Source organism: Salinivibrio sp. ML290, assembly GCF_001995695.1.
Lineage (GTDB): Bacteria > Pseudomonadota > Gammaproteobacteria > Enterobacterales > Vibrionaceae > Salinivibrio > Salinivibrio siamensis.
In genome coordinates, this window is the sequence record NZ_MUEY01000007.1 from 230,686 (window position 1) to 288,356 (window position 57,671).

Genomic DNA, 57,671 nt, shown 5'->3' on the forward strand with positions numbered 1-57,671 from the left:
CAACAAAATTGGTCGACTTTATCGCGTTTAAAGTAGCCAGCAGGGGCGCACAAGAAGTAACCATTGGTAGGTTTTACCGCTGCTCGACCGATACGCACTAGGGTGCCGTCAGCTATATATCGCTGCACCAAACTATGACGAGCCAGCACTATCCCTTGCAACGATAATGCGCCTTCAATGGCATAGTTAGAGCCGTTGTAAGTGATGGTTGAGGAGCCCCCTGCGATGCCGACGGTATTGAGCCATCGGGTCCAGTCCATATCACGCCACATATCACTGATTAAATGACCCTTGGGTAAGTCTTCGAGGGTATAAATGCCTTCTTGCTGCTGATAGAGAGGGTGGCAAACAGGGTAGAGGATATCGCCCATCAGCCATTCACTGTGCAAGCCGTCGTAGTGGCCGCCACCGTACCGGATACATAGATCAATCGAGGATTGTTCGAAGGTATTCAACGTGGTGGTGGATTCCAGCATGATCGATAAATCTGGGTAAGACGCTCTGAATTTTGCAAGCCGTGGGACCAGCCAGTTTTGGGAGAATGATGGGACGGTTGACAGTGACAACTGATGAGGGCCCGGATCATTATTGAGCAGCCACACACCGTTGAGAATACTTCTAAAGCCTTGTTGGGCATGTGAAAAAAGAATCTCGCCTTCCGGTGTTAGCGTCACTTTGCGATGCTGACGATAAAAGAGAGGGGTATCGAGCCACTCCTCGAGTAGCCTTATCTGTTGGCTGATGGCGGCCGCCGTAACAAACAACTCATTGGCAGCGGCTTTAAAGCTGCCTAGGTGAGCCGCTTGGTAAAAGTAATATAAACCTTGGAGCGGCGGCATGCGTGTAGTGCTGGCGTTTGACATAAGCTCACCTTAACTGAATGTCAGTGTTTATCGTTTGAGCATAATCGTTGGTTGAACAAAAATAAACCATAAGAATTGTTCAAAAAGGCGATATACCATGATTACGATGTATGACCCAGTATTCCCGACCATAAAACAAGTTGTCACCTCAGTTAAGAAAGCATTAACTGTGTGGCGTGCAAGACGCGCAAAAGTCAAGCGAGTGGTGCATGTCTCAGCGCTTCCTCAACACCTACGTGACGACCTCGATTTAGAGGTACCTCACAGAGCGCGGCCTAACGCGAGTGACTATTTGTTTCGTCGATGATCTGACCGATTGAGGAAGGTTTAACCCCTTCCCCAATCTTTTAACAGTTGGGCTACTCCCATTTTCGGATGATTCAACACGTTGTCATCTTGGGTGACTTCACCGACCACATCATTGGGGTTATAGAGCGAGCAGGTTTTCATTGATAGGCAGCCACAGCCAATGCAGCCACTTAAATTGGCCTGTAACTGCTGTAAGCGTGCGATTTGCTCATTGAGGGTGGCATCCCAGCGCTGTGCCATATCACGCCATTGCTCTTTGGTGGGAGCGCGGTGAGAGGGCAATTCACTTAATGCTTCGCCTATCTCTTCAAGTGAGAGCCCCACATGTTGTGCTGCTTTAATCACCGCAAGACGACGCAGAACAGCGCGGTCGTAACGGCGTTGATTGCCCGCATTACGCCAACTGGTGATCAAGCCTTTTTGCTCGTAAAAATGCAGGGTAGACACCTTTACCCCCGCGCGTTTTGCCACTTGCCCAACGCTCATTTCCATCTTTTTTCACCTTTTTCTGCCACTCCTTGTTTACCTCAATATAACTTGAGGTTTTATCCTGACTAGCATCTTCACAACACAATGAGAGGGGAATCACGATGAAAGAAATGAAAGCGGGCGTTACCTCAATGTTATTGGCGATTATCCAAGGTGTTCAAGGGCGAGTTGGTACGAGCCGTAAACCGAAAGCAGTGCCAATCGCATCGATGCCAGCCCACCTTCAAAATGACATAGGGGTGGATACTCTGGATGCTAATGTGCGTCCCTCGGCGAGTCGCTTTCTATAAGCGCGCTGCATCTGTCGCTGTTAAAGCATGGGTTGCAGGATGCGAGAAGCGAGGGTAGAAAAAAGGCCAGTCATTGCTGACTGGCCTTCGCAGAATTAACGTGCCGTGGAGATGCGATTAAGCGAGCAACTCTTCAGCGGTGTTAACCACGTTTTCAACGGTAAAGCCGAACATCTTGAACAGCTCGTCAGCCGGTGCGGACTCACCGAAAGTGGTCATGCCGACAACGCGGCCATCTAGACCCACGTACTTGTACCAGTAGTCGGCGATACCCGCTTCAATGGCGATACGTGCTGTTACGTCTGATGGCAGCACGGACTCACGGTAGGCGGCGTCTTGCTTATCGAACAAGTCAGTGCTTGGCATAGAGACGACACGCACTTGCTTGCCGGCGTCGCTTAGTTTCGCAGCTGACTCCATCGCCAATTCGACTTCCGAGCCCGTCGCAATCAAGATCAGATCAGGCTTGCCTGCTGAGTCTTTTAGGATGTAGCCACCTTTGGCAATGTTAGCCAATTGTGCGTCATCACGCTCTTGCTGAGCCAGGCCTTGGCGAGAGAACACGAGGGCACTTGGGCCGTCTTTACGCTCAACCGCTGCTTTCCACGCGACCGCGGATTCAACTTGGTCACACGGGCGCCACATGCTCATATTCGGCGTTTGGCGCAACGTGGCCATTTGCTCAACCGGCTGGTGAGTTGGACCATCTTCACCTAGGCCAATCGAGTCGTGGGTGTACACTTGAATATTCTGCACCTTCATCAGGGCAGCCATACGCATCGCGTTACGTGCATACTCCATAAAGATCAGGAAGGTCGCACCGTAAGGCACAAAACCGCCGTGCAGGGCAATACCGTTGATAATGGCAGTCATACCAAATTCACGCACACCGTAGTGCAGGTAGTTACCGCTGGCATCGTCGGCACTGATCGCTTTCGAGCCTGACCACATGGTCAAGTTAGACGGTGCCAAGTCAGCAGAGCCACCGAGCAGTTCTGGCAGTAGCTTGCCGAACGCTTCTAACACGTTTTGTGATGCTTTACGTGATGCGATTTTGGCTGGGTTAGCTTGCAGATCGGCAATCAGCTTTTGCGTTTCGCTGTCCCAGTTGCTTGGCAGCTCACCCTTCATGCGACGAGTAAACTCAGCGGCTAGCTCAGGGTATTGTGCTTGATAGGCGGCAAACTTCTCGTTCCATGCGGCTTCTTTGGCCGCACCGGCTTCTTTGGCATCCCACTGTGCGTAAATATCTTGTGGGATCTCAAATGGGCCATGCTCCCAACCGAGGAATTCACGCGCGGCTTGTACTTCATCATCACCCAGTGGTGCACCGTGGCAGTCGTGGCTGCCCGCTTTATTGGGTGAGCCGTAACCGATGGTGGTCTTGGTGCAGATCAATGTCGGCTTGCCGGTTTCCGCTTTTGCCGCGTCAATGGCCGCTTGAATAGCCGCCGAATCATGGCCATCTACTGCAGGGATTACGTGCCAGCCATAAGATTCAAAGCGTTTCGCGGTATCGTCAGAGAACCAACCTTCAACATGACCATCGATAGAAATGCCGTTGTCATCCCAGAAGGCGATCAGCTTGCCCAGGCCTAGGGTGCCGGCGAGTGAGCATGCTTCGTGTGAGATACCTTCCATCAAGCAGCCATCACCCAAGAATGCGTAGGTGTGGTGATCGACGATGTCGTGGCCGTCGCGGTTAAATTGCGCCGCGAGCGATTTCTCTGCCACTGCCATGCCCACCGCATTAGTGATGCCCTGGCCGAGTGGACCTGTGGTGGTTTCAATACCCGGTGCGTAACCATATTCAGGGTGGCCTGGGGTATTCGAGTGCAATTGACGGAACTGTTTGAGATCGTCAATCGATACGCCATACCCGGTCAGGTGCAGTAGCGAATAAATCAGCATAGAGCCGTGGCCGTTTGACAGTACGAAACGGTCACGGTTGGCCCAATCTGGGTTTTGTGGGTTGTGGTTCATGTGGTCGCGCCACAAGACTTCGGCGATATCAGCCATGCCCATTGGGGCGCCTGGGTGACCAGATTTGGCTTTTTGAACACCGTCCATCGCAAGGGCGCGGATGGCGTTAGCTAGCATTTTGCGTTCCATGTGTTTACCTACAGGTTGAACAGGTGAAATAGGGTCAAACAGTATCATAAAAGCGGACTGAGCCGCTTTTATTGTGTTAAATCACGCTTTGTGTTGGATCACAATTGTTCGCGAATCATGTCTTCAAGCTTGCCTTGGTCTACCGCAAAATTGCGGATACCCTCAGCGAGCTTTTCAACGGCCATCGCGTCTTGGTTGTGCTCCCACAAGAATTCAGCATGTGTCATACGCGCTGGGCGCTGCTCGGTGGCCCCCGCGTCTTTTAACTTAACTGGCACGTCACCGTCGGCGTCGCTAAGCTCTTGCAGCAATTGTGGGCTGATGGTGAGACGGTCGCAGCCAGCAAGCTCTAGAATTTCGCCTGTGTTACGGAAGCTTGCGCCCATCACTACGGTGTCATAGCCGTGAGCTTTGTAGTAGTTGTAAATGGTGGTGACAGATTTAACGCCTGGGTCTTCTGCCGCCTCGAAATCACGGCCTTCTTTGGCTTTGTACCAATCCATGATGCGGCCCACAAACGGAGAAATCAGGTAAGCGCCCGCTTCGGCACAGGCACGTGCTTGTGCGAATGAGAATAAGAGCGTCAGGTTACAGTTGATCCCTTCTTTTTCCAGGATTTCTGCCGCACGAATACCTTCCCAAGTTGACGCCAGTTTGATCAGAATGCGCTCGTTGCTGATCCCAGCTTCGTTATACATGCTGATTAGCTTGCGCGCTTTGGCAACACTGGCTTCTGTGTCATACGACAAGCGTGCGTCTACCTCGGTAGAGATACGGCCAGGGATCACATTGAGAATTTCTTTACCAATGTTGACGGCGAGACGGTCACAGGTATCGGCAACCTGTTGGTCTGCATCGCTGCTATGTGATTTTGCATAGGCAATGGCTTCCTCGATCAGCGGCGCATATTCTTTAATTTGCGCGGCTTTGAGGATCAGAGAAGGGTTAGTTGTGGCATCTTGCGGTTGGTATTTTTTAATCGCTTCGATGTCGCCTGTGTCAGCGACCACTGTGGTTAGGGCACGGAGTTGATCCAGTTTGTTGCTCATCTTCACTCACCTTCTTTACGTGGTAGGCCCAGACGCCGAATTACGTGCTAACGCTTGCTCTGAATATGAACAGATGCAACGCGTCTGAGCAAATGATGTGACGATCTTTGAGTTTTTTACGTCACTTGTCAATTGTATTGCGACATAAAGAGAGTTAAGTCTCACTCTTTCGTCACGAATTTACTCATCCTGTTGAAACGTGAACGCGGTTTCATCGGGAGCAGGCTCAGACATGTTGAGCAGCGCCATCGCACAGCTGGCACTGGTGGCCAACACATCAATCACGCCCGTGCGCAAAGCGCCAAGAATAGATAAGGCTTTGCGACTTTCACTGGCCATCGCGATAACGCTGGGAATACGCGCCAAATCAGGCATGGCTAGCCCAACCACTCGCCCTCGCATCAAATTATCGGTGGGTTGTCCGTCGAGACGGAAAAAATCAAAGCCACCGATATCTCCGACAATACCATGGTTAACACGTGCTTCAACAAATTCGCGTGCGGTAAAGCAGCCCAATTTGACCATATGGCTATTTTCGTCCATGTCCCCAATGCCGACCAGGGCGAACTCTGCTTTTCTCGCCTGGTTCAAGGTTTCACTGATATTGGGGTGAGAGACAAACACTTGCTGGATTGATTCGTTATCGACGTAGGCGGGGGCATACAGGGTTTCACTGCTGCCGCCAAATTTTTTGGCGAGACGCCGGCAGATATGATCCGCGTTGAATGCATCACCACTTCGGTGGGTACCGCCGATAGCACAGACAAAGCGCGCTTGGCGATGAGAGACGACTCCGGGATGATCAGCCACCGCGGCGACGTTTTGGCCTTGTCCCACCGCGACCACCATGCCGTCGTTGAGGTTACCATCCAAGTAAGTGGAAACCAGGGTCGCGACTTGAGTGCGCTGCTCTTCGGGACTGGGCTGGTCGAGAGAAATTAATGCGCGTTTGAGATTAAATCGCGCCATGAGCCTTTGCTCCAACTGAGCGCTGTGCACCGGGTGAAACTTCACCGTTATTTCAACAATCCCTTCCTCACGTGCTTTTCGGAGCAGGCGGCTGACTTTGGGGCGACTTATTTTGTATTTGCGTGCGATCTCCTCTTGGGTCGCGCTTTGCTGGTAATACAGAATGGCGATTTCGGTAAGCAAATCAGTGTCTTCGTGAACGTTATCTAGGGACGTCGGCGTACTCATGTATTTTGGTCTCGCTCATCGATCGAATCAAACTCACCGCACACTGTACGGCTGACTGCAACGGCGATTCAGTATAGCGAGCTGACGAGATTTGAACAAATGTTATGTTTAAAAACGATTGTTCATTGTTTTAGGTGCAACCACAAGTCGTGGAAATATCTGATTGATGGCGCGGACAGGCTTTTTAAAGGCGTTATGTTTGAAAAAATAGCCATTACTATCTAGTTTTATTAAGTCCCTCCCAGGTTTCCGGACAGATTAATTTAAAAGATGTACACAGAAAAGGGAGTAAATCTTGGGCGGCAGACTCGTTTTTGGCTAAGGAGTGTATTTTTATGCACGCATTGCAGTCTCGGCAGCCCCTTATTTGGGTGACGACCTTGTTCATACTGGTGGTTATGTTCGCTGTCGGATTTTGGATGACGAGTTTGAGTCGCACCACAGCGCCCGAACTATCACTGGTGGATACGGACTATAGCTATTTCATTGACGAGACAAACGAGCTATCTCTTAACTATGTGCTCAATCATGCCCCCTTTACGAAAGCCGATAACACGGGTGAGATCCCGTGGAAGCTGGCTTATCAAACCTATTGGATCAAGCTTGAGTTTAATTACCACGGATTGACTGAGCGCGACATTCATGTGCTCACCGATAACCCACTGATTGACTATCTAGACGCGTACCATATTTTGGATGGCGAGCAGGTGCGCTCACAGATAAAAGCAGGGGATAAAACATCGGCACGCTTGAGCCGCTTGCCAATGCCCCATTCCATTCCGGTTAACTTACTGCCGGAGCGCGATAACCAATTACTGCTCAAAGTCACCTCGAATGATATGGCGATCATGCCGTTAAGCGTGATGTCGCACCAGGCGTTTGATCAGTTATCTCGGTCTTTGCATTTGGTTTGGGGCGGCTTCATCACCTTTACCTTTTTGGTCGCGCTGTATAGCGCAGGGGTGTATGTCTACAGTCGTCAGCGCGTCTATCTCATTTTTGTGCTTGTCGCTCTAATGAGTACCTTGCTTGTGAGTGTTAATCATGGTTTCAGTCGTTACTTTTTGCCGGATCCGGTGCAGATATTTATCAGTAATCACTTGGTGGCGTTGGCCGTTTGCCTACTCATGGCGGGATTATGGTTCACCTACTATTTTCTAGACTTTGAGCGAAGTCGGCTTTATCAGCGTGCGCGTTCACTCTTTTTTATGACCACCGGGGGGCTGTTTGGCTTGGCCTTGCTAAGTTTTATCACCCCCACGTATGTGTCGCTTTCATTTGTTTTTATCGCGCAATTACCGGTCTATGGCTTGGTGGCCTATTATGTATGGCACCAATGGCAACCGAAGAAACTTTGGCTCTCGCTCTTTACCCTCTGTTGGATCCCGGCCATGGTGGGCGGGGTGATTTTCTACGCTCTGATGCTCAACGTTATTGATTACAGTCTGCTATCACGTTACGCACTGATGATGTCGCTGGGAATGACCATGATTTTCTTTTCATTGGCTCTCGCTGAACGCTTCCGGTACCAGCGATTACAGGAAATGCAGGCGCTGACGCATGACACGCTGAGTTATCTACCGAATAACAATGTGTTACATATGGTGGTCAATGATTTGATCAGCCGAAATGCCCGTTTCAATTTGTGCTGTTTATCAGTGGATAATTACAACAGCCTGCTTCCGTATTTAGATGAGCACGCCCGCGAGGAATACATTAACGCGATTGCTGGCCGTATTAATGATGTGTTGATGATGCAACCTGTGCTGGGAGTGAAAACCGACAGTGATATGCCGGATTATCGTTTGGGTTGTTTAAAAGAGGGCGTGTTTGCGTTTTTGATTGATGATGTCGACCGCTCGGCTTGCGATACGATTCTCGATTCCGTCATTAAAGGATTAAATGGTGACTTATGTGTTGGCTCATTTGTGACGCAAGTGAATGCGCGTATTGGTGTTTGCCACTATCCCACTGACGGTGACCACCCAAGCCTTTTAATCAGCCGCGCCCTGAGCGCCATTGATCAACATCGATCGCTTGCCAGCCACTATGCACATTTTAATTCTTACGAGCAACGACACCATCAATTGCATGTTTCTCTCGTGACCGACCTGAGGGATGCTATCGAGAATGATCAATTAGAGCTGTATCACCAACCGCAGATTGATTTACGCACTGGCTCTGTCCATGGCTCGGAAGTCTTAGCGCGTTGGACACACCCTGAGTACGGGCAAATATCGCCTGAAGTGTTTGTGCGGATGGCAGAAGATGTCGGTATCATCAATAACCTCACGCTGTGGGTGATTCAGCGGGCTTTCCAGCAGCAAGCGCAGCTGATCACTAACGGCCATTGTCGCCGCCTGTCAATCAATATCAGTGCGTCTGATATCTATATTCCGGATCTGGCCAACCGTGTGGTCGCGCTGGCGCATCAATATGACATACCGACTAACTTGATTTCGCTGGAACTGACAGAGTCGGTGATGGTCGAGGACTACAACTGGCTAAAACAACTGATTACAGCACTATCAGCCAGTGGCATTGAAGTATCGATCGATGACTATGGCACGGGCTATTCCTCGTTATATTTCCTCTCGCAACTCCCATTCACTGAGCTTAAAATTGATCGCAGTTTTGTGCGAGATCTTCACAAGAGTGGTCGTCACCAAAGCATTGTTCGTGCGACCACGGACATGGCGCGATCACTGGGGGTAATGGTCGTTGCTGAGGGCGTGGAAACCGAGGAAGCGGAGACATTACTGCGACGTTATGGTGTCGATGTGTCACAGGGCTATTATTACTCTCGGCCGCTTCCGTTCCAACAATATCAGGCTTACGTTGAGCGCATGGACAGCGTGCAACCGACCACGGTGCTAAGAGAACAAAATATACGCTCGTCCTCAAGTGGATAAGAGTGGGTACATTGCATCAACCTAATTGCAATGCATCACGTAAATGCCCATTGGCTTGCTGAAGCCGCTGCCGTGCCGTCGCCGGGTCTTGCTCCGTTAAAATCATAAAAATGGCGACCTTCACCTCACCATCTGACTGTGACAGGGCGTGTGTTGCGGTGTGTTCTTCACATCCTGTCGCTTCCATCACGATCAACGTGGAACGGGTAACCAGTTTATCGTTGCTGGCTTTTACATCGACCATCAGGTTTTGATAGCACTTGCCCGTCTTTATCATGGCGGCGGTGCTCAGCATATTTAATACTAGTTTTTGCGCAGTGCCTGACTTCATTCGGGTTGAGCCTGTGAGCGCTTCAGGGCCAACTTCGGGCGTAATGGCAATCTGGGCGTAGGCGTTAATGGCGGCATTGGGGTTACATGACAAAGCGACCGTGACTGCGCCTACTTGCTTGGCGTAATCGAGTGCACCGATGACATAAGGCGTGCGGCCACTGGCGGCGATACCGACCACCACATCCTTCGCGGTGAGGCCTTGTGTGACCAAATCCGCTTTACCTGCATCTGGGTTGTCTTCAGCGCCTTCTTGGGCGACGAACATAGCAGGCTCGCCACCGGCAATCAGTCCTATGACTTGCTGGCTATCCACCCCAAAGGTGGGCGGGCATTCGGCCGCGTCAAGCACACCCAGTCGACCACTTGTCCCCGCACCGATGTAGATAAGACGACCGCCTTGGTTAAAACTTGCCGCAATCGCATCGACCGCTTTTGCAATCGCGGGGAGCTGCGTCTGCACAGCGGAGGCTACGCCCTTATCCTCTGCGTTAATCATTGTCACCAAGCCAAGTGTGTCTTGTTGGTCGATCGTCAGTGTATGTGGGTTGCGTGTTTCTGAGAGTAAGCCTTTTAGCTGGTCGACGCTGGGGGCTGACATAATCGTTCCTCAGTAAGGTAGATAAATGGCACCAAGACAACAGGCTTGTGTTGCGCCTGTCACGGCGGGCACATTGCCTGGTTGGTGATTAAGGGTTTGCCTGGCCAGCCAAGCAAAGGCAATGGCTTCCATATCGTCGCAACTGATCCCGGCATCGTCAGTTTGTGCAATGGACCATTGCGGAAGTGCCTGTTGTAACGCATGCATCAATGCCTGGTTGTGCGCGCCACCGCCACACACGAACACTCGGCCACGTTCTAATGGACGGATCGCTAACGCGATACTTTCGGCAGTCAATGCCAGCAAGGTGGCTTGCACTTGGTCTGGAGAGAGTGAAAACGCGAGCAGGTGACGGTCGAGCCAATCGAGATTAAAGTATTCCCGCCCGGTACTTTTAGGAGCTGGACGTGAGAAGTACGCGTCGGATAACAGGCGGTTGAGTAAGGGTTGATACGCGCAGCTGGTGGCTGCCCACTCGCCATCTTTGTCATAGGCTTGGTGACGGTGACGCTGCGTCCAGGCATCCATCAACATATTCCCTGGACCCGTATCATAGCCATATAAAGGGCGATCGGGACAAATCATTGATACGTTGGCAATACCGCCAATATTCACTACTGCGGTGGCTTGTTCGCTATCGGCAAAGTAATCATTGTGAAAGGCGGGCACCAAAGGGGCGCCTTGACCGCCATACGCCATGTCTTTACGCCTAAAATCAGCGACAGTGGTAATGCCGGTTCGCGCCGCAATCACATTGGCGTCGCCAAGTTGCATGGTGAATGGATAATCGCCGCTCGGTTGGTGATAGACGGTTTGACCATGACAACCGACCGCCGCGACATGTTTAGGCAGTAACGCCGCTTGTTCAAGTAGGGTATTGATGGCATTTGCGTAACACTCCCCTAAGCGGCGATCGAGTTCGCCCAAGGCTTTGACTGACATCGGATGACCTCGGCTCAAGGTGATCACGGTAGCTTTAATATCCTGCGGTAGCGGGTCACTATGACGAGCAATTGACTCCACGTGGCCGGCTTGAGTGAACCGGACAGCGACGACATCAATGTTATCTAAGCTCGTCCCTGACATAACACCTATGTAGATATCGGCGGCGGGTTGTGGCATCGGGTGCTTCCTTACAGTAGTCCAGCGATAAAATGACGATAAGAACCAAGGTACTGAGTATAAACAGATTGCGATAAGTGGCAAAGTGCTTGATGATCCCTTTGAGGTACTGGCGCCTTGCAATAGTGAATGGTCTGATTGGACGAATATAATCAAAGTGGTTGTCAGTGGGTTGACAAGAGTATGAAGGAGAAACGATGGGACCGGTTTGGCTAGATGTGCACGCCGAGCAACTTGATAACGAAGAGAAAGAAATCTTGGCACATCCCTCTGTGGGAGGCGTTATTCTATTTGCTCGCAATTATTTTGACTCCGCGCAGCTGCGTGCATTAACTCAGTCAATACGCACAGCGGCGGGGCGCGATATCCTCATCGGCGTTGACCAAGAGGGGGGCCGTGTTCAACGGTTTCGCGACACGTTTACCCCCATACCCGCAGCGCAGTCTTATGGTGCGTTAAGTGCGAGTCCAGCGCTCGCGGAGCAAGCGGGTTGGGTGATGGCAATGGAGCTGATCGCTCATGGGATTGACCTCAGTTTTGCGCCTGTGCTGGATTTAGGATTTGGGTGTGCGGCAATCAAAGACCGTGCCTTCGGTGCGACACATCAAGCTATCACTGACTATGCTGGCGCCTTTGCTAAGGGTATGCGCGTGGCAGGCATGGCCACCACGGGCAAACATTTTCCTGGACACGGTGGGGTGAAAGAAGACTCGCACTTAGTGACACCTAAGGATACGCGCGATATTTTGCACTCAGACGACTTTGCGATTTTCCAATCGTTTATTGCGCGGGGGCTCGTGGATGCGATGATGCCTGCCCATGTGGTTTACCCGCAACACGATGCCTTGCCAGCCAGTGGCTCGCCGTACTGGCTTACCCAGATTTTGCGCCAGCAACTTGGGTTTAAAGGGATTATTTTCTCGGATGATTTAAGTATGGGCGGTGCGCATTTGTTCGGCGATGCGCCCGCGCGTGCCAAAGCGGCGCTTGATGCGGGGTGCGACATGGCCTTGATATGCAATGACCGCCACAGTGCGGTGTCGGTGCTCGACGCTTTGCCCATTCAGTCGGTCCCTGCTGCTGAGACATTGCGGGTGCGCCAATCCGTGGAGTGGCAACGCTTACAGCAAGATCCGCGTTGGCAGTCGGCACAGCGTGAGATTAAGCGACATGCAGAAGAGTGGCAGGCGCAACAAGCCTGAGCGAGTGCACTAGCGTCAACGTATTTCAGGACGGGACACAACAAACAAAAAAGGCAACGTCATCACGTTGCCTTTATCCTATTAATGACGAGTGCAATGCACCGCGAGTCTTGCCTCGCGATTAGCGGTCCTCTCCGAAATAACTGTCGTCGTGTTGCGATCGGGAAGCGCGCTTATTGTTGCGCTTCTTGTCTTTTTTGCCGCGTGGCATATCGTCATCAAAATCGTCGTGGTGGCGAGATTTAAACTTCTCTTTATGTTGCGAGCCGTGTTTTAACCATTGATCCCACTGTGCCATGGTGGTGTTTTCCTAACGCTTGTTGATTGTCAGTGCTATGTGTAGCCGGAGTGTTAGACACATAATGTTTGCCTAACGATTTTAAGATAGCCTAAAAATTGAACGTCGACTAGTGAAATAGGCGTGAATTTACCGATTTTTTCTGAGCACTTATAACTGACCGGTAGATGATACTAACTCATTGATTAGCGGGTTTTTATCGCTGTTAGTTAGCCAGGTAAGGTAAAGGGGGTGGGTAAGAATATGGCCGTGATCAATAAGATGGAGTTGTCCGTTGTTCAGATAAGGGTGAACTGCCAGTGACGGTAGAAACGCGACGCCGCCGTGCACGAGTAAATAGTTTAACGCCAGTTGGCATGACTGGGTATGTAACACGGGTGAGCGTTGTAGTGGCGCAATTTGGCTTTGCTCAAGTGAAAAGCGAGTTCCCCAATCAAGATAAACCAGCGGTAGCGTGTCGCTCGTGTCCAGTGTGAGCCCCGGTAAATGGCTAACTAACTGAAGTTGATAATCGCCTAGGTGGTGTGATTGTAACCCTTCAAGCTTAGGCAGCTCTGAGGTCAATCCGGCATCAATACGTTTTTCAATCAAATGGCGTGCTAGCAACTGGGCGGGTGTCGACTCGGCACGGATCAACCAGTCTGGGTGCGCCGCACACACGCGGTTGACCCATGTGCTGACGCCATCGAGTTCCCACAGCATCGGGGAGGCGGCAAGCGTGAGTTGTGCGCTCGTGTGCTGCATCGCACTGACGTCCTGTTGGGCGCGCTGCCACGTTTGCAGCATGGTTTCGGCGTAAGGAAGTAATCGCTCACCCGCATCGGTTAGACGAACATTATTGCGCTGACGAACAAACAGTGATGTATCTAGCTGGGTTTCTAGTTGGCGAATGCGAAAGCTCACAGCGGACTGGGTCAGGTAAAGGTTTTCCGCTGCACGACCGAAGTGACGCGTCTTGCTCACTTCAATAAATGTACGCAGTAGTTGAATGTCCAATGGTGTTTTCCTTCTCGGCGATATCGGGCATTTAGACAAAAAACTTCGATGCACGTCAAGTGAATGCGCGCGAGGTGGATCAGAGCATCAGATCTGCCAGTGTCAAAGGGCGTTCGGTCAAGCCAAGCCGTTGGGCTGGGGTGAGATGCGCGCGGTCTTGCCAACATAAGTTATGCCATGCGCGATAGATATCCAGCAGGGGCAATAGCCCACCAGGGCGCAGCCGGCGTCTCGGCTCATTGACCAATAGTGAAAACTGCTGGTGGAAGTGTTGTTGATATTTTTTCAACGCATCACAGCTTGCATGGGTTAACCAATAGGCCTCTTGACCTTTGTTTTGGCCATGATCGCAGATTGCTTTGGCACCGTCGCCACTGCGAGTAAAGGCCCAACGGTCACGCCACCAGCTTAGCAAAACGATATCAATTTTTTCTGGCTCTGATCCGGGCTGCCAACCGGCATCCTGCTCGACGTATACATGGCTGACGCGCTTATCTCGAATATCGGCCTCGAAAACGGAGAGGCAAGCAGAGCGCAATAAGGGCTCTTGCGGCGAAAAAACCACAATTTGCTGCCAATGCTCGATTAACGGCTTGAGGTTGAGGTAATGCGCATACGTAGTGTATTGAGGGCGGATCAACGTGCCGCGATTAGGATAAATAAAGTGCAGCGGCTGCGTATAGGGGTCTTCGACATTCGAGCGAGCAAAGACGTCGCGGTATTTGGCATCCACTCGACCCAGTAATCCCTCTGGGCGTGCCACTGTATCTTGCGGCTGACCCGCACTGTGCGTCGACATAAAGCGACAGTCAGGCTGATAAGGGTCATGATGTGTGTGCAAGTGGTGATGGTCATCCGTATGATAATTCACATCTTGTTGCAGCACGTAGCCACTGTGCGCTTCTCCTGTTGCCAGCCATTGCACGCCATTGTCGCTCTTGGGTTGCAAGGCGGTGTGGACACTGGCCAAATGGCCCGTTGAGGTATCGGCTAAAAACCGGCTGTCGTAAGCGGCAAGCTTTTGTCGGCAGCGCGCGGCTATTTGGTTAAGATGGTCGTAGAAGGTTTTCGGGTTCAGTGACAGTCTTCGGCAGATGTCACGCACTGTGTGGCCAGTAAAAAGAAACGCTAACAGCTTTTGCTGTAACTCACTTTTTTTGTTGACCCCAGACCAGCGGTCGACAAAGGTGCTTTGGCAGCTTTTGCAGCGATAACGCTGACGATCGCCACTATAGCCGAACGCATGATAACAATGCCGATGCGTGAGCACGGGTTTACCTAAATGCTCACATTCTGGGTTGGTACAGGCACACAAACCATCGGCATGAAGTTGACGCTGAGCAATCAGCTCAGCTTGAACATCATGGTTATTTAACAGTGGAGGAAACGCGCCACACTCTCGACACACCAAGGTTGGGCGAGCAGGATTGGTGTGTTGAACCAAGTAATCTTGCTCATCTTTCGACCCAAAGTTGGGGCAGGTGAGTGTTTTACAAAAGTTTAGCTGTAATTCACCGGCTGCAAGAGGCAGCTTACTGCTTGACACGTTTCCTCCGACCAACACTTACAGGTTGATCGCGGTTTCTAGCGAGACCGTCATCATCTCGTTAAATGATTTTTGACGCTCGTCAGAGCTTAGTGCTTCGCCACGGATGATATGGTCAGACACGGTCAGGATGGTGAGTGCACGCGCACCCAGTTCAGCCGCAACACCGTAGATGCCTGCCGCTTCCATATCTACAGCGAGGATACCTAAGTTATCCATTTTGTTGAACAAATCACCTTCTGGGCTGTAGAACAGATCGGCAGAGAAGACGTTACCGACACGCACAGACACATTCTGCTTACGTGCTTCGCCCACGGCCGTTTCCAGGAGGTGATAGTCAGAGATAGCCGCGAAGTCATGGCCAGCAAAGCGTGTACGGTTTACTTTCGCATCCGTGGATGCGCCTTGTGCGATGATGACATCCATCAGTTTGACATCGTCTTTAACCGCACCACAGCTGCCGACGCGGATCACGTTCTTAACACCGTAATCTTTGATTAGCTCATGCACATAGATTGAGCAAGATGGGATCCCCATGCCGTGACCCATGACAGACACTTTTTTGCCTTTGTAGGTGCCGGTGTAGCCGAACATGTTACGCACGTCGGTGACGCGCTCCGCGTTCTCGAGAAAGTTTTCGGCAATGTACTGCGCACGCAGCGGATCACCAGGCATGAGGACAGTTTCAGCAAATGCGCCGTCTACAGCATTGATATGTGGGGTAGCCATAGTGTGCTCCAATTATCTTTAGTTAAGAGAAAAAGCGTTCGATCACAGCTTGGTAAGCCATGCCGCCAAGGTAGATACCAACAATGCCCATGATCCCAGAAATTACCGGGGGAGCAGGCAGTGGTAACTTGATCGCGCTGAAGAAAAAGCCAACGATGGCGCCAGCGACGACCGCAAGTAAAATTTCGTTCATTATAACCCTCAAACATCTAGTTAGGTGCAGTCCAGCTCAAATCGGTACCCAAATTGCGACAGTCATAGCTGTCTTTATTGTCTTTTAAGTGGTGCCGCATGAGATGAGTCCAGTGTATGTAACCCATGCGCATTTACGCGCGATCTTGATCACAACTATCCCCATATTAGCGCGTAATGGCCACAATGATTACTAAATATGTTGATAGTGTCGATGCAATCGCTTGCGTTTTGGTCAAATGGCGCGGTTTTATCGCCTCTCAGATGCGTGGTGATGACGAATCAACAGCAGGTAGCCGATTCAATTGCGGTTTTTTTGCGCAAGATCAAAACAGTTTTGGTAAGCGTAACTGGCATCGCCGGATGAAAGACATGATGACAGGCCTTTGCGTGCGAAACCTATTGCCTCATGCCATGCGCTTAATCAATAACACTATAAATATGAATAATTCTCACTTCTATTCGTGACTTGTTTATTCAACTGCGTTAGCATTCCCCCACCGATTTTTGCGAGGAAAGGGCTATGCAAGCTTTTCGTTCATTTTTTCCATTTATTTTTCTCACTGTTTCTTTGTTGTTGAGCAGCCAGGCGGCCGCAAAAACCATCACCCATGCGATGGGCACTGTTGAAATCGACGGCGTACCACAACGCGTCGTTGTGTTGGGGCAGGGCAGTTTAGATGTGCTGGATCGCCTCGGTGTTGAGCCTGTTGGCGTGGTGAAGTCTTTAATGCCGGATTATCTTGCCAAAACCTATCAAGACGATAAGTATGTCGCGGTCGGGACGGTGAAAGAGCCTGATTATGAGGCCATTTTCACCGCTAAGCCGGATTTGATCATTGCGGAAGCGCGTATGGCCTCGCTCATGGGCGAGTTAGAGGAAATCGCTCCGACAATTATGTTTCGAGCGGACTACGAGAATTACTGGCAAAGTGTGCAAGCTAATTGGCGCATGCTAGGCGAGGTGTTTAACAAGCAAGAAAAAGTCGACGCGATCATTGAACAAATGAATACCAAAATCGCGCAGACCCATGATAAAGCGGTGGCAGATAACTTTAACGCGTTGATGGTTATGAGCAACGGCAGTAAAGTGGCGATGTTCGGCGAGAATAGCCGATTTGGTATGGTGTTTGATGAGCTAGGCTTGAAACCTGCGAAAAGCGATGATGTAGAAGTGGCAGGCTCACACGGTAATTTGATTTCGTTCGAATATATTGCCGACGCCAACCCAGATGTCTTATTAGTCCTTGATCGTGAGCAGGCGATTGGGGAAGGTGAAGGCAAGGCAAAAGCGCGTTTTGATAATCCTTTGGTCAACAAAACGCATGCTCACCAACAGCAACGTATCAGTTATCTCGACCCAACCGCGTGGTACATTACCATGGCTGGCATGACGGCGATGGATAAGATGATCGATGATGTAAACCGCGTGCTTTAATCATCATACGAGAAACAAACAGACCCAGGCTGGCCCTGGGTCTTTGTGGTTATAGACCTCAACGGTAGTGATTCTGTGAAGTATCTTTCTATTCCTGTCCTCGTGGTGCTGGCGATCCTGTCGATATCCATTGGTGTGGCGCACGTGTCCTTCGCGAGCTTGTGGGCGGGCGATCCAGAAGCGTGGACAATTTTTACCACCAGTCGTATTCCTCGGTTACTGGCTATCTGTTTGGCTGGTGCGGGTTTAAGTGTGGCTGGACTCATCATGCAGCAGATCTGTCAAAACCGCTTTGCCGCGCCCGACACCACCGGCACCATTGATTGTGCGCTGCTGGGTTATGTGCTGACATTGGTTGCGTTTGGGGGCGCCAGCCAATGGCTGGACTTGTCCGTTATTGTGGGGATCGCGATGGCAGGCACTTGGCTATTCGTCCATTTTCTCCAACGACTGAAGTTTAAAAATACCGTGCTGGTTCCCTTGATTGGCATTATGTACGGCAATGTCGTTTCTTCGCTAACCCAGTTTTTAGCTTATAAGTACGATCTGATTCAAACCTTGCAAGCGTGGACGGTCGCCAACTTTTCGTCGGTGCTCGCGGGAAATTATGAAGTACTCTTTGTGGCTATTCCGGTATGTGGTATCGCCTATGCGTATGCCAGCCAATTCAGCGCCGCCAGTATTGGCGAAAGCTTTGCCAAAAACATTGGCCTTGATTATCAAAAGGTAGTGCTATTCGGTGTCATGGTGGTCGCATTGCTGTCGTCCGCGGTGGTGATGATTGTTGGGGTCATCCCCTTTCTTGGCTTAATTGTGCCCAATGTTGTCTCGCTTTTTATGGGCGATAACATTAAACGCAACTTGCCTTGGACGGCCTTTTGGGGCGTGGTGTTGGTGTTGAGCTGCGACATTCTGGGCCGTGTCATTATCTTCCCTTATGAAGTCCCGATTGCGATGATCATTTCTATCTTAGGCGGTGCGGTGTTTATCTATCTAGTGATGAGGGACAAAGCGAATGCGTGATGGTATCAAGCTTTCCCTGGTCGCAATGGGTGTGGTGCTCGTGGCGGGGTACTTTTTAGGGCATGGATTAACGGCGGATAATTACGCGTATTTTCTTTCGCGACGAACCCCTAAGGTTTTGGCAATCACGCTGGCTGCCGTGGCCATCTCTGCCTCTTCGCTGGTGTTTCAAACCATCACCAACAATCGGATCCTGACCCCTTCGATTCTGGGCTTTGATAGTTTATACGTTCTCTTGCAAACCGTTTTATTGGTGGTATTTGGCTCAAGTAGCGTATTGCTGATCAATGCGTACGCGAACTTTACCGCCAGTGTGGTGTTAATGACGGTAAGTGCGACTGTGTTGTTCACGCTTTACTTTCGTCGACATCGCGCCAACATCTATACGCTGCTGTTAATTGGTATTGTGTTAGGTAGCGTGTTTGGCAGTATCAGTCAGTTTTTTACCTTGTTGGTCGATCCGAGTGAGTTCGCCATCCTGCAAGATGCGATGTTCGCCAGCTTCAACAATGCTAATCGTGAGCTGGTCTATGTCAGTGTACCGGTCTTAGCCGCCTGTTTGCTGGTGCTATATCGATTTAGCAATCAGCTTGATGTGTGCTTGTTGGGTGAGGATAACGCAACCAGCCTTGGCATCGATACGCGCCGACTCACACTGAAAGTGATGATGGTGATTGCGGTGATGATTGCCTTATCAACTGCTTTGGTTGGACCGGTGCTCTTTTTTGGTTTGATTGTGGTGAGCCTCGCACGACAAATGTTTGTCAGTTATCAGCATCGTTTTTTAATTGTGGCCACCAGCGTGTTGGCCGCCTTTTTGCTGTTAAGTGGCCAGTATGTTGTCGAACAATGGTTTGGGTTTGAGACCACGGTGAGTGTGATCATTAACTTTGTCGGTGGCGGTTACTTTTTGTATCTACTGACGAAAAACAAGTTTTAATATTATGATTGAATTAATTGGATTATCGAAAGCTTATGGCCAAACACAGGTGGTCAATCAAGCCAGCGCACTGTTTCCACTCGGTAAAGTGACCGCTATCATTGGTCCCAACGGGGCTGGGAAAAGTACGCTGCTATCGATGGCGAGCCGACTGACAGACAGTGATGCCGGTGAGGTGTTGATTGGTGATAAACCACTGAGTGAGTGGAGTAACCAGGCGTTGGCGCAGCGCTTGGCCGTGTTGCGTCAAGCGAACAACGTCAATATGCGTTTTCGGGTGCGTGAGTTGGTTGCATTTGGGCGCTTTCCGCATTCCAAAGGGCGGCTAACCGAACAAGACAACGCGGTGATTGATGACGCCTTAGCGCAACTCGGGCTGACAGAGTTGCAAGAGCGCTTTATTGATCAGCTCAGTGGCGGTCAGCGTCAAATGGCATTCATTGCCATGGTGGTGGCGCAAAACACCGACTATGTTTTCCTCGACGAGCCACTCAATAACCTCGATATTCGTCACTCTGTGGCTATTATGAAAACGGTACGAGAGTTGGCACACCGATACAACAAAGCAGTGGTGGTGGTGATGCACGATATCAATTTTAGCGCGTGCTACGCCGATAACATGATTGCGATGAAAGCGGGTGAAGTGGTTGCCAGTGGCCAAGTGAAAAACGTGGTGACTAAACCCATCATGGAGCGGATTTACGAGATTGATTTTGAAGTCGAGGAGATAAACGGGCAGCGCATTTGTCTGTATTATGGCGCCGCCACGCCATCGATGGCCGCTGCAGAGTCTTAAGCGTGTTGTGAATGACTAGCCGCTATTAGCGGCTAGTCGTCTTAGTGTGCTTTGGCCTCTGTGCGTTTGTTCGCCGCTTTTTTAACGGGTGCCCGAGTCAGCCACCAACTTGCCAGTGAGCCTAAAGTGACCATGGCCACACCTTGCCAAAAGGTGAGCGTCAACGAAGTAGAAAGTAGTACTGCCGACAATAAGGTCGATAAAATAGGGATGAAATAGGATAGGGTGGCCAAGACCATCAAATTGCCCTTGAGAATACCTATATTCCACAGCCCATAACCGCCTCCCATGGCGAGTCCAGCGAGCAGCACATAGCCGCTGGTTTGCCATGAAAGATGCATAGCGGGTGCGTCAGAGGCGAGATAGCCCACCCACAAAGTGACCGCGGTGGCACAGAAAAACCAGGTGATCCCGTTCTTACCCTGCGCGCGCATCTTGGTGAGGTTGCAGTAAATCGCCCAAATAATCGCACCGCTAAACGCCAATATATAGCTAACCGGGTTCGACTGAATGTTGGCCACAAGGTGAGACCAAGATACGCCTTGCTTGCCTCCTACTGTCCACACCACGCCCATAAAGGCGACGACTAACGCAGGATAGAGCCACAGGCTTACTTTCTGACGGGTCAAAATAACCGAAAACAAGACAGTTAAGCACGGCCAGAGGTAGTTGATCACCCCCATTTCGATCGCTTGGGTGCGGGTATTCGCCCAAGCCAATGAGAGCGCTAAGCACAATTCATACACGACAAATAAAACGCCGCCAATCAGCAAATATTGGCGCGGGAAGGTGTTGAGTTTGGGGAGGCCGACGACGACAATCAAACAAAGAGAGGCAAGCGTATAGATCGCCGCTGCGCCACCGAGTGGCCCAAGCAGTTCGGTGACATGACGGATAAAGGCGACATTGCTGCTCCAAAGCATGATGGCGCCGCATCCGGCCAGCGTATATCGGTTCATGAGGTAGCCGTCCAAGCAAAACCTCTAAATTGCCTTTTTTATTGGACGTGTGCAACCACCATCGCCACTGCGCATTAGGTGAATGAGTCAAGCAGTAGTCGGTGGTCGTCGGGCACCGTCAGTGACTCGGCGGTGTGAGGGTATGCGTGGCAAGCAGTGTATCAAGCGGTGTTGGGTAGTCGATAAGAAACCCTTGCACGTAGTTAATGCCAATTTCTTGTACGCAGGCAAGTTTTTCTTCGTCGGAGACCCATTCCGCGACCGTTTTGTAACCCATGGTGTCACAAATGCTGACAATAGACTCCAGTATGACGCGATCGATTTTGTTTTCTCGGTCGGTCAGGTTAGCCACAAATTGGCCATCAACTTTAACCACATCCACATTGAACAGCTTTAAGTAATGAAACGAGCAGAGACCGGCACCAAAATCATCCAGCGCGACATGCGCGCCATGGTGGCGTAGTTCGTCGATAAAAGAGACGGCTGCGTTTAAATGACTAATGAGTGCTGATTCAGTGATCTCAAAACACAGTCGCTCCGCAGGAAGGACGGAAGCGCTTAATAGCTGTTTGAGTTGTGTCTGAAATTTAGGGTCACTGATTGAGTTTGCTGAGAGGTTGATGTTGAACCTGAGTCCTGACTCTGCCAACTCCGCGGCGCGCGTATTGAGCACATAGTTCACTACCCAGCCATCGATATCGCGAATGTAGCCAAAGGCCTCGGCAGCGGGAATAAATTCCCCCGGATTCATAATATTACCGTCGGTATCTACCATGCGTATTAATAGTTCGTACCAGTGTTCAACCACAGGCCCCTGTGCGGGTGCCACCTGTTGGCCATAGAGCGCAAAGCGGTTTTCAGTCAGTGCTCGTGTAATTTTCCCCACCATTTGCATGTCACTGTGGCGTCCCTGCGCGGTGCCTGAGATATCGTTGTAATCCACTATCTGGCCGCGTCCTGCCGACTTGGCCTCATACATCGCTACATCGGCGCGGCTCATCAAATCCGAGAGGGTTAATGTCGCATCGTTAACATCCACCAGACCCACACTGGCACTGATGGCAAAAATGCGCTCGCCATAGGAGAAAGACAAGTGTTCAAGCTGTTTGATTAAGTCGGCGATCGTATGTTTCGCGTCGCGCATATTGCAGTGCGTGAGCAGCAACGCAAACTCATCACCGCCCAAACGCGCCACCACATCATCACTGCGTATGTTATCGGCTAAGGCTTGTGACACTTGGCATAGGACTTCGTCACCAGCGTGATGGCCGACCGAGTCATTGATGATTTTGAAAAGGTCTAAATCGATAAACGCTAACACGGAGGGCGATTGGTTCTCGCTGGACAGGTGATTTTCCATGAGGGTTTCAAAGGCGCGACGATTGGGTAGCTGTGTGAGCGAATCATGATTGGCGTTATAGTCTAACTGTGCCATCAGCGCATGCTCATCCGACACGTCTCGCAACACAAACACATAGCCGTGTTGACCGTTTTGGTTACTGGTCAGTGGAGACATAGCCACCGATACATACAGGCGTTTGCCGCCCGCGATAACCAGTTGGTAGGCGTCTTGTATTTGGGTTTCAAAAAAGGTCTCTGTTTGTTGACTGCTAAAACTGGAAAGCAACACCCGTTGCTGGTTGTTGTAAAGCTCGAAAACCGCGTCCACAGGTTGGCCGAGTGGCAGCACGCTATCATTGGCAACAAGCCACTGCGCGGTGTTGTTGAGGTAGGCCAAGTTGCCCTGATCGTCGATGGTGATCACCGCATCGTTGATGGAGTTCATCACCACATCCAGCTGTTCACGCTCTTGGGCCAGTGCGTGGTTAAGCTCGTTGATTTCGGTATTGTCCCAATTGGCGCCGATCATCCGTACCGTGTTGCCATTATCGTCTATTTGTAAGCTGGCGAGAGCACGGATGTAGCGAATACGCCCTTGACTATCAATGATCCGAAACTGGGTATCGAGTCGTTGATGATGCGTAAGCGCGTCCTGGAGTGTTTGGTTGATGGTCTCTGCATCATCTGGATGAAGACGTTGCTGCCAGGTGGCGAGTTTTTCACTGCCTTCGGCCTCGGGGACATCGTAGAGGCGGTACATTTGTGCGTCCCACTCTAGTTTGTCTTCGTTAACGTGATACTCCCAAATACCAATATTGGCCGCTTTTGTCGCGGCTTCTAGGCGGCGGCGTAAGGTGTCTGTTTGCCGGTTAGTTAGATACTGCTCAGTGATGTCAATCACGGTACTCAAGACGGTTTCGGTTTCTTCCCCCGTTTGCCGCGCCGATGATTGGCGTAGATAGCGATAGGCGTTCGCGTCATTATTAAACCGGAATACCTCTACCATCCGATCGGTGTGTTTGTCGACGAGCAGGCGCATAGATTGTTCCCATGCGGCGCGATCGTCTGGATGTATGCGACTGACCCAGTCTTGGTAGGTGCGTATCTGTTTGGCATTGATGCCGAGCAAAGGCGCGGACCACCCAGAAAACAGCAACGCACCCGTATGAATATTGAGTTCAAAGACGGCAAGTTTGTTGATATCGAGGGCAAAGCGCCAACGTTCAAGCCAGCGTTTTTGTTCACGTTGTGCCGCTTTGAGTGCGTTGATATCCTCGATTTGGCTGATCAAGTGAGTCACATGACCAGCGTGCTTATCCCGGACAGCGGTGAGCGAGAGCCGTCCCCATACTGTCTCGCCATCGGCGCGTACAAAGCGCTTTTCCAATCGCTTATTATCAGAATGACCCATGATCAGATCGCTAAAATATTCCCTCAGCGAAGATTGGTCTTGTGCTCGCGTGAACAAAGAGACATGCGAACCGATAAGCACGCGGCGCTCACAGCCAAAAAACTGCGCCAAACTGGCGTTTGCTTCTTGGACAATACCTCGCGGATCCAGTATTGCCATCCCAATCAATGAGTTGTGCATGGCTTGCGTGAGCAGCGAGTGCTGCTCAATGTGATGCCGTTGATGGCGTCGATAGCTATACGCCAGCTGTGTCATCCCGACGCCTATCACCAAGGTCGCGGCCGCGGTGACTAAGCGCGACAAGGAGACTTGGTGTTCGCTGTCGATATGGAAAGCAAAGACACCGATCGCAGAAAGGAGGTCAAAACTGACCACTGACAAGGCGATAGTGGCAAGGCCTATTATTCTGCTTTGCAGTGTGGCAGCAATGAAAAACAAGCCTGTCAGCGCGATGAACGGATAGGGGAAAGCATAAAAAAGCAAACTAATCAGGACAAACAGCGCGAGACTGCCGCTGATCATTGTCGATGGAGAGGGAGCCGGTCGATAGAGCTTGTCGAGAGTATCTGTGTATAGCCGCTCTTTGAGCGCTAAGCATAGCGGAAATAGCGCAACGAATCCGATAAATTCACTAAAAAACCAGCGTACTACATAGTAGTTAAACCCGTGTTCATTGAAGGCGGATAAAACATAGCCCCCGAGGAGGGCACCGACAAGCGGGCTCATAACGGCTGGTGGCATCAGTCCGCGGATAAATGGCCACACACCGTGCAAAGGGTTGCCATAACGCCGGCGCATCATAAGGTATAACGTACAGCCCGTGAAGGCGGTTAATGTATTGATGGCCGCCAGCTTAAGGCTCAGTTGGGATGGGAGCCCCATGACACTGTCTGCTGCAAATACCCCGATAAAAAAACCGAGGGTGGCCAGGGCACGCGCGCGGTGAGGAAGGTTGGCCAGTGAAAAAGCGCCCACGGCGGAGGCATACCAAATGACGGCAAATTCTTCACTCTCGGGAATGACGGCCAACGAAAAGCACACCAGCGAGAAACTAATTGTCATCAATACCAAAAAGGCGTGAATCGCCTGGCGCACTCGTTGATGGCGGGGCATGGCTCTCTCATTAATTACAATGACCTAGCTGTAGCTTAGCGCATTTTGTCTTAGAGTTAACGACCTTTATTGCCTTTCCGCTACCTTTGTCGGTACTGACTTGTTGACCGCCGTGTTGAGAGGCACCTGCATCCTATTAATCGTTTGATTACTAGCGCCTCAGATCTAATGCTTTAGTCGAAATTTGATCACTTTCACCGCTATTGAGTGTGAAGCATGGCATTAGTAATCAAAACGTGGCAGTCCTGTGTGTCGTGATACGACCGCATGCCATGACATTGGATAAAATCGGTTCAGTGAGGAACAAAGGTGGCTCGATGACAGGGAACGCAGCGAACAAACAATCATGGTTTTGGGTTGTAATAGGCACCACGTTGACACTTTTAGTGTTAGTGAGTTGGCGCTTTTTTTCTGAGCAGTTTTATACGGTAGCGGGACTCCTCGCCTGCCAAGCGCTCGTGACCGTGTTGGCGATGAAGGTGTACTCGTCGGCACCCAAGGTGGTACCGGGGCAAGATACCGAGGAAGAAACGCAAACGCTGCCGATGAAAACGGTCGGACGGCTGGCAACGCGCGCTACCATGAATGCCATGAATGCGGCGGAAGTCTCGCATCGCTCGGATATATTAAAAACGCGATTAACCGAACAGTTTTCTTCTGTGGTCGAGGTCACCGAGACCGCGCAGCATATCGAACAGACTTTGTCTGACACCTGCCAAGCGCAAGCGGCGTCTGTTGAGCAAGTAACGCGCATGCGAGATCTGAGCTTGGAGGGGGCCGATAAGCTCACCGCCTCAATCGCGGAAATGCGTGATATTAACCAAAAAACGGCTGAAACAGTGGCACGTATTGAAGCGCTAGACGCCAACGTCAATAAAGTGAGTGATGTCGCACAGGTCATTGATGCGATTGCAGAGCAAACAAACCTATTGGCGTTGAATGCCGCCATTGAAGCGGCACGAGCGGGAGAGCAAGGGCGTGGCTTTGCGGTGGTGGCCGACGAAGTGCGTCAGCTTGCGCAGCGTACGTCACAAAGCACCAGTGAAGTTGCGGCGATCATAAAACAAATCATGACAGAGTCGAGTAATGTGATGACCCATATTCAAACGCTGTCATCGGATGTCGAGGCGGGGACGTGGAATGTTGAGAGGGTGGGAGAGATTTTAACCGACCTCTCGTCCAGAGCCGATCAGGTTGAAGCGGCCGTGAGACAAATGGCGGATGGATCGTCACAAAACAGTGCAAGCCTTGAGCAAATTGCTTCAGCATTGACCCAAGTGCGGACTGGACTAGAAGACAGTGATAACCAGGTCATTGCGCTGAGCCAAGAAGCGGAAGGCTTGATGGAAACCACCGAAAAAACCAATGCCGTTTTCGCTGAGCTGTCAGAGGCGAGCCCACATCAACGCTTTTTTAAAGCAGCCAGCTTATGTCGTGATCGTATAGAGGCGGCGTTTGCACAAGCCATTGAGCAGGGTGAGATCAGTAAAAGTGATTTGTTTGATCGCCACTACCAGCCGATCGCGAACACCGATCCTAAAAAATATACCACCCGATTTGATAGCTTGTGTGATCGGATCTTACCGCCTATTCAAGAGCCCATTCTTGAGACAGATGAGAACATTGTTTATGTGATAGCCAATGACAACCATGGCTACGTCCCCACGCATAATCAGCGCTTTTGCCAGCCTCTCACCGGTGATTATGCGCAAGATATCACCGGAAACCGGACTAAACGCTTATTTGATGACCGAACAGGTAGGCGTTGCGGTCAACATACTGATACCATGTTGTTGCAGACCTACAAGCGCGATACCGGTGAGGTAATGCATGATCTTTCTGTTCCTCTTTTTGTTGCAGGTCAACATTGGGGCGCAGTGAGAATGGGGTATTATCCACCGGTATCGGCGGATTAAGCGAAAAGGAGTAGCAATGAATCCAGTTGCGATTGTAACCGGGGCAAGTGGCGGCATTGGCCGTGAGACGGCAAAACTATTGGCACAGCGTGGCTATGCCATTTGCATCAATTATCTTAGCAACAGTGAATCTGCTTTTGCGCTTGTTGATGAGCTTCAAGCGATTGGTGTCAATGCGATTGCGGTTCAGGCGGATGTGTCGAGCGAAGAGGGCGTTAAACGCTTATTCAGCGAAGCAGACAACCGTCTGGGAAATATCACTGCACTGGTGAACAACGCGGGGATCATGTTGCCACAGTCGACGGTGAGCAGTATGGGTGCCGATCGGATTAACGCGATGTTCCAAGCGAATGTCACTAGTGCCTTTTTGTGCTGCCGCGAAGCGGTACACCGCATGGCGCAGTCCCGCGGCGGGAACGGTGGCGCGATTGTCAACGTTTCTTCCGCAGCGGTAAAAACTGGGTCGCCCAATGAATATGTTGACTACGCAGCCACCAAAGCAGCGCTTGATACGCTTACCATGGGGTTGGCAAAAGAAGTGGGGCGTGAAGGCATTCGTGTGAATGCAGTGCGGCCAGGACCCATCGATACGGATATGCATGCCGCAGGCGGTGAGCCGGATCGCGTCGCCCGTGTCGCGGATAACATTCCACTGGGTCGCGGTGGCTCTACCCTAGAAGTGGCAGAAATGATTGCTTGGTTATTATCTGATAATGCCTCGTACTCGACAGGAAGCTTATTTGATGTGGCGGGCGGCATGTAGCTTTATTTTTTCATCAATTTGTAAGTAACTTGGGCTTTCTCCTGTCTAGATTAATAAGGAGGAGAAAGCCAATGGTTGAGAGCATGATACCCAGTTTGGCGACCTTACCGTCACTGGGTTTATTTTTTGTCATTATATTTGCCTCGTATGTTTTTGAGGACGGTGCGATTGCGCTAGCCGCTTTTGTAGCGGTTGAGTCGGTCTTAGCGTGGCACACGGCCTTGTTGGCGATTTTCCTGGGCATCGCAAGTGGTGATATTGCCCTTTTTTTACTGGGTCGTTATGCGCGGCGTTATCGCGGTTTACGTGCCCGTTTATTGTTGATGAAAGGAGTGCGAGACGCACGCCACCTTTTACGGCGTCACGCTTTTTTTAATCTTTTCCTTATCCGCTTTATCCCCGGTTTAAGAACAATTACTTATAGCCTCAGCGGTTTTCTCGCGATTCCGCTCAGCACCTTTTTATTATCCGTTGGTATTGCCACCGCCTGCTGGACAGGATTGATTTTTTGGGGCGCATTCACGATTGAGCACAGCGATTGGCTGGCAGAGAAACAACTGACAGGTTGGGCGTTTGCGCTCTCGATTGTCTTGCTGGTGCTGATTAATCGTTTTCTCCGTCGCCGCGCGTTGCCAACACCACCAAAAGGATCGCTATGACAAAGCCTTCGGTGACGCTTGTCGGCCAAGCTGGCATGCCCCACTACCCTGTGTCACGGTCGTTGGGCTGGTTTGAGTTTCTGCCTGCTTGGTGTTTCTACGCGCCCGTCGTGGTTCAATCAATCGGGCTTGGCCTCTACTATCGCAGTTTGACGTTGCCGTTGATTGCTAACCCGGGGATCCGTCTCTCAGGGATGGTCGGTGAGGCGAAATCAGAGGTGTTTGCCCAAGCGGGCGACACGGCGCAACGATACATCGCTGCCTATTGGCGATGGACGCGGCCCAATGCAATCACCCCCAGCATTAAAAAAACGCTACTTGCCGAACTTGCGAAGGCAGGTATCGCTATGCCGCTGGTGGCTAAGCCGGACAAAGGCTGTCGAGGGGCTGGCGTTCAGCGTATCGATACGGAAAAAAAGCTCTTTGCTTATATCAGCACATTTCCTCCCGACAGAGACATTATTTTCCAAGCATTGGCACCTTACGACGCGGAAGCGGGGGTTTTCTATATTCGCTATCCCGGCGAGGAAAGTGGGCACATATTCTCCCTCGGGTTGAAATATTTGCCCGCCGTGATCGGTGATGGCAAGCATACCTTAGCCGCGCTTATCCAGCACCATGATGCCGCCTCTGTGCGCGGACACCTTTATCATCAGCGCCACCACCACCAGCTTGATGACGTAATACCAGCGGGCGTACGTATTCCGTTAGCCTTCTCGGGTAGCCACTGCCGCGGTGCCATCTTTAAAGATGGGGCGGCTTGGGTGACGCCAGCGTTGACGGCAAAAATGGATACGATCGCGAAAGACATTGATGGTTTTTACTTCGGTCGCTTTGACATCAAGTTTCGCGATATGGCGTCGTTAAAGAAAGGAGAGGCGCTTTGTATTGTTGAGATCAACGGCGCGAGTAGTGAGCCGGCGCATATTTGGGACAGTGAGGGGAGTTATTTCCAAGCCATCAGCGCACTTTTGCATCAATATCGGCATTTGTACCATATTGGTGCGCGCTTGCGATTGCAGGGACACAAACCGCCCTCTGTGTTTGCTTTGCTCCGCGCATGGTACCAAGAAAGGCGCTGGATGAAGCAATACCCAGAAACGGACTAAAGCGGCATGACATCTGCTTGAATGAAGATGATGGCGCCAAATTGCCGCAACATGTACTAAGGTGAGGGTATGCATTCGAGTCTAACCAAAGCAGATAGTGCGATTATTAGTGGTAACCTGGATGTGGCTTATCAGGCACAGCAGCTACTGACGAGTGTTACGAGCGCGGCTTATGGTCGTATGCGGGCCGATGGATTTACCAGCACCATTGGCCAACATATGCGTCATGCGCTTGATATGTATTGGGCCTTACACCAAGGAGAGGGTAGTGGCGTGATGAATGCAGATGGACGCCGGCGAGGCCATCGCGTAGAAACCGATAAATCTCTTGCCCAAGCTGAGTGGCAGGCCATAGCCAGCTGGTTACATACGCTGTCTAGTCAACAACTCAAGCAGTCGATACAAGTGTCGACACAAGTCACCTTATATGCCTCCAACACAGTGACTACCCCCTCAACCATAATGCGTGAATTGATTGCCGTGGCCAGTCACGCCACTCACCACTTTGCTATGATGCGCACAGCCGCATACGATCTGGGGGAAGTGTTGGATAAAGAGATCGGCATCGCTGCAGCGACGGCAAGTTATCAGCGAGAGCAGCACCCATGTGCACGCTGACATGGTTGACCTCAGAGCAAGGGTTTGAACTGTGTTTTAACCGTGATGAGGCACGAGGTAGAAGCCGTGCAATACCGCCGAAAGTCTATCAAATAGCGGGGACACGCGTACTTATGCCGATTGATCCTGATGGGATGGGCACTTGGATAGCGGCGAATGAACATGGGCTATTGGTCTGTTTGTTAAATGATTATCAAGGTCAACCGTCTGTTGTGCCCAAGCGTAGTCGGGGTCAGCTGGTGAAATCCGTGGCGAGGGCAAGCGATCTGTCTCAGGTGGCGGCCATGGTGACAGAGCATGAAATGACGGATTTTGCGCCTTTTACCTTGTTGGTCTTTAGCCCGATGAATACCGATAAGACCCAACACGCGGCGTGTTCACCGGTGGCTTGGCAGTGGAATGGACGCACGTTGCAAGGTATCGACTGTGTGCCACCTGTTGTCTCCTCTGCGGTGGTAGCAGATGACGTACGTCGCACGCGCTCAGCGCTCCTCGCCGCAAAATTGCGTGATTCATCTTCTTCCGCCCATGCGCTACTCGATTATCATCGAAGCCACGAGCCAGTATTGGGGAGTTTATCTGTGTGTATGCACCGAGAAGACGCCAGTACAGTGAGTTTGACACATATCTACGTGAACGCGGATACCGCAAGTATGTATTACTACGATGGTGCCCCGTGTCGGGTCAGCAGGCCATTAGTGGCCCACTTACCCCTCGAGGTTGATCCTACTATGCCACTAAAAGCCAATACTGGTTCCGACACTTACTGAACTAGTTTCTGCATCGCCTCGATCGGCATAGGTCAACTCAAACGCCATTTTAGGGCCGACGGTAGGCTGTAGTTCAAAACCTACGGTGCCTGTTGCACCCCAGCCAATATCCTTATCTGTGCCGAACTCAGTTTGATAGTAGTTGCCACCGCCGCGCAGGTAGACACTCCCCATTGTCATAGGGAAATTCACTTGTAATCCAACTGGAATATAGGATGAAGTGAGCTTGGTTTCAGTGCCATTTTCATTGTCGAAATCGGCACTGGTTTCGCCATACCCGGTGTACAGGCTTGTGTAATCGGTGACACGTAAAGTGCCATTGACTTCCCAAGTGTGGCCTGTCTCAGTTTGAGAGCCATATTTTACGTCGGTAACACTTGCGCTAGCACCGATACTGAGCGGAGAGGTTTGTGCTTGTGCGGTTGTGGCCAGCAACATACCAGCACACAGTGTGGCGAGCGATAAACGTTTGGTCATAGTAACTATCCTTTTGGCCGAGCGTGCAAATGACGTCATAAATTCAGTATAAGGTGTTAGCGGCGGGCGTACACCAAGCTTGAGTGATATTTGTGCTTTAACGCTGTCTGGTGACAAAGAATCATCATGATCGATTTTAAGTCTGAGTGAGCAGTGCTATTGTAATGCCCCTTGTATGTCAGCATGAACGCATGCGTGTTTGTTTCTCAAAGGGCCCTACAAATGAAATTTGCTGTTCTCGATCAAGCGATCTACGACCACCTTTACCGTGATATTGAAGCCTTCCGCACCACCTTTGATTTGCCCTGCAATGATCCTGACTCTCTCGATGACAAAGCCGATGATCTGCACACGGCGTTGGCGGTCGAGGAAATGACAGAGCTTGCGGAAGCCGACTCGCTGGTTGAGCAAGTGGACGCTATTGTTGATAGTGTTTATGTGCTGATGGGACGCGCTGTTCAAATGGGCGCGCGTGGGTATCGAGAAAAACTCGAAGTCAGTTACATGATTGATATCTTACTTCAAATCGCCACGCGCCTGAGTGTTGATTTTGTGACCTGTTGGGACGAGGTGCATAGCAGCAATATGAGTAAAGTCTGTCGCAATCAACAAGAGTTTGCCGACACCCAAGCGTTTTACGCGCAAAAAGGCATTGATGTTGTCGCCAGTCCCAAAGAAGATGGCATCATCGCCAAATGTGCCGCCGATGTCAGTGTCGACGGCAAGCTTATCCGTGAAGGCAAGGTGATGAAATCGGTTTACTACCGCCCTGCTGACCTTGCCAAGTGTGTGATGGCCGAGCTGGCGTAATCCCACGCTTCTCGCCTGCCCAAAACGCCACCGTGATCAGCGGTGGCGTTTTTGGTTCGTGAAAAGGAATACCGTTTAGAGTGAAAACTCTCATCGCGATGGCCCGAGGCGAGGCTGTCATCAAAAATTGTCACAATTGTCTTTTTATCTAGCACGTCACTCGGCCTTTTTTCTTCTATACTTTTGCACTTAACGCTGATTTAAGTCTACGTTAAGGGTTTGCGGTTGCTCTAAAGTGGATGATGTCTTTTTTTAGTGTAATCACTCAGCCTTCTGAGCGATTAACACTTTCGCTATCCAATTTAAGGGAGAGTATTGTGGAACATCCTTTTTCACTTGCAGGTAAAGTCGGTATTGTCGCCGGACTGGCCAATGAAAACAGCATTGCGTTTGGGTGTACTCAAGCGCTAAGCCAAGCGGGTGCCGATGTGCTGGTCACCTATGGCACACCGAAGGCAGAGCGGTTTGTGACCCCGCTCAAAGCGTCCATGGGCGATCCAGAACTTATGCTGTGTGATGTACAGGACGATCAACAACTCGACGCACTATTCGCTCGCGCCAAGGAAAAATGGGGACGGGTCGATTTTGTTGTGCATTCCATTGCCTTCGCGCCTTTGGAAGATTTACACGGTCGCGTGGTCGATTGCTCGCGAGAGGGGTTCTCGCTGGCGATGGATATCTCTTGTCACTCGTTTATCCGCATGGCGAAACGCGCAGAGCCACTGATGTCTGATGGCGGCACGCTGTTTAACATGTCCTACTATGGGGCGGAGAAAGCCGTCGATAATTATAATCTAATGGGGCCTGTTAAAGCAGCGCTTGAGTCGACCACCCGTTACTTGGCAGCAGAATTAGGACCAAAAGGGATCCGGGTGCATGCTATTTCCCCCGGCCCGATCAGAACGCGTGCTGCGTCGGGGTTAAAAGAATTTGAAGCCTTGGCCGTGGATGGAGAAACGCGCTCGCCCCTTCGACGTTTGGCCACAGTGCAAGATGTTGGTCATGCCGTGGTTTACCTTAGCGCCGATGCTGGCCAAGTATTGACGGGACTCACCCACTACGTTGATGCCGGTCATCACCTTAGGTTTTAAGCGCAACGAGGCTAACACATACTTTTTTGACTTGATCGATTATTGAGGAGCCCACCATGTCAGGGACGAATAACGAGGAAGTCATCGAGAATAAGACGTACGATGAGATTTCATTAGGCGATGAAGCGTTTTTAGAAAAGCGCCTTACCATGGAGGACATTAAGCTTTTTGCGATTATGTCGGGGGATGTCAATCCTGCCCATGTGGATGATGACTTTGCCAAAAGCAGTCGCTTTCAGGAAGTGATTGCGCACGGTATGTGGGGCGGAGCATTGATTTCTACCGTATTGGGGACAAAGCTACCCGGTCCTGGCACTGTCTACCTCGGACAAACACTCGCGTTCAAAGCCCCCGTCATGCTAGGCGATGTGCTGCGCGTCGCTGTTCGTGTCGATAAAATGGACGAAAAGCGTCACCACATTGTGTTTGCTTGCCGGTGTGAAAACCAACGCGGTGATACTGTGATTGAAGGGGAAGCACGCGTACTGGCGCCCACTAAAAAAGTTCGACGTCAACGCACGGTATTACCAGAAGTGCGCTTATCTGAGCGCGGGCAGTTGCATGCGATTTTAACCGCGGCCGATCACCCTGAGCCCATGCATACCGCGGTGGTGCACCCCGTTGACGATAGCTCGATCCGCGGCGCGGTGGAGTCGGCGAAGCAACAGCTCATTATTCCTACCCTCGTCGGGCCTCGTGACAAAATAATGGCGGCGGCGGATAAAGCTGAACTGGATATCCGCGACTTTGACATTGTTGATGTCCCCCATAGTCACGCGGCGGCGGAAAAAGCGGTGGCTATGGCACGTGCGGGGGAGATAGAGGCGCTGATGAAAGGCGCACTGCATACCGACGAATTGCTACATGAAGTGGTTAAACGGGAAGGAGGGTTGAGAACTGAGCGTTGCCTCAGTCATGTGATGGCCTTTGATGTGCCGACCTATCCGCGCCCGCTATTTATTACTGATGCCGCCATTAATATCTATCCAGGGTTGGCTCAAAAGCGCGATATTATTCAAAATGCCATCGAACTGGCTCATGCGATTGGCAACAGTCATCCACGGGTGGCGATTTTGTCGGCCGTGGAAACCATTAACCCTAAATTGAATGCGACGCTTGATGCCGCGGCACTGTGTAAAATGGCGGAGCGTGGTCAAATAACGGGCGGTATCTTAGATGGACCGCTGGCGTTTGACAGTGCCGTCTCCGAAGACTCTCGCGTGACCAAAGGGATTAACTCCCCGGTTGCAGGGTGTGCGGATATCCTGGTGGCCCCTGATCTTGAGGCTGCCAATATGCTGATGAAACAGCTGAGCTACCTCGCAGATGCCACCGGCGCGGGTGTGGTGGTGGGGGCGCGTGTGCCCATTATGCTGACCAGCCGTGCCGATGATGCATTGACCCGCATTGCATCGAGTGCGCTGGCGTTGTTGCTTGCGGAGCATCAACGTAAAGCACTGGATAAGTATAAGTAGGCGACAATGGCGAACATACTGGTCATTAACAGCGGCTCGTCGAGTCTGAAATTCGCGCTGTTTGACGTCAATACGGATCCGGTTGAGGAGACGCGTTGGCAGGGTGTTAATCGGTTAATGGGTGGACAATTTTCCGGTTTGGGGACCCAAGGTTATGCGGTGTCCGTTGATAGCGGCGCGGATGGGCTTTCTATCCCGCCCGCCAACGCAGCAGATCACCATGCCGCTGTTGTCTCGCTATTGGCGTGGCTCGAACCGCGAGGCTTTCTTGATAATCTGATTGCCGTCGGTCACCGCGTGGTTCATGGTGGTACGTACTTTCAGCAAGCAACGCCTCTTGATGCGCGCAGCGTCAAGCTGTTGGAGGCATTAACCTCGCTGGCGCCGCTTCATCAGCCGTATAGCCTTGCCCCGATTAAAGCACTACAAACCCGATTACCCAACATGCGCCAAATTGCCTGTTTTGATACCGCCTTTCATGCCCAGCAGTCCAAGGAGGCGCGCCAGTTTGCGCTTCCTTACGCAATGTATGACAGGGGCTTTCAACGTTATGGTTTTCATGGCTTGTCTTACGACTTTATCTCGCGTTGCTTACCCGAGGTGATCCCGGATTTTGATTGCGACGCCAAAGTGATTGTTGCGCATCTTGGTAATGGCGCGAGTTTGTGTGCTATCCAATCACGACAAAGTGTGGCTTCCACCATGGGTTTTACCGCGCTTGAGGGGTTACCAATGGGAACGCGAAGTGGCGCCATTGATGCGGGATTGGTGCTGCATCTGATCACCGAAGAGGGCATGACTGCAGACGACGTCAGCACGCTCTTATATAAAGAGTCTGGGCTGTTAGGTTTATCGGGTATCAGCAGTGATATGCGCACCTTATTACGCAGCGATAAACCAAGAGCTAAGCAGGCGATAGCGCACTATTGTTATCGGATTGCGCGAGAAATCGGCAGCCTCTGTGCGGCAATGGGCGGTGTCGAACATCTGGTGTTCACCGCTGGGATTGGCGAGCATGCTGCACCTGTACGCGAGCGTGTGGTGGCACAGTGTGATTGGCTAGGTATGCGCTTGGACGCCTCGGCCAATCAAGCCAATCAAACGTGTATATCTGCACCGGACAGTAAGATTGGCGTGTGGGTTATCCCCACTGATGAAGAGCGTGTTATTGCCGCTGATTGTGTCGCGATGCTGTGATGACGATCGTTTCTTGGCGTTGCCTGCCGCCAATGGGGGACATATTGGCTCAAAAAGGTTCAAGGTGGATTGATGATTGCAGCGCCAGTTATACGCTAAAAGTGTGATATTCCATACAAGATTTTTTCTAAGAGTGCACCGAGCGGGCGTAAATCGTTATGCTAGCGCCGAGTTAGAGGATGCAAGGATGTTGTTATGATGCGCTGGGTATGGGTGAGCGTATTATTGCTTAGCCTCACAGGGTGTGCGCAGAAGCTTGGTCGGCCATTTGATATTAAAAATCTCGCCAAGTCAGACATGGATTTAATTACCGATATTCACATCGCTGAGATTCGTGATCTTAGCGAAGCCCTCATCGTGAAACTGTACAAGCGTAACCCGCGCGAGCTCAAAAAAGTGCCCGGCATGACGATTGAAAAACGCGTGGCGCAGTTGATGACGGCAGAACGCCCCGACAATGGCTTTCGAGAGCTGGGAGGAATGGATGGCATCGCGCTGCTGCCTTTAGCCTTTTCAAGTGAATTTGAGGGCGACCGCGTGTTTGCGCTCATGGCGGGTGTTACCGGCATGATCAGTGCGAGCTATAATCATCAACTTGAGTTTTTTTTGCTCGATGATATTGACCAACAAAAACTCTATAACAGTGCTCGAAACCTAGAAAAAATTGCCTGGCTTTTAAACAATCAAAAGGACGAACACGGTCAACTGCTGTTGCTGAGTAATGGCATGGGCAAAAATGGTGTACCCAATTATAGTTACGAGCGCTTGTTGGGCCAGATGATTATTATTCAAGACATGATGGCCATTATGGTGGCGGACAGTACTAACCGTAATATTAATCAGGTGGTACACAGCATGGCGTCGATGACGTTCTTCCCTATCTAATTAACGAGGCGGCGCAATCACCGCCTCGCTCCTTACCAACCAATTTCTTGGCCTTGATAATCAATAAAGTTGCCGTTTTGACTGTCCGTTAGGGTATCGAGCACATGCTTCAACCCTTGGGCCGATGTGGCAGTATTGATAAGGGCATTGGGTCCACCCATTTGCGTTTGTACCCAACCGGGGTGGAGAGCAATCGAACGAATGCCTTTACTTCGCAGGTCAATAGATAGACTTTTGATCACCGCGTTGAGCGCGGCTTTTGAACTTCGATAAATATACCCACCGCCTGATTGGTTATCACTCATGCTCCCGACTTTTGAGGATAGGAAAGCGAAAATGGGTGTATGGCCACTTTGGCTTGCCTTTTCAAGATGCGGGGTGAAATGTTCAGCGATAACCAGGGGAGCGATGGTATTGACTTCCAGCACCTCGCGCCAGGCCGCTGTATCCACGTCACCGAATTGATACCCTTTGGGGCCATATAGACCTGCATTGTTGATCAGTAAATGGATAGGCGTGTCGATAAGCTGTAATGCAAGTTGCTGTATTGCCGTATGATCCGTGACATCTAATCCGTAGGTGGTGAGTGTTGAGTAACGGTTTTTTAGTGTCATCAAGTGAGGCGCAGAGCCGGGGAAGCGGCAGCAGGCAATCACCTGCCAACCGTGCTCGAGATACAGCTCAGTGAGCGCCAGGCCAATCCCACGGTTCGCGCCTGTGATAAGAAGTGTTGGAGTCATTGTTGCCTCATAATGGCCGGAAGTGTCCTTCCATTATATGACTAACCCTCCATCGACTTTAAGCGTTTGACCTGTGATAAAGCTCGCGTTATCGCTGGCAAGAAAACTAATCGCGTTGGCGATATCCTGCGCGGTACCCATGCGGCCCAAGGGTGTTTTCCCTTTCATCATCTCAATGACTTTATCGGGTAAATTTTCCGTCATGGGCGTTTCAATAAAACCGGGCGCGACACAATTGGCGCGTATTTGTGCACCGTGACGAGCGAGTTCTTTTGACCAAGTCTTTGTCATTGCAATCACGCCACCTTTTGAGGCGGCATAGTTGGTTTGACCAATATTGCCGTCGGTGCCGACGACCGAAGACAAGCTCACAATCGCGCCTTTCTCTTGCGCCATCATCAGTGGCGCGATGGCTTGTGTCATGGTAAAGACGCCCTTTAGATTGACGTCAATGACCGCGTCCCAGTCACTTTCGCTCATTTTGGTCAGCAGGTTGTCACGAGTGATGCCAGCATTGTTCACCAGCACATCGATAACTGCGTGTTGTTGGTGCAAGCTCTGCACCCAATTCGCGACAGCCTCTTGATCGCAGACATCCAGCGCAACGGGAACGATAACCCGATGTGCTTGCCAGTCTTGCATGTTGTCAATATTCCTATCTAATGCATAAATCTTGGTAGCGCCTTGTTCGACAAAGGTTTCAACGATGGCGCGGCCGATCCCTTGTGCGGCACCTGTAATGACACAGTGTTTACCGGTCAGCATGGTGTTTCTCCTCATTATATTCATCGTGCTTTTCTTGGGCGTTGGGTCACCTAAGCCCCTGCTTCTACGTTGGTATCTCGCGGCCAACGTCAGATAACGTGCAACAACTAGGCCAGTGGTGACATCCTCTATAGTAAATTGAGATATCAATTTGTGGGCGTATGGGCTAAAATTTAATCAAGTTGTCACCTTGTTCGAGAGAGGACCTATGCCGACGTCAATCAATTCGCAACCTTTAGCGCAGCAATACATGCAGCGTCAGCGCGATCGTCAAGATGATCAGGTCAATGGCGGTCTCAATAACTCGATGAGCGTGCAAGAGCGTGCCGAGCTGATCCGTAAAGAGCGTGCCGAGCTGATCCGTAAAGAGCGAGAAGAGCAAAAAGAAGCCGCAGCATCGGGCGAGCAGCGTGAGGATAAGCGTGATTATCAAGCCCTCATTGATCGTGTGGCGGAACAAGAAGCGCAGAAAACGCGAGCGGATGCCTACAACCAACAGCAACAAGCGCTGATGGATCAGGTGCAAAAAACCATCACACCCAACGGCCAGCAAAACAGTTACAGCCTCAAGGTTTAATACACCACCCGCCTGCTTTTTTGGTCGCCGCCTTTGGGCGGCGTTTGTGTTTTCGCTGTATGGTTTTCATCTCTCGTTGCAAAAATGTAAATTTAATGGCGTTTTGGTTGCTATTCTTTACACTTGTTATTGGCTTAAACCCTTAAAAAAACGCGGTTAGCGACGCTTTCCTCTCACTGTTCAGCATAAGTGACACTATTGGTTAACATTTGATTAACCAGCTGTCCGCTTGTCTTCTCTAGTCCTAGTCACCGTCTAATGCTATCTCTAATGTTACACACAAGGAGGAAGCGATTATGACGTCAACCATGCAAGCACCTGTCAAAACGATTAATCCATTGGGTACAGATGGGTTTGAGTTCGTCGAATACACAGCGCCCGATCAAGCGGGTATCGATGCGCTTAAGAATTTGTTCTCGTTGATGGGTTTTGCGGAAATTGCCAAACATAAGCACAAAGATGTTTGGCTGTATCGTCAGGGAGACACCAACTTTATCGTAAACGGTGAGCCCGAATCACAAGCGCAAGGCTTTGCTAAGCAGCACGGTGCGAGTGTCAACGCCATGGCGTTTCGAGTGAAAGATGCGGTACACGCGATTACGTATGCGGCCAAACAAGGCGCCAAAGTGGTTGAGCCAAACATTGGTCCAATGGAGCTCAGCATTCCTGCGGTATACGGCATTGGTGATTCATTGCTTTACTTTGTCGACCGCTATGGTGACCAAAGTATTTATGAAGTCGATTTTGACTTTTATCCAGACTGGCAATCGCGCCTGAAAGAAGCGGATGCAGGATTGAAAGTTATCGATCACCTGACCCACAACGTCGATATTGGCAACATGGATGTATGGGCTGACTTTTACGAGCGTATTGCCAACTTCAAAGAGATCCGATTTTTTGACATTGAAGGCAAAAAGACCGGGCTGAAGTCGCGAGCGCTGACCGCACCTTGCGGAAAAATCCGTATTCCTATCAATGAGTCAAGTGATGACAAGTCACAGATTGCAGAATATTTGAAAGAGTATAACGGTGAGGGGATCCAGCATATCGCCATGACCACCGACAACATCTACCAAACGGTGCGGACGTTACGCCAACGAGGCATGGCGTTCATGGATACGCCGGACACCTACTATGAGAAAATCAACGAGCGTGTCAATGGCCATGAAGAAAGCATCGATGAGTTGCGTGATACCCGTGTATTGATTGATGGTGACGTCGACAGCGGTATCTTACTGCAAATCTTTACCAATACTGTTATTGGACCGGTTTTCTTTGAAATCATCCAACGTAAGGGTAACCAAGGCTTTGGCGAAGGTAATTTTAAAGCCTTGTTCGAGTCTATCGAGCTGGATCAAATGCGTCGTGGTGTATTGGACTAACCGAAACGGCACACAACAAACTCGCTTGAGGCTGCGATACGGGTTATCCGGATAAACTGACTCAAGTCGATAGGCTGTCGTTATTTGTAGACAACCTACGTTGTAGGCGCTCCTTTGTGAGCGCCTTTTTTGTTCTTTTTCGCCCACTAACTAGGACATTTCTCGCCCAAAATAAGATTAGACTCTATGATTAGCAGAGAAGCTTTTTCGATAAAAGGTGATTATGAAGGTAGGCAGCCCCCTGACTCGCCCCTCTCTTTCTGCGGGAATCATTACCAAGCTAGCCTTAAGCTGGACCGTACTGACTGCGTTATTTGCGGCGCTTCTCCTGCTGGGCGATTACCAAACGCATAAAGCAGATGTCGATCGCGCCTTGCAAGAGGTGGGCAACAGAGATCTCAGTGCAATGACTGGACATCTATGGCGTGTGGAAACGCAAGCGTTTGAGCAACGGATAGAGCAGCTCATCGCCCAACCTGAGATTGATTATATCCATGTGTATGATGCCGATGGCTCGTTAATTGAGCGTGGCGTGGAGCCTGCTGCACAATCGTTGCAAAAGCGTTGGTCGTTAATTGCAAGAGACGAGGGAAACGAGTATACCCTTGGGCAACTTGAGGTGGCGTCAAATTATACGGCGTTAAATGCCTACTTTGGTGATAGTGCCCAGTGGGTTTTTCTTGGATGGTTGGCTGTTTCAGGATTGGGGATCTTAAGCTCGATATGGATTGTCCGTCGCCACTTAGAAAGGCCGTTAGTGGCGCTACACCAGCAGGTCAACCAGTGGGATAATGGCGTACCCACGCCGATTCAGGTTCCCCCCCAATTCCATCATTGGCGAGGTTTTGAAACGCGTTATAACGCTATGATCACGGCGCTAGGGCAACAACTGGCGCAGTTGGAGGACGCTAAGCACGACGCTGAAAAGGCTAGCCAAAAGAAAAGTGAGTTTTTGGCCAACATGAGCCATGAAATCCGTACTCCAATGAACGGCATTATTGGGATGGCCTCACTGTTAAAAAGCACTCGCTTAAACAACGAGCAACAAGAGTTTGTCGAGATGTTGGAAACATCGTCGATGTCGTTATTAGATATCATTAACGACATCCTCGACTTCTCTAAAATTGAAGCAGGTAAGTTAGAACTGGAACCATTAGAGCTCAATATATTTGAGTTGGGGAAAGATCTTGAGAATCTGTTCATTCTCCGAGCGAAGGAAAAGCAGCTCGCTTTTCGCTGCGAAATAGATGCTGATATTTCCCCTTTGTTGATAGGTGATGCACCACGATTACGCCAAGTGATGATTAATTTGGTGGGTAATGCAATCAAGTTTACTGAGCGTGGGGAAGTGGTTGTCTCTATCAAGCAGGTGAGTGACGAGGATACGGCCAGTGTGCTTCGTTTTGAAGTGAGTGATACCGGGCCTGGCATTCCCGTTGAAGAACAAAGCCGTATTTTTGGTAAATTTGAACAAGGTGACTCCTTAACAGCAACCGCCCGAGGTACCGGGCTTGGGCTCGCCATCTCACAGCAAATTGTCAATTTAATGGGGGGGCGAATTACCCTCAACAGTGAAGTAAATGTGGGCAGTGTGTTTACCTTCACCGCGCGTTTTGATTGTGCGGATATTCCTTTAGCTACACCAGTTGAGGCGTATCTTTTCGCGGGCGCCCCGATGTTATTGGTAGACGATAGTCGTTTAAACATGCGCATCACCACGGCACAATTGAGCAACCTTGGTTGCCAAGTCACATGCTGCATGCACCCGGATGACGTGATTCCTTTAATTCGCGAACGCCTTGATAGCCATTATCCATTTAAAGTGATTTTACTCGATAAAGTGATGCCCAAAATGGACGGTTTTCGCTTGGCTGAACAAATCATTACCACGTTTGGAGATAAAAGCCCTGCGATCATGATGTTAACGGCGGCGCCCGATGCATTGGATAAGCCGCGGATTGAACGCTCAGGCATAGAGGGTTACTTAGGCCGTCCCTACCAATTTAATGACTTAAAAGCGCATTTGGTGCGCATCTTACAACAGCGCCAACCGACACTGGGGGTCGTACGATCTACCGGAAAAGGCACATCGCTGGCTGGATTGCATGTCTTGGTCGTGGAAGATTCCAAAGTTAATCAACGAGTGACTGAGGCGATGTTGACCCAACTAGGGATACATGTTCGCTCGGCTGCCGATGGTGAGCAGGCGCTGGCACTGTGGAAAAGCCAACCTTTTGACGCGATTTTCATGGATTGTCAGATGCCTGTGATGGACGGTTACCAAGCCGCTGAACACATTCGGGCACAAGAGTCGCGCTTTAATCGAACCCCCATTATTGCACTGACCGCGAATGCGACAACGGAAGACAAGGAAGCGTGTTTAGCCGCGGGTATGGATGATTATATTGCCAAACCGGTCAGGCAGCATGAGCTTGCGACCATGTTGAGAAAACATACCTTTACCTCGCAAACTTACTTAGTGACGCATTAATGACGTAATACAAGGAACGTGAGCTTAGTTACAAAAATATCAGAAAAAGTAAACAAATCCTGGGGCGGCTCACGCCATTTTCGTTAGGCTTCTAATCTTTTGGTGGGCGAAACACCTAAAACAATTAGAAAGCAAAACGAAAAGAGGAAACATGAAAATCAATAAACTGCTCTCAACGGCAGCTGCGTTGCTGCTTAGTCTCAGTGCGCATGCGGGTCAGCTTAACGTCATGGCGTATAACATTATGCAACTAAGTAACCTACAAGACTGGGATCAAGCTGAGCGTGCCGCCCGTCTGCCGCAAGCGATTGCCGATATGGACACGCAGCCTGATGTGATTTTGATCAGTGAGGCCTTTAACGCGGAAGCCGAGCAAGCGATGAATCAGCTGGCAAGCTTATACCCCTATCAAACACCCAATGTCGGTCAAGACTGCAGTGGGGAAGGTTGGGATGCGCTGACTGGAGATTGTTCCAATTCTTTATTTGTCGTGCGTGGCGGCGTGACTATCCTTTCTAAATACCCCATTTTGACTCAAAAGGCGCACGTTTATCATCAAAGCTTGAAAGGTAGCTGGGACTATCAAGCCAACAAAGGCTTTGCATACGTCGAGATCGATAAAGAAGGTGAAGCCTTTCACTTAATTGGCACCCATTTACAGGCAACGCACGATGGTATGTCTGATGAGGAGCACCAAGTGCGCCTTGGTCAGCTTAGCGAAATCAAAGACTTCATCGACAAGGCGGCGATTCCCGCTGACGAGCCTGTGATTATTGGTGGTGACATGAACGTAGAGTGGAGTCGCCAAGATGAAATCAACGACATGAAAGTGGCATTAAATGGCGCATTGCGGTTCACCGAGCCTGAAGTAACGTCTTTTTCCGCCAAGCATAATTGGTTCACGAAAGCGAACGCGTATCACTTTGAATATGACCTTAACTACAACACGACGCTAGATTATATTTTGTGGAGCCGTGACCATGCAGTGCCTGCCAATCAACCTGAGATGAAGGTGGTGCAATTAACCGCCAACGATGATTGGTATTGGGACTACCTTGAAGGCGAGTGGCCGCAAGCGGCTGGACAAACCTATCATGATGGTTACTACCATGAACTCTCTGACCACTATCCGGTCATGGTACAGTTTGAATTTGAGTAATTTCAGCGCTTGATAGAGTGCATTGGTACAGGGCTCAACCATGTTGAGCCCGTTTTCCCTCCCTCCCCCTATTAACGTTATCCAGACACCGCTAATTTCTTCGCGTATGCCAAGACAGTCTGGGATTTTGGACTACGCTTACTGAAAGGATTGCTGGGTACCTCACCTTGGATAAGGTTCCACTGAGATAAGCCGCAGCGTTGATTACTCTCTCACTTACTGCCTAACGATAGCGCTAGGTCGTTTGAGGACAACGATGAGAATACGAGGGAAGCATGAGTAGGCCGCGTTTCCATGTCATCTACGTTGACGATGACGCGCTCACATTAAAGGCGATTGGTCGGGTGATTCGCCGCTTGAAACCGAGTTGGGCTATCAGCTTGATTAAGAATCCTACCCATTGGGAGAAAGGCCTGTTAGATGATCAGTCCCCTTCTCTGGTGATCAGTGATCTACTGATGCCCAAGCTAAAGGGGGATGCGTTATTAGAGCAGGTTCGAGCGCGCTTTCCTGGTACGATACGTGCCCTGATAACAGGGGATACGCGCCAAAAAATTACCGAACTCGCGACGCCTAGTGTGCACTTCGTCCTACCCAAACCCTTCTCTGAAGATGACTTTGATAATGTGCTTAATAGTGTTGAGCGCCTCTATAAGTTGCCGATTGATGCTGAAACGCGTAACCGGTTAGTTGGTATTGAGGATTTTCCCGTCTTGCCTGACTGCGTGCGCCGTTTACGTGCCACGATTAATGATCCCCATTCAGACATGGAACAAATTGCACGAGTGGTCAGCGAAGAGCCTCCCCTAGTTGCCCGACTTTTACAGCTTGCTAATTCTGCTTATTTGGGCTTTCGAAACCGGACTTGGTCAATAGAAACAGCGATTAATCGACTGGGCATTCACTCGGTCGAGTCAATTGCTGCCACTATGGTGGGACATAATGCCTTTAAGCACTTGTCCACCAAAGAGCACTATGCCGTGGTGGATGAACATATTGAACTGGCTAATGTGAGTAAGTCGCTGGGACTATTCCTTGGGTATGACAAAGCGCATGCTGAGCGTTTGTATCTCGCATCAGTGTTGTCTTCGTTAGGGGAACTGATGGCGCGAGAGCTTGGCTGTCGTGAAAGTAGCAACAATCCCATTTGCGATTTACCTGCCCGTTTTGATACTGCGCTTGTCGTCTCGAGTTATATCATTATTTTGTGGGGCTATGATTTTGAGCTTGCAGAGATTGTGTTGGCAAGCGGCGCCATTCCGTTATCCCCTGAAAGTGAGCGAACCAAGGATGGCGCGCTATTGCATTACTGCCGGCAGTGGATTAATGCGAACGATATTGATAAAGCCAAGCTTTTACAGTCTTGGTCGGCCAATATCGGCGCTTTTTTTACTCAGTCGTATAAGGAGACGATTTGAATGTGCCGGATAACAATCTATGACGCTGTGGTTTGCTGTGCATGTGGCATAAACATGGAAGGGGAACGTGGAGGATAACAAGATGTCACCCGCGATTTTAAATGGGCTCTCTATCGCGGTATGTCTTATCGATCGTGACTATCGTATCGTTGACGCCAATACCTGCTTTCTTCGCAGCCTCAACGCAGCAAACGACGCCCTCGTTGGAGACGCGCTGTTAGCGCGTCTTCCTGCTCATCATCAATTTTTACAACAAAACATCGACACGGTTTTCTCGACGCAAGCGCCATTACAGTCATCCGGCGCTGTCATTATAGATATATGCGGGGATGTTGATGCGGCATACATATGGCAAGACGTCGAGTTTCTTCCCATTCTGTCAGTGCATGGCGAGGTCACACAGGTCGCCATTTGTTTTTATCGCCCGACAGCGTTGGCGGCCCCTACGCGAGAGGCTCTTCCCTCTATCCCAGATACTGAGCGACTCAAACGAAGCACTGAGGCGTATCAAGAGGTCGTTTCAGAACTCAAGCAGTTACAGAGTCAACTGCTTCAGTCAGAGAAAATGGCGTCGATTGGGCAAATATCGGCGGGAATTGCCCATGAAATTAATAACCCTATCGCTTTTATCTCCTCCAACATTCGCACGCTATACGACTATCTAGATAAATTTACCGCCTATGTCCGTTGTTTGGACGAAAAGATAGAGAGCACCGACAATAGGGCCTTACTGGCAGACCGACAGGTGCTAAAAGACGATATTCAATTGAGTTATTTACTCGAAGATGCCAGCGATCTGATTGAAGAGTCGTTAGAAGGGATCACGCGAGTGATGACGATTGTCAAAGATCTCAAAGAATTTTCACACGTTGACAATGGTGAATGGGCGGCCACTGATATTCGCCGCGGTATCGACTCGACACTGAAAATCATCCATAACGAGATTAAGTATGCGATTGAAATAGAGAGAAACTACTCGCCTCAGACACCTGATATCCTTTGTCAGCCCATGCAGTTGAATCAAGTTTTTCTCAATCTACTCATTAATGCGGCACACGCGATTGAGGGCGAGGGAAACATAAAGATTTCTGTCGCCCCCCTCGATGAAGAGCATCTGATTATTGAAATCAAAGATAACGGCCAAGGGATCCCAGAAGAGGCGCTGGCGACGATTTTCGAGCCATTTTATACCACCAAACCGGTCGGGCAGGGGACGGGGCTTGGCTTGTCCGTCTCGCGCGATATTGTTGTCGCTCACGGTGGCCAAATCACAGTAACCAGTGAGCAAGGAAAAGGGACGACGTTTACGATTGTGTTGCCTTGCTCGGGAAATCAGGCTGAGGGTATTTCTTCGCCAGTCCATGAGGTGATGAAAGGAGGGCCCAGCCCATGATGGCGTACACGGAAATTCTATTGGTTGATGATGAGCCGCATATCCTACGTGCGCTAAAGCGAGAACTGCGTCGTTTTGTGGCGCATATTCATACCGCAGAGTCGGGGCAGCAGGCGCTTGCTATTTTATCTGAACATCACATTGGCCTCGTGATTTCCGATTACCGGATGCCGCAAATGGACGGTGCGGAATTACTGATTAACATTCATCAACGTTATCCTGATATTGCCACCATCATGTTATCCGGACAAGCCGATTTGCCGGGTGTTTCCCGGGCCATCAATGCCGGCGCATTGAGCCAATACGTTAGCAAACCTTGGGATCGCGAGGTGCTGTGCGATACGGTTAAAACGATCTTGAGCAATAAACAAGCGTCTTTGCCGCACGACACGCTGACGAGATGCCTTTCGCAAGACGCCCTTAATCAGCGCATTCAAGCTATGGCGGTGGATGTCAAAACGCCGTGGTTGGTGGTGATTATTGATAGTCAAGGAACCAGCACGATTAATGAAACCCAGTCGGTGATGGCGGGGAATCATCAGTTACAGCATGTCAGTGAACATCTTCATCAAATAACGGAATTTCACTGGTACCGCATCGCAGATAAGTTTGTGGGGTTGTTGGCGTACTCCTCGACAGGTCATTGTTTGTTAAATACGTTGATTGAGAGCTTGAACCGTGCCAGTGAGGAGAAAGCACTACCTACACGATTGATGGTCAGCGCGCTTCGCTCTTGGCAGGAGATATCCTTCGAGACGATTCAGGCGCGTAAAGCGAAAAAAATACCGCTTTATGATGCGCACTATTGGCTTCCTTGTCCTGATGGGCATCAAGACGACGCAACGTTGCGTACTTTGATTCGCGATATTGAAGCCAAACACTTCGAGGCATTTTTTCAACCACAATTGAATATTGTGACTGACGAAATTGATGGCTTTGAAGCACTGGTGAGACGTCGACTCGAATCGGGTGGTTATCAAAGTCCAGCGGCGTTTTTGCCTTTGCTAAGTCAATACCAGCTCGAAGACGTGTTAACCACCGCGATGTTTGAACAAGCGCTGGAAGCGATTCGTTTATTACGCCAGGCAGATATTCTCAAGACAATCAGTGTCAATGTGACCGCTCGGCAGTTGGAGACGGGATTTGTGGTAGGCGTGATTCAGCGCCTTTTGCCTGACTATCCAGATGATGTCCCGCAACTGGAGGTTGAACTGGTCGAAACCGACAGGATCCATAACTTTACGCATGCCCACCAACAAATGGATTGTTTGAAATCACTCGGTATTTCCTGTGCGTTAGATGATTTTGGTACCGGCTTTGCTGGCTTTGAATCCATGTGTGATTTACCTTTTGACGTGATAAAAATTGATGGTCGCTTTGTTCGTAATATCGGCCAGAGTGAAATGGACGAAGTGATCTTGTCATCGATTAGCCAGAGTGCGGCGTTAATGAATGTAGAGGTGGTCGCTGAGTGGGTCGAAAATCAAAACCAAATTGACTTTTTGAGAGAAAAAGGATGCACGCGAGTACAGGGCTATGGCATTGGTGCGCCGCTTAGCCGTGATCATCTCCTGGAGTTTTTAGCGACTTTTAAACACAACAACATACCCTCTCAAGCATAGCGGCAGTGATTAAGCATTATTCGCCGCTGCATGAGTGACCTGACGCACGAGTGCGATGGTCGCTGTGGTGCCGTCCGTGGTTGAAGTAAGCTGTATCGTCCCTTGATGATGGCGAACAATATCATAGGCATAGGTCAACCCGAGCCCCATACCTTGTCCAACGGGTAAGGTGGTGAAGAAGGGATCGTAAACACGGTGGCTGTCATCTTGAGGTAGCCCTGGTCCTGAGTCTTTCACCGTGATGGTGCACAAATCGTCATTCTCCATACCGGCTACGTCAATATGATGTGTCATCGTTGCATGACCGCGTTCACAAGCTTGAAGTGCATTTTTGAGCACTTCTTTGAACAGCATGACCAGTTCGTCATGGCGGCCCATCACTGGAGGAAGTTGATAGATACTGGCAGCAATAGATATGTTGATATTCTTGGGTGGAGACAGGGTATTCAGCGCCTCATCAATCACCGCAAAGATTTCAACGCTTTGAAAGTGTTGGCGTGTTTGTTGATTATAACTGGAGTACTGCTGTAAGGCGGAAACAATATTGATCACGCGTTGCACACAGTCGTTAGCATCGGCAAGGCTATCACTGAAATCATCGTAGATGTCATCCACGAAGTGACGTTGTTTCCAGCGAGTGAGGGTCTCAATGGGCTCTGATTGGTGAACAACTCGCTCGGCAATATCTGTCCACTTTTGATAGGTCTCGAGATACTCTTGACACATTTGAAGGTTACTTTTCACCACGCCGATGGGGTTATTGATCTCATGAGCAACTCCTGCCGCCATGGTCCCAATCGAGGCCATTTTTTCGCTTTCGACCAGCTTCTCCTGCGTTTGCTTGAGTTGATGATTTATCTCGCGTAGCTGTTCATTCGATTGCACTAGGTCAGCGGTACGTCGCGCCACCTTGGTTTCCAGCGATTGATTCGCTTCCTCTAACCGCTTTTGGTAGGTCTCGGTTTTGTTTTCGGAATCACGCAATGCTTGAATCATATTGGTAAACGCGGTAGCCACACTGGCCAGTTCATCTTTGCCGTGGGTTGAAATGTGAACGTTTCTTTTGCCACTGGCGATAGTATCGGCGGCGTTTTTAAGCTCTGATAAGCGCTGGGTGAGATAGCTCCCCAATAGATAAGAGAATAAGGCCACTAACAGCATCTCGCCCAGCACAATGAGCATGCTCCAGTTTTTGGCATCTTGTATCTGGCTCAATAGGCCTGTTAGGTCAAAGCCAATCCAGACCGATCCAAACTCAATGTTCGACTCGGAAATGGTCGCGCGTACATCATACAGTCCATCCGTGACGGACTGTGCATTCATCTCAAGAATGTCTGTATTGAAAGAATCAGGAAGGTCCCCGGCTGATGATAGGACGCTTCCGTTATCGCCTACAACCGCGACATACATAATATCGCTGTTATGGAGTAGCTCTTGAGTAAAGGAGTCAACAGTGGCGAGATCGAACGATAACACCGCATTTTTTACCGTGGAAGCGAATAACTGGGTTGTTGAACTGGCACGTTGGTTGAGCCCTTGGTAGTTGGTGGTTTCTAAATAGTTGAGAGTCAATGTCAGCAGAATCGCCAACAGGATCGCCTCAATCAGGGCGACACCTAAGATGGTCTTTAATCGTAAGGACATGGGCTAGTCACTCAATAAGTGTTGCAACAGCGTAATGTTTAACGCTCTTACATCGTCCCAATCCTCGTTCTGCGCTGGCTCTATCCCTTTAAAACTGATATTTCCCAGCAGCGTTTGGCCCTTTTTACTGTTATTGAGGGAGAGAAAGGCCGCTTTAATCGCATTGGCGACTTGAGGGTCAAGGTCGGGATGAAATGCGAACGCATGAGGTGTGTAGCCAGGGGTTTTCCATAATACTCGTAACTGTTTGCTAACCTCGGGATCGGTATTATTAAACGTCCGTTCAATGCCACCACCGGCAATAAAGAAATCTCGCGCAACGTTTAAATAAACGGAGTCATGAGACGAGACATATTGCGGTGTAATGTTTATGCCTTGATTTTTCAGCGCGGCACGAGGCACCACACTGGCGGCAAACGCGGCCGGAGAAGGAAACGCTAAGCGCTTGCCATCGAGCGCTTCAAGTGAGGAAATGGACGCGTCTTTTTTGACGACTAAAATACCGTGAATCCGCTTATCTTTTTGCTTCGCAAATGCTTGGTAGCCAGGTTTTTGATGGAAAACCGTATAGTGGTAAGGATTCATGTAAGCGACATCATATTCACCGGTGAGCACACGTCCTTCGAATTCGGGAATGTCTTTGGCAGTACGAAAGACAAGGTTGTACCCCGATTGTTGAGAGACGTACTTTAAAATTGGACCCCAGTTGTTAGCCAATGTAATTGCAGATTGCTGTGGCACGATACCAAAGGTAATGTCTCTTGCGTGAGCGTGGCTAACGAGGGTAATGCTGAGTAAAAAAGACAGCAAAATGACTTTCATTCATTCTTTCTCGCAATGTGATTGATGAACTACCAGACAGTGTAGTTACTGACTTCATCCCTTGCCACGCAATGAGGCGTGATTAAGCCAATGAAATCACATTGTAATCACACCACGCGCTTTTCTTATTTGGGACGAAACGGCAGTGATACCCACGCGAGCTGTTCGTCCTTAATGACAGACGACGGGGTGTCAGTGGGTGAGGGTATTGGTTGGAAAACCGGGAAGCTGCAACGTCCAGGCGCCCAGCGAGGACTGGGCGCGAAAAGGAACATAATTAAAACGTGGCGCTATAGCTTAAACTAAAGGTGCGCCCCTCACCGGCGTAATTGAACAGGTTGCTAAGCCCATAAGCACTGTATACTTTTTGTGCCTTTTGGCTCCAAATGGTTTGATAGTCTTTATCCAACAGGTTTTGGACGCCAAAATTAAGCTGACCCACCGGCAAGGTGTAGTAACCGTTTAGCCCAACTAGCTCGTAGCCTTCGATACGATCATTATCTTGGTCAGATAAATCACCGACATGCTGTAAGTTAAGCTCTGTTCCCCAATCGAAGTTATCGTAGCCTACTGCTGCCATCGCGGTAGAAGGGCTCGCATTGTAGATACTTAGCTCATCCCAATGGCCATTATTTTTTATTTCGCTTTGCACTAAGTGGCCGTGCGCACGGCTATACCAAGTGTCAGTGAGGTAGTATTTGATTTGTCCTTCGAGGCCATAAATACGCTGTTTGTCACTATCTAACGTAACATCCAAGTTGCTGTTGTATTTGTACGACTTATCCGACACAGAGTAGTAAGCCGCAATTTGTGCATTATAGTCTTGCTGCTGAGTTCGCCAGCCTAGCTCAAAGGAATTGGTTTTTACGCCATCCAGTTCCGTGTTTTGAACATTCACGCTATTGGTGAGGTTGCCGCCTGAATACTGTCCTTTACCGTAGAATTTGCCCGGGTCTGGCATATTAAAGCCCTGGCTAAAGTTGGCCCAAACTTGTTGGTTGTCGGTCAGGTCGTACTTTAGCCCCGCATTTGCGAGCCAAATATCTTTATCCGTCGTACCACCGGGGATGGTATCCGCGCTGTTTAATTTTCCAACGAGTATTTTGGCTTGCTCTGCAAAACCGATAAAGTTATCGCCTTCATACTGAGTGTACTGATAGCGCAATCCGGCAAAAGCATTAAGGTTGTCGTTGATAGCCCAATCCAGCTGAGAAAATACGCCTACGTTTTGAGTCGTAAAATCTGGATAACGGCCTACATCACCAAGGTGCTTAAATTCTAGTCCATTGCTGGTTAGGCTTGTGCCTTGATCATAGAGGCGCTGGAATGCATCGAACTTCTCTTGGCTAAAATCTATTCCATAGTTAATCGTTATGTTGTCAAGACTTTTCTCAAGTAAAACTTTTGCGCCGATAACTTGGTTGCTTTGCTCTGAAGCCCCAAGATATTGCATTTGTAGTGCACTAACGGGGAACGGAAAGAACCCAAATGTTTCTTTGCGATAATAAGCTTGGGCCAGTAAGGAATGGTTAAAGACGTTAGCATTACTGTATTGAGCGTTGAGCATCATGCGTTCAGTGAAGGGTTGCTCATCCAATTCCAGTCCATCGGCGCGTTTAATCAGCGAATCATCTTTAAGACCCGCAAACATAGGCCCATAATCAATCCCATAATCCGTATCTTGCTGGCTGTCATAGTATTGTGCAGTCAGGGAAAGGTGCTGTTCGTCATCTGGGCGGTAATCGAGGCTGCCCATGACATCAATGCTGTCATTGAATTGGGTATCGGTTTGGGTCACATCGGGCAAGATAGGATCGCCATTGCTGTCGTAGGCCGCGCCTTTGCCTTCATACGCCACGGATAAGCGCCCTTGCAAGGTGTCACTACCGCCGGAGACCGCGACCGCGGCTTGCTTGGTCAGGTCTTCGCTGTTGTTAAACCCAGTGGTGACGCCAGTCTGCACCTCGAGTTGCGCATCGCCTGCTTCACCGCGTTTGGTGATGATATTGATAATACCGCCGGTTGCGCCCGCGCCATAAATGGAGGTCGCGCCTGACAGTACCTCAACACGGGCGACATTAAAGGGGTCGATACTATCCAGTTGGCGGCTAATGGTGCGAGCGGCATTCAATGCCACGCCATCAATCATGATTTGCGCGCTGCGGCCACGTAAATTCTGTGAGGCGTTGGTACGTGCGTTGGTGCTGCCAAAGTCAAAGCTTGGGATCAGCTTTCCTAGTGCCCCTTTTAATGACTCACCGCCTTGAATTTCACGGGTTAATTCTTCATTGGTGATCACCCAGTTGGTGCTGGCTGAATCGGCGATCGTGGTTTGAATTTTACTGCCGGTGACAATGATGGTTTCGGTATTGGCCGCAGAAGGGGCGGCGTGGGCGAGATGGGCACTGATCACTAACGCCAGCGGTGAGAGCGAAAAGCTGACTGCTTTTTTGGTGTTCATAATTATCCTTATACGTTACAACCCTGCAGGGCATAGTGAGGCTGCCTCCCTGCAGATACGTCTACGTCACTACCTTTTTCCAGTATCAAATGATAATGGATATCATTATGATTATTGATATGTAACCTGATTGTCAATACATAGATAGTTGGATTGATGCATTTAATCTAGCCTCTTGAAAAAAGAGTATAAAAACGCAGTGACTAAATAAGCCTGTGTCTAGTGATATCCGTACGTCGACAAATCGTTTGGCACAAGCTAACGCGGTAGGGAATGACTGAAGAGGGGTAACATCTGGAAGCTATGAAGAAATCCATCAAAAAAGCCAGCTACTGGAGCTGGCCTAAGAACTGTCAACCTATTTTAGGACGAGACATTCCTTAATGTGGGCTTATTTGCCGCCCTTGCTTTGTTTAGTTAGTTCTTTGATAGTGCGGCTGATTTCACGGCGCTGCTTAGAAATTTCCGCATTTTTGATGATGTGGTCATCAACGCGATCTTCGTAATCGCCTTTCATGTTTTTGATGATCTCCACGATCTCTTCATAGGACATCTCTGGCTGGATGTAGTCGAGCAAGTTTTCTAACAGCACCACCCGCTTTTGGTTGTCGCGGATTTTCTTGTCGTTGTCCTGGATTTCGCGCTTCAGTTTGTTCTTTTGTCGTGAGTGCTTAACGATCTCGTATACGCTGGTCATAGTAGTCGCCTTCTATCTTTTGAAGTATGAAAAAATTAAACCACAAGCGCTGCCGCAAACCCAGTCTTTTCGCGCTTGAAGTGAGGAGTTTTTAAACACTTGAATGAAACAGGCGGGTGAAGAAAAGACATTGTGAGGCCAGTTTATCAACAACCTCATTAGCTGGCTAAACCGTCACCCTACCTTCTTCGCTGATTGATGGTGGCAACGATAACAGGTGAGCATTGACAGTATCATGACACATATCAAGGCTCACCGATAACGTGGTAATCACGCTCAGTAGTCGGTTGGGCTGCCCTCGAGCTTGACCGATGAACCGGATGTTTTCATCATCGCGCCGCGCAACATGGCTTGCACTAGCTCAGTGGCATCGAATTTCGTCAGTGCTTCGTGCGCCCCGACTTGTTTGGCACGGTCGACACTGATGTCACTTGATAGCGAGGTGTGCAATATCAAGTAAGCTTCCGCCAGTTTATCGTCGCTGCGGATTTCAAAGGCTAGCTCATAGCCATCAATCCCAGGCATTTCGATATCGCTGACAATAATATCAAATGGCTTGCCGGCTGAGGCGGCATTTTTCATCATTTGCAGCGCTTCTAGGCCGTTGTTGGTGACAAAGTAGGGGATATTTATACTATCAAGCGCCTCTGATAATTGCCGCCTCGCCGTCAATGAGTCATCGACCAAGAGGATATTCATGGGTTTGAGTTTCTCACGATCGACGTCGGCTAAGATGGGGTGCAGCTTGTCTGGATCAGAGGGGAAAATGTGCTCCATAATGTATTCAACATCAAGCAGTTGCACCAACTTGTCGTCGATGTTCATCACGCCGGTAAGAAACGCGCGTGTTCCTAAGGTTTCCGGTGGCTCTGAAATAGAACGCCAATCGCACTCGCTGATCTTGTCGATTCCACGGACCAAAAAACCCATCACCCGGCGCTGACAATCGGTCACGATAATGTAGCAAGACTCCCATTCTGACTTGGCCACCGGTTTGTAGCCAATCGCTTTTGCCATATCAATGACAGGGGTCGCGATGCCACGGAAGCTAGTGGTTCCGATCACCGTTGGGTGAGATCCCGGCAAATCCGTGAGCGGCTGAAAAGGAATGATTTCTCGTACCTTCAACGTGCCAATCGCGAAAGATTGGGTGGCGGTGAGGCGGAACATCAACATGCCTTGTGCTTGATTCGCTTTGCTCTTCATAGCATCACTCTGCGTGTTATCGTCAGTCTTCTGATTAGGGTAACAGTGTTGTCTCTAAACACCTATTCTTACCCCAAGGATAGGGCTAACGGGTGAAAAGATAAAACTTTTGCCTGCCATTGTCTCACATTTGAAACTTATTGATAGTCTCATTTAAACGTGGTGTATACCACGCTTTTAGGCCACGGTTTTTGCTAAGATAGCGAAAGATATAGGCTAAGTGAGCCAGTCATTTAGGCGTCACCTTCTGCAAAGAGGTTGCCTGTGGCTGTATCTTACCTAAAATAAGAAAGAACACGCTTTTTGTCTCGGTACTTGAAAGTCTCAGTGCAACGCGACACAAAAGCCCCCAACATTGAGGCACGTTAGCAAGGATTTACGTGTCCGGATAAATGCGAATGAGCAGTAACACGACGGTTGAGTAGACTATGACCAATATTTTAGATTCGGTAGATTCGCGGACACGATTGGTGGGTGAAAACCGCCTCGAGCTTTTAATGTTTTATCTTGGCTCTACCCAACCTTTTGCCATCAACGTGTTTAAAGTACGTGAAGTCATCAAAGTGCCAAAGCTCAACCAAATGCCTGGCTCCCATCCGAACATCCGTGGCGTTGCCATGATTCGCGGCAAATCTATTCCAGTGATTGACCTACGTCAGTCTATCGGCATGGGCTCGATAGGCATGTCGGATGAATGTAACGTTATCGTGACTGAATATAACCGCACCATCCAAGCGTTCCTCGTTGGGCAGGTGATCAATATCAAAAACATGGGCTGGGATGAGATCATGGAGCCGCCTTCCAGCTCTGGACGCAATAATTACTTAACGGCCATTACTCGCCAAGACTTTGATGGTCAAACGCGTTTAGTGGAAATTGTGGATGTGGAAAAAGTGCTGGCTGAGATCGTTGCGTATGAAGTTGGCGTTTCTGAAGATGTCCTCGACCCGCAACTGACCCCTTATATGACGGGGCAGCGAGTACTGGTTGTCGATGATTCATCCACGGCGCGCGCGCAGGTTAGTGAAACCTTGTCGCAGTTTGGCGTTGAGTGCATCATCAAGAAAAATGGTGCTGAAGCACTGAATTTGCTCAAGAGTTGGTGCGATGAAGGCAAAAACGTGAGTGACGAAATTTTGCTTATGATCACTGATGCGGAAATGCCGGAAATGGACGGTTATAAACTGACGCACGAAGTGCGCTCTGATAGTCGGATGAGTGATTTGTACATTGCACTGAACACCTCACTAAGCGGTAGCTTCAATGAGGCAATGGTTGAAAAAGTGGGCTGTAATCAGTTTATCTCTAAATTCCAGCCCGACCTTTTGGTCAATGTGGTGCAGGAGCGTTTGCGCCAAGTCGTGGCGAGTTAAACCGCCTAGGCACCGGTGAAAACAAAAAGCGAGCCGTGGCTCGCTTTTTTTATTGAACATTGAGGGGGTGACGATGAAAACGGTATTTTTGATGCGCCACGCAAAATCGAGTTGGGATGATCCGAGCCTCGATGATCACGAACGTCCGCTCAATCCGAGAGGATTTCGGCAAGCGCCGCAAATGGCGGAGCGCTTGAATGCTTGGTTGCACCAGCCACAAACGATTGTGACCAGCACAGCGCAACGCGCGAAAGATACGGCAGTGCTGGTGGCACAAACGCTGACCGATAAGCCGCCCATTGTTTTAGAGGAAACGTTATACAGTGAGCATGCATCGGCAATCATTCATACCATCCAAGCACTCGAGTTAGAGCAAGATGTGGCGATGATTATTGGCCACAACCCTTCACTAAACAATTACTTACATGGAGTGGGAATGACCAAGGATAACTTGCCGACCTCAGGTGTGGCGGTGGTGCAGTATCCCGTCGAGCACTGGACAGAGGTTGCGAATACGCATGCACAGCTTTGCTTTCTCGACTGGCCTAAGCGACTTCGAGGCTAGCGTCGTCTATGGAACAGGATGCTGTCATATGCATACTAGATATGGTGCGCTCTGAACTATATTTAGCGCTTGGATTGTAAAGTTATCTACTGTACCTGTGGATAACCCCGTTAATTTCTTTGTAGGCAATGGCGGCAGTACGCGTGAGTCGTGGAGAGCAACCCCAAGACGATCGATTGAGCAAAAAACGACCAGTTTGATTGACGCGATATGGCGGTTTTTCACTTGTGTTGCGGTAAATGTGCGATACTCGTAACACCTTGGTCGTACGCGTATTATGGGGGATCGGCTTGGTAGCAAATTTATTGGCGTTCACAGGAGAGCAGTC

The 57,671-nt window shown here is 50.0% G+C and carries 50 protein-coding genes (1 of these 50 running past the window's edge); 28 read left to right on the top strand and 22 right to left on the bottom strand.

Annotated features, from left to right (window positions below):
• Window positions 1-863, bottom strand: the 5' portion of a protein-coding gene (locus BZG23_RS08580) for a LysR substrate-binding domain-containing protein (protein ID WP_077606675.1). Its footprint begins 97 nt before the window's first position; the window shows 863 of its 960 coding nt (coding positions 1-863); it begins with the start codon at window positions 861-863; its stop codon lies beyond the left edge, outside the window.
• A 327-nt stretch (window positions 864-1,190) separates the two neighbouring features.
• Window positions 1,191-1,664 carry a redox-sensitive transcriptional activator SoxR gene (gene soxR, locus BZG23_RS08585; protein WP_077606676.1) on the bottom strand — a complete coding sequence of 158 codons (474 nt, stop codon included), beginning with the start codon at window positions 1,662-1,664 and terminating at the stop codon, window positions 1,191-1,193.
• Between the two features lie 98 nt (window positions 1,665-1,762).
• On the opposite strand from soxR, the gene BZG23_RS08590 reads away from it, so the two are divergent.
• A complete protein-coding gene (locus tag BZG23_RS08590) occupies window positions 1,763-1,951 on the top strand; it encodes a hypothetical protein (protein ID WP_046075614.1) in 189 nt (62 codons plus the stop codon).
• A 117-nt stretch (window positions 1,952-2,068) separates the two neighbouring features.
• On the opposite strand, the gene tkt is transcribed toward BZG23_RS08590, so the two are convergent.
• The 3 genes from tkt to BZG23_RS08605 form a co-directional block, all read right to left on the bottom strand.
• Window positions 2,069-4,063 carry a transketolase gene (gene tkt / locus BZG23_RS08595; protein WP_077606677.1) on the bottom strand — a complete coding sequence of 665 codons (1,995 nt, stop codon included), beginning with the start codon at window positions 4,061-4,063 and terminating at the stop codon, window positions 2,069-2,071.
• 98 nt (window positions 4,064-4,161) lie between these two features.
• Window positions 4,162-5,112 (bottom strand): transaldolase, encoded by a 951-nt coding sequence (gene tal, locus BZG23_RS08600; protein ID WP_046075616.1) that lies wholly within the window; start codon window positions 5,110-5,112, stop codon window positions 4,162-4,164.
• Window positions 5,113-5,292: 180 nt separating this feature from the next.
• Window positions 5,293-6,309, bottom strand: a complete 1,017-nt coding sequence (locus BZG23_RS08605) for a sugar-binding transcriptional regulator (RefSeq protein ID WP_046075617.1) — start codon at window positions 6,307-6,309, stop codon at window positions 5,293-5,295.
• A gap of 419 nt (window positions 6,310-6,728) precedes the next feature.
• Here BZG23_RS08605 and BZG23_RS08610 point away from each other — a divergent pair, with 419 nt between their 5' ends.
• The gene (locus BZG23_RS08610; RefSeq protein ID WP_198532130.1) at window positions 6,729-9,221 is read left to right on the top strand and encodes an EAL domain-containing protein; all 2,493 of its coding nucleotides are present in this window, start codon (window positions 6,729-6,731) and stop codon (window positions 9,219-9,221) included.
• Between the two features lie 16 nt (window positions 9,222-9,237).
• On the opposite strand, the gene murQ is transcribed toward BZG23_RS08610, so the two are convergent.
• Both murQ and BZG23_RS08620 read right to left on the bottom strand, forming a co-directional pair.
• Window positions 9,238-10,152 carry an N-acetylmuramic acid 6-phosphate etherase gene (gene murQ / locus BZG23_RS08615; RefSeq protein ID WP_077606679.1) on the bottom strand — a complete coding sequence of 305 codons (915 nt, stop codon included), beginning with the start codon at window positions 10,150-10,152 and terminating at the stop codon, window positions 9,238-9,240.
• Window positions 10,153-10,161: 9 nt separating this feature from the next.
• Window positions 10,162-11,274: an anhydro-N-acetylmuramic acid kinase gene (locus tag BZG23_RS08620; RefSeq protein ID WP_077606680.1), complete on the bottom strand. Its 1,113-nt coding sequence runs from the start codon at window positions 11,272-11,274 to the stop codon at window positions 10,162-10,164.
• Between the two features lie 197 nt (window positions 11,275-11,471).
• On the opposite strand from BZG23_RS08620, the gene nagZ reads away from it, so the two are divergent.
• On the top strand, window positions 11,472-12,476 hold the full coding sequence (gene nagZ / locus BZG23_RS08625; RefSeq protein ID WP_077606681.1) for a beta-N-acetylhexosaminidase: 1,005 nt from the start codon (window positions 11,472-11,474) through the stop codon (window positions 12,474-12,476).
• Window positions 12,477-12,597: 121 nt separating this feature from the next.
• On the opposite strand, the gene BZG23_RS16655 is transcribed toward nagZ, so the two are convergent.
• The 5 genes from BZG23_RS16655 to BZG23_RS08645 all read right to left on the bottom strand — a co-directional run bounded on the left by BZG23_RS16655 (window position 12,598) and on the right by BZG23_RS08645 (window position 16,238).
• A complete protein-coding gene (locus tag BZG23_RS16655; RefSeq protein ID WP_167369752.1) occupies window positions 12,598-12,774 on the bottom strand; it encodes a hypothetical protein in 177 nt (58 codons plus the stop codon).
• 150 nt (window positions 12,775-12,924) lie between these two features.
• Window positions 12,925-13,770, bottom strand: coding sequence for an HTH-type transcriptional regulator HdfR (gene hdfR / locus BZG23_RS08630; RefSeq protein ID WP_077606682.1), 846 nt, complete (start codon window positions 13,768-13,770; stop codon window positions 12,925-12,927).
• 79 nt (window positions 13,771-13,849) lie between these two features.
• The gene (locus tag BZG23_RS08635; RefSeq protein ID WP_046075623.1) at window positions 13,850-15,316 is read right to left on the bottom strand and encodes a lactate dehydrogenase; all 1,467 of its coding nucleotides are present in this window, start codon (window positions 15,314-15,316) and stop codon (window positions 13,850-13,852) included.
• 18 nt (window positions 15,317-15,334) lie between these two features.
• A complete protein-coding gene (gene deoD, locus BZG23_RS08640) occupies window positions 15,335-16,045 on the bottom strand; it encodes a purine-nucleoside phosphorylase (RefSeq protein WP_046075624.1) in 711 nt (236 codons plus the stop codon).
• Window positions 16,046-16,067: 22 nt separating this feature from the next.
• Window positions 16,068-16,238 (bottom strand): XapX domain-containing protein, encoded by a 171-nt coding sequence (locus BZG23_RS08645; protein ID WP_021023774.1) that lies wholly within the window; start codon window positions 16,236-16,238, stop codon window positions 16,068-16,070.
• 176 nt (window positions 16,239-16,414) lie between these two features.
• Between BZG23_RS08645 and BZG23_RS08650 the strand changes: the two genes are divergently transcribed.
• The 5 genes from BZG23_RS08650 (at window position 16,415) to BZG23_RS08670 (ending at window position 20,434) form a co-directional block, all read left to right on the top strand.
• Window positions 16,415-16,705 (top strand): hypothetical protein, encoded by a 291-nt coding sequence (locus tag BZG23_RS08650; RefSeq protein ID WP_077606683.1) that lies wholly within the window; start codon window positions 16,415-16,417, stop codon window positions 16,703-16,705.
• A gap of 55 nt (window positions 16,706-16,760) precedes the next feature.
• Window positions 16,761-17,675, top strand: coding sequence for a siderophore ABC transporter substrate-binding protein (locus BZG23_RS08655; protein WP_077606684.1), 915 nt, complete (start codon window positions 16,761-16,763; stop codon window positions 17,673-17,675).
• A 75-nt stretch (window positions 17,676-17,750) separates the two neighbouring features.
• On the top strand, window positions 17,751-18,698 hold the full coding sequence (locus tag BZG23_RS08660; RefSeq protein ID WP_077606685.1) for an ABC transporter permease: 948 nt from the start codon (window positions 17,751-17,753) through the stop codon (window positions 18,696-18,698).
• A complete protein-coding gene (locus BZG23_RS08665) occupies window positions 18,691-19,638 on the top strand; it encodes an iron chelate uptake ABC transporter family permease subunit (RefSeq protein ID WP_046075628.1) in 948 nt (315 codons plus the stop codon). The genes BZG23_RS08660 and BZG23_RS08665 overlap by 8 nt, the downstream gene beginning before the upstream one ends.
• A gap of 4 nt (window positions 19,639-19,642) precedes the next feature.
• Window positions 19,643-20,434, top strand: a complete 792-nt coding sequence (locus BZG23_RS08670; protein ID WP_077606686.1) for an iron ABC transporter ATP-binding protein — start codon at window positions 19,643-19,645, stop codon at window positions 20,432-20,434.
• 41 nt (window positions 20,435-20,475) lie between these two features.
• Here the strand turns inward: BZG23_RS08670 and yddG are convergent, their stop codons facing one another.
• Complete coding sequence (gene yddG / locus BZG23_RS08675) at window positions 20,476-21,393, bottom strand: aromatic amino acid DMT transporter YddG (protein ID WP_077606687.1); 918 nt, start codon at window positions 21,391-21,393, stop codon at window positions 20,476-20,478.
• 118 nt (window positions 21,394-21,511) lie between these two features.
• A complete protein-coding gene (locus tag BZG23_RS08680) occupies window positions 21,512-25,258 on the bottom strand; it encodes an EAL domain-containing protein (protein ID WP_077606688.1) in 3,747 nt (1,248 codons plus the stop codon).
• A gap of 317 nt (window positions 25,259-25,575) precedes the next feature.
• Between BZG23_RS08680 and BZG23_RS08685 the strand changes: the two genes are divergently transcribed.
• The 6 genes from BZG23_RS08685 to BZG23_RS08710 all read left to right on the top strand — a co-directional run bounded on the left by BZG23_RS08685 (window position 25,576) and on the right by BZG23_RS08710 (window position 31,093).
• Window positions 25,576-27,174 (top strand): methyl-accepting chemotaxis protein, encoded by a 1,599-nt coding sequence (locus BZG23_RS08685; RefSeq protein WP_158011368.1) that lies wholly within the window; start codon window positions 25,576-25,578, stop codon window positions 27,172-27,174.
• Window positions 27,175-27,190: 16 nt separating this feature from the next.
• A complete protein-coding gene (locus tag BZG23_RS08690) occupies window positions 27,191-27,937 on the top strand; it encodes an SDR family oxidoreductase (RefSeq protein WP_077606690.1) in 747 nt (248 codons plus the stop codon).
• 71 nt (window positions 27,938-28,008) lie between these two features.
• On the top strand, window positions 28,009-28,596 hold the full coding sequence (locus BZG23_RS08695) for a DedA family protein (protein WP_077606691.1): 588 nt from the start codon (window positions 28,009-28,011) through the stop codon (window positions 28,594-28,596).
• A complete protein-coding gene (locus BZG23_RS08700) occupies window positions 28,593-29,705 on the top strand; it encodes a hypothetical protein (protein ID WP_077606692.1) in 1,113 nt (370 codons plus the stop codon). Before BZG23_RS08695 ends, BZG23_RS08700 begins: the two co-directional genes overlap by 4 nt.
• 69 nt (window positions 29,706-29,774) lie before the next feature.
• Window positions 29,775-30,323 (top strand): hypothetical protein, encoded by a 549-nt coding sequence (locus tag BZG23_RS08705; RefSeq protein ID WP_077606693.1) that lies wholly within the window; start codon window positions 29,775-29,777, stop codon window positions 30,321-30,323.
• Complete coding sequence (locus BZG23_RS08710) at window positions 30,311-31,093, top strand: NRDE family protein (protein ID WP_077606694.1); 783 nt, start codon at window positions 30,311-30,313, stop codon at window positions 31,091-31,093. Before BZG23_RS08705 ends, BZG23_RS08710 begins: the two co-directional genes overlap by 13 nt.
• Here the strand turns inward: BZG23_RS08710 and BZG23_RS08715 are convergent.
• On the bottom strand, window positions 31,061-31,570 hold the full coding sequence (locus tag BZG23_RS08715; protein ID WP_077606695.1) for an outer membrane beta-barrel protein: 510 nt from the start codon (window positions 31,568-31,570) through the stop codon (window positions 31,061-31,063). The two genes, BZG23_RS08710 and BZG23_RS08715, sit on opposite strands and share 33 nt — an antisense overlap.
• Window positions 31,571-31,792: 222 nt before the next feature.
• On the opposite strand from BZG23_RS08715, the gene BZG23_RS08720 reads away from it, so the two are divergent.
• The 5 genes from BZG23_RS08720 to BZG23_RS08740 all read left to right on the top strand — a co-directional run bounded on the left by BZG23_RS08720 (window position 31,793) and on the right by BZG23_RS08740 (window position 37,028).
• Window positions 31,793-32,380, top strand: coding sequence for a nucleoside triphosphate pyrophosphohydrolase family protein (locus BZG23_RS08720; protein ID WP_077606696.1), 588 nt, complete (start codon window positions 31,793-31,795; stop codon window positions 32,378-32,380).
• A gap of 317 nt (window positions 32,381-32,697) precedes the next feature.
• Entirely contained in the window at window positions 32,698-33,471 is a 774-nt protein-coding gene (gene fabI / locus BZG23_RS08725; RefSeq protein WP_077606697.1) for an enoyl-ACP reductase FabI, read from the top strand.
• Between the two features lie 56 nt (window positions 33,472-33,527).
• On the top strand, window positions 33,528-34,946 hold the full coding sequence (locus tag BZG23_RS08730; protein WP_077606698.1) for a bifunctional enoyl-CoA hydratase/phosphate acetyltransferase: 1,419 nt from the start codon (window positions 33,528-33,530) through the stop codon (window positions 34,944-34,946).
• A 6-nt stretch (window positions 34,947-34,952) separates the two neighbouring features.
• The gene (locus tag BZG23_RS08735) at window positions 34,953-36,143 is read left to right on the top strand and encodes an acetate/propionate family kinase (protein ID WP_077606699.1); all 1,191 of its coding nucleotides are present in this window, start codon (window positions 34,953-34,955) and stop codon (window positions 36,141-36,143) included.
• A gap of 195 nt (window positions 36,144-36,338) precedes the next feature.
• The gene (locus tag BZG23_RS08740) at window positions 36,339-37,028 is read left to right on the top strand and encodes a hypothetical protein (RefSeq protein ID WP_046075641.1); all 690 of its coding nucleotides are present in this window, start codon (window positions 36,339-36,341) and stop codon (window positions 37,026-37,028) included.
• Between the two features lie 32 nt (window positions 37,029-37,060).
• On the opposite strand, the gene BZG23_RS08745 is transcribed toward BZG23_RS08740, so the two are convergent.
• Complete coding sequence (locus tag BZG23_RS08745) at window positions 37,061-37,768, bottom strand: SDR family oxidoreductase (protein WP_046075642.1); 708 nt, start codon at window positions 37,766-37,768, stop codon at window positions 37,061-37,063.
• A gap of 33 nt (window positions 37,769-37,801) precedes the next feature.
• Entirely contained in the window at window positions 37,802-38,533 is a 732-nt protein-coding gene (gene fabG / locus BZG23_RS08750; protein WP_077578485.1) for a 3-oxoacyl-ACP reductase FabG, read from the bottom strand.
• 208 nt (window positions 38,534-38,741) lie between these two features.
• Here fabG and BZG23_RS08755 point away from each other — a divergent pair, with 208 nt between their 5' ends.
• The 7 genes from BZG23_RS08755 (at window position 38,742) to BZG23_RS08785 (ending at window position 48,575) form a co-directional block, all read left to right on the top strand.
• Window positions 38,742-39,110: a hypothetical protein gene (locus BZG23_RS08755; protein ID WP_077606700.1), complete on the top strand. Its 369-nt coding sequence runs from the start codon at window positions 38,742-38,744 to the stop codon at window positions 39,108-39,110.
• Window positions 39,111-39,406: 296 nt separating this feature from the next.
• Window positions 39,407-40,492, top strand: a complete 1,086-nt coding sequence (gene hppD / locus BZG23_RS08760; protein WP_077606701.1) for a 4-hydroxyphenylpyruvate dioxygenase — start codon at window positions 39,407-39,409, stop codon at window positions 40,490-40,492.
• A 223-nt stretch (window positions 40,493-40,715) separates the two neighbouring features.
• Complete coding sequence (locus tag BZG23_RS08765; RefSeq protein ID WP_077606702.1) at window positions 40,716-42,983, top strand: response regulator; 2,268 nt, start codon at window positions 40,716-40,718, stop codon at window positions 42,981-42,983.
• 151 nt (window positions 42,984-43,134) lie between these two features.
• The gene (locus BZG23_RS08770) at window positions 43,135-44,142 is read left to right on the top strand and encodes a sphingomyelin phosphodiesterase (RefSeq protein ID WP_077606703.1); all 1,008 of its coding nucleotides are present in this window, start codon (window positions 43,135-43,137) and stop codon (window positions 44,140-44,142) included.
• A gap of 275 nt (window positions 44,143-44,417) precedes the next feature.
• Window positions 44,418-45,560, top strand: a complete 1,143-nt coding sequence (locus BZG23_RS08775; RefSeq protein ID WP_077606704.1) for an HDOD domain-containing protein — start codon at window positions 44,418-44,420, stop codon at window positions 45,558-45,560.
• 82 nt (window positions 45,561-45,642) lie between these two features.
• A complete protein-coding gene (locus BZG23_RS08780) occupies window positions 45,643-46,953 on the top strand; it encodes an ATP-binding protein (RefSeq protein ID WP_077606705.1) in 1,311 nt (436 codons plus the stop codon).
• A complete protein-coding gene (locus tag BZG23_RS08785) occupies window positions 46,950-48,575 on the top strand; it encodes an EAL domain-containing response regulator (protein ID WP_077606706.1) in 1,626 nt (541 codons plus the stop codon). Before BZG23_RS08780 ends, BZG23_RS08785 begins: the two co-directional genes overlap by 4 nt.
• 9 nt (window positions 48,576-48,584) lie before the next feature.
• Here the strand turns inward: BZG23_RS08785 and BZG23_RS08790 are convergent, their stop codons facing one another.
• The 5 genes from BZG23_RS08790 to BZG23_RS08810 all read right to left on the bottom strand — a co-directional run bounded on the left by BZG23_RS08790 (window position 48,585) and on the right by BZG23_RS08810 (window position 55,405).
• On the bottom strand, window positions 48,585-50,219 hold the full coding sequence (locus BZG23_RS08790) for a HAMP domain-containing sensor histidine kinase (RefSeq protein WP_077606707.1): 1,635 nt from the start codon (window positions 50,217-50,219) through the stop codon (window positions 48,585-48,587).
• 3 nt (window positions 50,220-50,222) lie between these two features.
• Window positions 50,223-51,041, bottom strand: a complete 819-nt coding sequence (locus BZG23_RS08795; RefSeq protein ID WP_077606708.1) for a phosphate/phosphite/phosphonate ABC transporter substrate-binding protein — start codon at window positions 51,039-51,041, stop codon at window positions 50,223-50,225.
• Between the two features lie 277 nt (window positions 51,042-51,318).
• On the bottom strand, window positions 51,319-53,502 hold the full coding sequence (locus BZG23_RS08800) for a TonB-dependent receptor (protein ID WP_077606709.1): 2,184 nt from the start codon (window positions 53,500-53,502) through the stop codon (window positions 51,319-51,321).
• A gap of 391 nt (window positions 53,503-53,893) precedes the next feature.
• The gene (locus tag BZG23_RS08805; protein WP_046075653.1) at window positions 53,894-54,199 is read right to left on the bottom strand and encodes a DUF496 family protein; all 306 of its coding nucleotides are present in this window, start codon (window positions 54,197-54,199) and stop codon (window positions 53,894-53,896) included.
• A 276-nt stretch (window positions 54,200-54,475) separates the two neighbouring features.
• The gene (locus tag BZG23_RS08810; RefSeq protein WP_046075654.1) at window positions 54,476-55,405 is read right to left on the bottom strand and encodes a chemotaxis protein CheV; all 930 of its coding nucleotides are present in this window, start codon (window positions 55,403-55,405) and stop codon (window positions 54,476-54,478) included.
• Window positions 55,406-55,833: 428 nt separating this feature from the next.
• Between BZG23_RS08810 and BZG23_RS08815 the strand changes: the two genes are divergently transcribed.
• Together BZG23_RS08815 and BZG23_RS08820 are read left to right on the top strand one after the other, a co-directional pair.
• Window positions 55,834-56,778 carry a chemotaxis protein CheV gene (locus BZG23_RS08815; protein ID WP_046075655.1) on the top strand — a complete coding sequence of 315 codons (945 nt, stop codon included), beginning with the start codon at window positions 55,834-55,836 and terminating at the stop codon, window positions 56,776-56,778.
• Window positions 56,779-56,851: 73 nt separating this feature from the next.
• Window positions 56,852-57,343, top strand: coding sequence for a SixA phosphatase family protein (locus tag BZG23_RS08820; RefSeq protein ID WP_077606710.1), 492 nt, complete (start codon window positions 56,852-56,854; stop codon window positions 57,341-57,343).
• Window positions 57,344-57,671: the final 328 nt, after the last annotated feature.

Coding starts and splice junctions, on each gene's coding strand:
- soxR (WP_077606676.1), bottom strand. CDS start 1,664: ATGGAAATGAGCGTTGGGCAAGTGGCAAAACGCGCGGGGGTAAAGGTG.
- BZG23_RS08590 (WP_046075614.1), top strand. CDS start 1,763: ATGAAAGAAATGAAAGCGGGCGTTACCTCAATGTTATTGGCGATTATC.
- tkt (WP_077606677.1), bottom strand. CDS start 4,063: ATGGAACGCAAAATGCTAGCTAACGCCATCCGCGCCCTTGCGATGGAC.
- tal (WP_046075616.1), bottom strand. CDS start 5,112: ATGAGCAACAAACTGGATCAACTCCGTGCCCTAACCACAGTGGTCGCT.
- BZG23_RS08605 (WP_046075617.1), bottom strand. CDS start 6,309: ATGAGTACGCCGACGTCCCTAGATAACGTTCACGAAGACACTGATTTG.
- BZG23_RS08610 (WP_198532130.1), top strand. CDS start 6,729: ATGACGAGTTTGAGTCGCACCACAGCGCCCGAACTATCACTGGTGGAT.
- murQ (WP_077606679.1), bottom strand. CDS start 10,152: ATGTCAGCCCCCAGCGTCGACCAGCTAAAAGGCTTACTCTCAGAAACA.
- BZG23_RS08620 (WP_077606680.1), bottom strand. CDS start 11,274: ATGCCACAACCCGCCGCCGATATCTACATAGGTGTTATGTCAGGGACG.
- nagZ (WP_077606681.1), top strand. CDS start 11,472: ATGGGACCGGTTTGGCTAGATGTGCACGCCGAGCAACTTGATAACGAA.
- BZG23_RS16655 (WP_167369752.1), bottom strand. CDS start 12,774: ATGGCACAGTGGGATCAATGGTTAAAACACGGCTCGCAACATAAAGAG.
- deoD (WP_046075624.1), bottom strand. CDS start 16,045: ATGGCTACCCCACATATCAATGCTGTAGACGGCGCATTTGCTGAAACT.
- BZG23_RS08645 (WP_021023774.1), bottom strand. CDS start 16,238: ATGAACGAAATTTTACTTGCGGTCGTCGCTGGCGCCATCGTTGGCTTT.
- BZG23_RS08650 (WP_077606683.1), top strand. CDS start 16,415: ATGGCCACAATGATTACTAAATATGTTGATAGTGTCGATGCAATCGCT.
- BZG23_RS08655 (WP_077606684.1), top strand. CDS start 16,761: ATGCAAGCTTTTCGTTCATTTTTTCCATTTATTTTTCTCACTGTTTCT.
- BZG23_RS08665 (WP_046075628.1), top strand. CDS start 18,691: ATGCGTGATGGTATCAAGCTTTCCCTGGTCGCAATGGGTGTGGTGCTC.
- BZG23_RS08670 (WP_077606686.1), top strand. CDS start 19,643: ATGATTGAATTAATTGGATTATCGAAAGCTTATGGCCAAACACAGGTG.
- yddG (WP_077606687.1), bottom strand. CDS start 21,393: ATGAACCGATATACGCTGGCCGGATGCGGCGCCATCATGCTTTGGAGC.
- BZG23_RS08680 (WP_077606688.1), bottom strand. CDS start 25,258: ATGCCCCGCCATCAACGAGTGCGCCAGGCGATTCACGCCTTTTTGGTA.
- BZG23_RS08685 (WP_158011368.1), top strand. CDS start 25,576: ATGACAGGGAACGCAGCGAACAAACAATCATGGTTTTGGGTTGTAATA.
- BZG23_RS08690 (WP_077606690.1), top strand. CDS start 27,191: ATGAATCCAGTTGCGATTGTAACCGGGGCAAGTGGCGGCATTGGCCGT.
- BZG23_RS08695 (WP_077606691.1), top strand. CDS start 28,009: ATGGTTGAGAGCATGATACCCAGTTTGGCGACCTTACCGTCACTGGGT.
- BZG23_RS08700 (WP_077606692.1), top strand. CDS start 28,593: ATGACAAAGCCTTCGGTGACGCTTGTCGGCCAAGCTGGCATGCCCCAC.
- BZG23_RS08705 (WP_077606693.1), top strand. CDS start 29,775: ATGCATTCGAGTCTAACCAAAGCAGATAGTGCGATTATTAGTGGTAAC.
- BZG23_RS08710 (WP_077606694.1), top strand. CDS start 30,311: ATGTGCACGCTGACATGGTTGACCTCAGAGCAAGGGTTTGAACTGTGT.
- BZG23_RS08715 (WP_077606695.1), bottom strand. CDS start 31,570: ATGACCAAACGTTTATCGCTCGCCACACTGTGTGCTGGTATGTTGCTG.
- BZG23_RS08720 (WP_077606696.1), top strand. CDS start 31,793: ATGAAATTTGCTGTTCTCGATCAAGCGATCTACGACCACCTTTACCGT.
- BZG23_RS08730 (WP_077606698.1), top strand. CDS start 33,528: ATGTCAGGGACGAATAACGAGGAAGTCATCGAGAATAAGACGTACGAT.
- BZG23_RS08735 (WP_077606699.1), top strand. CDS start 34,953: ATGGCGAACATACTGGTCATTAACAGCGGCTCGTCGAGTCTGAAATTC.
- BZG23_RS08740 (WP_046075641.1), top strand. CDS start 36,339: ATGATGCGCTGGGTATGGGTGAGCGTATTATTGCTTAGCCTCACAGGG.
- BZG23_RS08745 (WP_046075642.1), bottom strand. CDS start 37,768: ATGACTCCAACACTTCTTATCACAGGCGCGAACCGTGGGATTGGCCTG.
- fabG (WP_077578485.1), bottom strand. CDS start 38,533: ATGCTGACCGGTAAACACTGTGTCATTACAGGTGCCGCACAAGGGATC.
- BZG23_RS08755 (WP_077606700.1), top strand. CDS start 38,742: ATGCCGACGTCAATCAATTCGCAACCTTTAGCGCAGCAATACATGCAG.
- hppD (WP_077606701.1), top strand. CDS start 39,407: ATGACGTCAACCATGCAAGCACCTGTCAAAACGATTAATCCATTGGGT.
- BZG23_RS08765 (WP_077606702.1), top strand. CDS start 40,716: ATGAAGGTAGGCAGCCCCCTGACTCGCCCCTCTCTTTCTGCGGGAATC.
- BZG23_RS08770 (WP_077606703.1), top strand. CDS start 43,135: ATGAAAATCAATAAACTGCTCTCAACGGCAGCTGCGTTGCTGCTTAGT.
- BZG23_RS08775 (WP_077606704.1), top strand. CDS start 44,418: ATGAGTAGGCCGCGTTTCCATGTCATCTACGTTGACGATGACGCGCTC.
- BZG23_RS08780 (WP_077606705.1), top strand. CDS start 45,643: ATGTCACCCGCGATTTTAAATGGGCTCTCTATCGCGGTATGTCTTATC.
- BZG23_RS08785 (WP_077606706.1), top strand. CDS start 46,950: ATGATGGCGTACACGGAAATTCTATTGGTTGATGATGAGCCGCATATC.
- BZG23_RS08790 (WP_077606707.1), bottom strand. CDS start 50,219: ATGTCCTTACGATTAAAGACCATCTTAGGTGTCGCCCTGATTGAGGCG.
- BZG23_RS08795 (WP_077606708.1), bottom strand. CDS start 51,041: ATGAAAGTCATTTTGCTGTCTTTTTTACTCAGCATTACCCTCGTTAGC.
- BZG23_RS08800 (WP_077606709.1), bottom strand. CDS start 53,502: ATGAACACCAAAAAAGCAGTCAGCTTTTCGCTCTCACCGCTGGCGTTA.
- BZG23_RS08805 (WP_046075653.1), bottom strand. CDS start 54,199: ATGACCAGCGTATACGAGATCGTTAAGCACTCACGACAAAAGAACAAA.
- BZG23_RS08810 (WP_046075654.1), bottom strand. CDS start 55,405: ATGAAGAGCAAAGCGAATCAAGCACAAGGCATGTTGATGTTCCGCCTC.
- BZG23_RS08815 (WP_046075655.1), top strand. CDS start 55,834: ATGACCAATATTTTAGATTCGGTAGATTCGCGGACACGATTGGTGGGT.
- BZG23_RS08820 (WP_077606710.1), top strand. CDS start 56,852: ATGAAAACGGTATTTTTGATGCGCCACGCAAAATCGAGTTGGGATGAT.